This is a genomic window from Roseateles sp. P2_H4 (assembly GCF_056403315.1).
Genome location: NZ_JBFUFR010000036.1, coordinates 1 through 56658, shown reverse-complemented (window position 1 = coordinate 56658; position 56658 = coordinate 1). Strand labels below are relative to the sequence as shown.

51 protein-coding genes and 1 pseudogene (1 of these 52 only partly in view) are annotated in these 56658 nt (G+C 69.0%); 38 read left to right on the top strand and 14 right to left on the bottom strand.

Going from position 1 to position 56658, the window contains the following annotated elements; translation table 11 throughout:
* From AC1DW3_RS23505 to AC1DW3_RS23465, 9 genes are all read left to right on the top strand, one after another.
* Positions 1-176: the end of a TonB-dependent receptor gene (locus AC1DW3_RS23505; protein WP_477935441.1), read on the top strand. It extends 2575 nt beyond the left edge of the window; the window shows 176 of its 2751 coding nt (coding positions 2576-2751); its start codon lies off the left edge, out of view; the stop codon is at positions 174-176.
* Between the two features lie 62 nt (positions 177-238).
* Entirely contained in the window at positions 239-1585 is a 1347-nt protein-coding gene (locus AC1DW3_RS23500) for a GH1 family beta-glucosidase (protein WP_477935439.1), read from the top strand.
* 132 nt (positions 1586-1717) lie between these two features.
* On the top strand, positions 1718-2950 hold the full coding sequence (locus tag AC1DW3_RS23495) for an ABC transporter substrate-binding protein (protein WP_477935437.1): 1233 nt from the start codon (positions 1718-1720) through the stop codon (positions 2948-2950).
* A 1-nt stretch (position 2951) separates the two neighbouring features.
* Positions 2952-3830: a carbohydrate ABC transporter permease gene (locus AC1DW3_RS23490; protein WP_477935435.1), complete on the top strand. Its 879-nt coding sequence runs from the start codon at positions 2952-2954 to the stop codon at positions 3828-3830.
* Positions 3827-4687, top strand: a complete 861-nt coding sequence (locus tag AC1DW3_RS23485) for a carbohydrate ABC transporter permease (protein WP_477935433.1) — start codon at positions 3827-3829, stop codon at positions 4685-4687. Before AC1DW3_RS23490 ends, AC1DW3_RS23485 begins: the two co-directional genes overlap by 4 nt.
* Before the next feature lie 5 nt (positions 4688-4692).
* Positions 4693-5739, top strand: a complete 1047-nt coding sequence (locus AC1DW3_RS23480) for an ABC transporter ATP-binding protein (RefSeq protein WP_477935431.1) — start codon at positions 4693-4695, stop codon at positions 5737-5739.
* Positions 5739-7226: a tryptophan halogenase family protein gene (locus tag AC1DW3_RS23475; RefSeq protein WP_477935429.1), complete on the top strand. Its 1488-nt coding sequence runs from the start codon at positions 5739-5741 to the stop codon at positions 7224-7226. Before AC1DW3_RS23480 ends, AC1DW3_RS23475 begins: the two co-directional genes overlap by 1 nt.
* A 9-nt stretch (positions 7227-7235) precedes the next feature.
* A complete protein-coding gene (locus AC1DW3_RS23470; RefSeq protein ID WP_477935427.1) occupies positions 7236-8618 on the top strand; it encodes a glycoside hydrolase family 30 protein in 1383 nt (460 codons plus the stop codon).
* Between the two features lie 91 nt (positions 8619-8709).
* Positions 8710-11019, top strand: coding sequence for a putative bifunctional diguanylate cyclase/phosphodiesterase (locus AC1DW3_RS23465; protein WP_477935425.1), 2310 nt, complete (start codon positions 8710-8712; stop codon positions 11017-11019).
* Here the strand turns inward: AC1DW3_RS23465 and asd are convergent.
* Entirely contained in the window at positions 10961-11797 is an 837-nt protein-coding gene (gene asd / locus AC1DW3_RS23460; protein ID WP_477935423.1) for an archaetidylserine decarboxylase, read from the bottom strand. The two genes, AC1DW3_RS23465 and asd, sit on opposite strands and share 59 nt — an antisense overlap.
* Before the next feature lie 223 nt (positions 11798-12020).
* On the opposite strand from asd, the gene AC1DW3_RS23455 reads away from it, so the two are divergent.
* The 3 genes from AC1DW3_RS23455 to trhO are packed head-to-tail and all read left to right on the top strand — an operon-like array spanning position 12021 to position 14394.
* Positions 12021-12653 carry a hypothetical protein gene (locus AC1DW3_RS23455; protein WP_477935421.1) on the top strand — a complete coding sequence of 211 codons (633 nt, stop codon included), beginning with the start codon at positions 12021-12023 and terminating at the stop codon, positions 12651-12653.
* Positions 12628-13551, top strand: coding sequence for a hypothetical protein (locus AC1DW3_RS23450; protein WP_477935420.1), 924 nt, complete (start codon positions 12628-12630; stop codon positions 13549-13551). The genes AC1DW3_RS23455 and AC1DW3_RS23450 overlap by 26 nt, the downstream gene beginning before the upstream one ends.
* 45 nt (positions 13552-13596) lie before the next feature.
* Positions 13597-14394, top strand: a complete 798-nt coding sequence (gene trhO, locus AC1DW3_RS23445; RefSeq protein ID WP_477935418.1) for an oxygen-dependent tRNA uridine(34) hydroxylase TrhO — start codon at positions 13597-13599, stop codon at positions 14392-14394.
* An 11-nt stretch (positions 14395-14405) separates the two neighbouring features.
* Here trhO and AC1DW3_RS23440 read toward each other — a convergent pair whose 3' ends face one another.
* Both AC1DW3_RS23440 and AC1DW3_RS23435 read right to left on the bottom strand, forming a co-directional pair.
* On the bottom strand, positions 14406-14951 hold the full coding sequence (locus AC1DW3_RS23440) for a TOL_0243 family YfiR-like periplasmic protein (protein ID WP_477935416.1): 546 nt from the start codon (positions 14949-14951) through the stop codon (positions 14406-14408).
* Positions 14939-16855 carry a TOL_0244 family TonB-dependent receptor gene (locus AC1DW3_RS23435; protein ID WP_477935414.1) on the bottom strand — a complete coding sequence of 639 codons (1917 nt, stop codon included), beginning with the start codon at positions 16853-16855 and terminating at the stop codon, positions 14939-14941. Before AC1DW3_RS23435 ends, AC1DW3_RS23440 begins: the two co-directional genes overlap by 13 nt.
* Before the next feature lie 253 nt (positions 16856-17108).
* Between AC1DW3_RS23435 and AC1DW3_RS23430 the strand changes: the two genes are divergently transcribed.
* From AC1DW3_RS23430 to AC1DW3_RS23415, 4 genes are all read left to right on the top strand, one after another.
* Positions 17109-18410, top strand: a complete 1302-nt coding sequence (locus AC1DW3_RS23430) for a UDP-N-acetylglucosamine 1-carboxyvinyltransferase (RefSeq protein ID WP_477935412.1) — start codon at positions 17109-17111, stop codon at positions 18408-18410.
* On the top strand, positions 18410-19312 hold the full coding sequence (locus tag AC1DW3_RS23425) for a TIGR02285 family protein (protein ID WP_477935410.1): 903 nt from the start codon (positions 18410-18412) through the stop codon (positions 19310-19312). The genes AC1DW3_RS23430 and AC1DW3_RS23425 overlap by 1 nt, the downstream gene beginning before the upstream one ends.
* A gap of 238 nt (positions 19313-19550) precedes the next feature.
* On the top strand, positions 19551-20459 hold the full coding sequence (locus AC1DW3_RS23420) for a pseudouridine synthase (RefSeq protein WP_477935408.1): 909 nt from the start codon (positions 19551-19553) through the stop codon (positions 20457-20459).
* Positions 20456-21565, top strand: a complete 1110-nt coding sequence (locus AC1DW3_RS23415) for a GGDEF domain-containing protein (RefSeq protein WP_477935406.1) — start codon at positions 20456-20458, stop codon at positions 21563-21565. The genes AC1DW3_RS23420 and AC1DW3_RS23415 overlap by 4 nt, the downstream gene beginning before the upstream one ends.
* On the opposite strand, the gene AC1DW3_RS23410 is transcribed toward AC1DW3_RS23415, so the two are convergent.
* A complete protein-coding gene (locus tag AC1DW3_RS23410; protein WP_477935404.1) occupies positions 21537-22247 on the bottom strand; it encodes a hypothetical protein in 711 nt (236 codons plus the stop codon). The two genes, AC1DW3_RS23415 and AC1DW3_RS23410, sit on opposite strands and share 29 nt — an antisense overlap.
* Positions 22248-22285: 38 nt before the next feature.
* Here AC1DW3_RS23410 and AC1DW3_RS23405 point away from each other — a divergent pair, with 38 nt between their 5' ends.
* Positions 22286-23164, top strand: coding sequence for an amino acid ABC transporter substrate-binding protein (locus AC1DW3_RS23405; RefSeq protein WP_477935402.1), 879 nt, complete (start codon positions 22286-22288; stop codon positions 23162-23164).
* Between the two features lie 87 nt (positions 23165-23251).
* A complete protein-coding gene (locus AC1DW3_RS23400; protein ID WP_477935400.1) occupies positions 23252-24235 on the top strand; it encodes a GGDEF domain-containing protein in 984 nt (327 codons plus the stop codon).
* Positions 24236-24253: 18 nt separating this feature from the next.
* Here the strand turns inward: AC1DW3_RS23400 and AC1DW3_RS23395 are convergent, their stop codons facing one another.
* From AC1DW3_RS23395 to AC1DW3_RS23385, 3 genes are all read right to left on the bottom strand, one after another.
* Positions 24254-25051 (bottom strand): substrate-binding periplasmic protein, encoded by a 798-nt coding sequence (locus AC1DW3_RS23395; protein ID WP_477935398.1) that lies wholly within the window; start codon positions 25049-25051, stop codon positions 24254-24256.
* A 67-nt stretch (positions 25052-25118) separates the two neighbouring features.
* Positions 25119-25937 carry an HDOD domain-containing protein gene (locus AC1DW3_RS23390; protein ID WP_477935396.1) on the bottom strand — a complete coding sequence of 273 codons (819 nt, stop codon included), beginning with the start codon at positions 25935-25937 and terminating at the stop codon, positions 25119-25121.
* A 36-nt stretch (positions 25938-25973) separates the two neighbouring features.
* Positions 25974-26735 carry a TSUP family transporter gene (locus tag AC1DW3_RS23385; RefSeq protein ID WP_477935394.1) on the bottom strand — a complete coding sequence of 254 codons (762 nt, stop codon included), beginning with the start codon at positions 26733-26735 and terminating at the stop codon, positions 25974-25976.
* A gap of 606 nt (positions 26736-27341) precedes the next feature.
* On the opposite strand from AC1DW3_RS23385, the gene AC1DW3_RS23380 reads away from it, so the two are divergent.
* From AC1DW3_RS23380 to AC1DW3_RS23315, 14 genes are all read left to right on the top strand, one after another.
* Positions 27342-28721, top strand: coding sequence for a TIGR03790 family protein (locus AC1DW3_RS23380; protein ID WP_477935392.1), 1380 nt, complete (start codon positions 27342-27344; stop codon positions 28719-28721).
* A 276-nt stretch (positions 28722-28997) separates the two neighbouring features.
* A complete protein-coding gene (locus AC1DW3_RS23375) occupies positions 28998-32153 on the top strand; it encodes an NHL domain-containing protein (protein WP_477935390.1) in 3156 nt (1051 codons plus the stop codon).
* Between the two features lie 122 nt (positions 32154-32275).
* Positions 32276-32698, top strand: coding sequence for a type II secretion system major pseudopilin GspG (gene gspG, locus AC1DW3_RS23370; protein ID WP_477935388.1), 423 nt, complete (start codon positions 32276-32278; stop codon positions 32696-32698).
* Positions 32695-33903 carry a type II secretion system F family protein gene (locus AC1DW3_RS23365; RefSeq protein ID WP_477935452.1) on the top strand — a complete coding sequence of 403 codons (1209 nt, stop codon included), beginning with the start codon at positions 32695-32697 and terminating at the stop codon, positions 33901-33903. Before gspG ends, AC1DW3_RS23365 begins: the two co-directional genes overlap by 4 nt.
* Positions 33900-35411, top strand: coding sequence for a GspE/PulE family protein (locus AC1DW3_RS23360; protein WP_477935386.1), 1512 nt, complete (start codon positions 33900-33902; stop codon positions 35409-35411). The genes AC1DW3_RS23365 and AC1DW3_RS23360 overlap by 4 nt, the downstream gene beginning before the upstream one ends.
* Positions 35404-36528: a hypothetical protein gene (locus AC1DW3_RS23355; RefSeq protein WP_477935384.1), complete on the top strand. Its 1125-nt coding sequence runs from the start codon at positions 35404-35406 to the stop codon at positions 36526-36528. Before AC1DW3_RS23360 ends, AC1DW3_RS23355 begins: the two co-directional genes overlap by 8 nt.
* Positions 36525-37049, top strand: coding sequence for a hypothetical protein (locus AC1DW3_RS23350; protein WP_477935383.1), 525 nt, complete (start codon positions 36525-36527; stop codon positions 37047-37049). Before AC1DW3_RS23355 ends, AC1DW3_RS23350 begins: the two co-directional genes overlap by 4 nt.
* Positions 37046-37567: a hypothetical protein gene (locus AC1DW3_RS23345; protein ID WP_477935381.1), complete on the top strand. Its 522-nt coding sequence runs from the start codon at positions 37046-37048 to the stop codon at positions 37565-37567. Before AC1DW3_RS23350 ends, AC1DW3_RS23345 begins: the two co-directional genes overlap by 4 nt.
* Positions 37564-39732 (top strand): secretin N-terminal domain-containing protein, encoded by a 2169-nt coding sequence (locus AC1DW3_RS23340; RefSeq protein ID WP_477935379.1) that lies wholly within the window; start codon positions 37564-37566, stop codon positions 39730-39732. The genes AC1DW3_RS23345 and AC1DW3_RS23340 overlap by 4 nt, the downstream gene beginning before the upstream one ends.
* A 9-nt stretch (positions 39733-39741) precedes the next feature.
* Positions 39742-40209 (top strand): type II secretion system protein, encoded by a 468-nt coding sequence (locus AC1DW3_RS23335; protein ID WP_477935377.1) that lies wholly within the window; start codon positions 39742-39744, stop codon positions 40207-40209.
* Positions 40203-40763 carry a type II secretion system protein gene (locus AC1DW3_RS23330; protein WP_477935375.1) on the top strand — a complete coding sequence of 187 codons (561 nt, stop codon included), beginning with the start codon at positions 40203-40205 and terminating at the stop codon, positions 40761-40763. The genes AC1DW3_RS23335 and AC1DW3_RS23330 overlap by 7 nt, the downstream gene beginning before the upstream one ends.
* Before the next feature lie 6 nt (positions 40764-40769).
* The gene (locus tag AC1DW3_RS23325; RefSeq protein WP_477935373.1) at positions 40770-41291 is read left to right on the top strand and encodes a type II secretion system protein; all 522 of its coding nucleotides are present in this window, start codon (positions 40770-40772) and stop codon (positions 41289-41291) included.
* Between the two features lie 246 nt (positions 41292-41537).
* Positions 41538-42287: an NF038120 family PEP-CTERM protein gene (locus AC1DW3_RS23320; RefSeq protein WP_477935371.1), complete on the top strand. Its 750-nt coding sequence runs from the start codon at positions 41538-41540 to the stop codon at positions 42285-42287.
* Between the two features lie 32 nt (positions 42288-42319).
* Entirely contained in the window at positions 42320-45475 is a 3156-nt protein-coding gene (locus AC1DW3_RS23315) for a S8 family serine peptidase (protein ID WP_477935369.1), read from the top strand.
* A 94-nt stretch (positions 45476-45569) separates the two neighbouring features.
* Here the strand turns inward: AC1DW3_RS23315 and AC1DW3_RS23310 are convergent, their stop codons facing one another.
* A complete protein-coding gene (locus AC1DW3_RS23310; RefSeq protein WP_477935367.1) occupies positions 45570-46001 on the bottom strand; it encodes a hypothetical protein in 432 nt (143 codons plus the stop codon).
* Between the two features lie 51 nt (positions 46002-46052).
* Here AC1DW3_RS23310 and AC1DW3_RS23305 point away from each other — a divergent pair, with 51 nt between their 5' ends.
* Positions 46053-46565 (top strand): CAP domain-containing protein, encoded by a 513-nt coding sequence (locus AC1DW3_RS23305; protein ID WP_477935365.1) that lies wholly within the window; start codon positions 46053-46055, stop codon positions 46563-46565.
* Here AC1DW3_RS23305 and AC1DW3_RS23300 read toward each other — a convergent pair.
* The 6 genes from AC1DW3_RS23300 to AC1DW3_RS23275 form a co-directional block, all read right to left on the bottom strand.
* On the bottom strand, positions 46543-47205 hold the full coding sequence (locus tag AC1DW3_RS23300; RefSeq protein ID WP_477935363.1) for a response regulator transcription factor: 663 nt from the start codon (positions 47203-47205) through the stop codon (positions 46543-46545). The genes AC1DW3_RS23305 and AC1DW3_RS23300 overlap by 23 nt on opposite strands.
* Positions 47187-48407, bottom strand: a complete 1221-nt coding sequence (locus AC1DW3_RS23295) for a sensor histidine kinase (protein WP_477935361.1) — start codon at positions 48405-48407, stop codon at positions 47187-47189. Before AC1DW3_RS23295 ends, AC1DW3_RS23300 begins: the two co-directional genes overlap by 19 nt.
* The gene (gene mnmA / locus AC1DW3_RS23290) at positions 48404-49525 is read right to left on the bottom strand and encodes a tRNA 2-thiouridine(34) synthase MnmA (RefSeq protein WP_477935359.1); all 1122 of its coding nucleotides are present in this window, start codon (positions 49523-49525) and stop codon (positions 48404-48406) included. The genes AC1DW3_RS23295 and mnmA overlap by 4 nt, the downstream gene beginning before the upstream one ends.
* A gap of 98 nt (positions 49526-49623) precedes the next feature.
* Positions 49624-50325, bottom strand: a complete 702-nt coding sequence (locus AC1DW3_RS23285; protein ID WP_477935357.1) for a 2OG-Fe(II) oxygenase — start codon at positions 50323-50325, stop codon at positions 49624-49626.
* Positions 50326-50334: 9 nt separating this feature from the next.
* Positions 50335-51093, bottom strand: a complete 759-nt coding sequence (locus AC1DW3_RS23280; RefSeq protein ID WP_477935355.1) for a substrate-binding periplasmic protein — start codon at positions 51091-51093, stop codon at positions 50335-50337.
* A 17-nt stretch (positions 51094-51110) separates the two neighbouring features.
* Positions 51111-51608, bottom strand: a complete 498-nt coding sequence (locus AC1DW3_RS23275; RefSeq protein WP_477935353.1) for an NUDIX hydrolase — start codon at positions 51606-51608, stop codon at positions 51111-51113.
* Positions 51609-51692: 84 nt separating this feature from the next.
* On the opposite strand from AC1DW3_RS23275, the gene AC1DW3_RS23270 reads away from it, so the two are divergent.
* The 5 genes and pseudogenes from AC1DW3_RS23270 to AC1DW3_RS23250 all read left to right on the top strand — a co-directional run.
* Positions 51693-52808 (top strand): Re/Si-specific NAD(P)(+) transhydrogenase subunit alpha, encoded by a 1116-nt coding sequence (locus AC1DW3_RS23270; RefSeq protein ID WP_477935351.1) that lies wholly within the window; start codon positions 51693-51695, stop codon positions 52806-52808.
* 2 nt (positions 52809-52810) lie between these two features.
* Positions 52811-53134, top strand: a complete 324-nt coding sequence (locus AC1DW3_RS23265) for an NAD(P) transhydrogenase subunit alpha part 2 (protein WP_457352318.1) — start codon at positions 52811-52813, stop codon at positions 53132-53134.
* Entirely contained in the window at positions 53131-54606 is a 1476-nt protein-coding gene (locus tag AC1DW3_RS23260; protein ID WP_477935349.1) for an NAD(P)(+) transhydrogenase (Re/Si-specific) subunit beta, read from the top strand. Before AC1DW3_RS23265 ends, AC1DW3_RS23260 begins: the two co-directional genes overlap by 4 nt.
* A 99-nt stretch (positions 54607-54705) precedes the next feature.
* The gene (locus AC1DW3_RS23255) at positions 54706-56379 is read left to right on the top strand and encodes a long-chain-fatty-acid--CoA ligase (protein ID WP_477935347.1); all 1674 of its coding nucleotides are present in this window, start codon (positions 54706-54708) and stop codon (positions 56377-56379) included.
* A 55-nt stretch (positions 56380-56434) separates the two neighbouring features.
* Positions 56435-56658: pseudogene (locus tag AC1DW3_RS23250) on the top strand (hypothetical protein); the annotation flags it as partial.

Genomic DNA, 56658 nt, shown 5'->3' with positions numbered 1-56658 from the left:
AGTCCGGCCCGCTGAAGGGCCTGTCGCTGACGCTGCAGGTCAACAATCTGAACGACGAGCCCTACCGCACGAGGGTGGGTGTCTCCACCGGCTCCGTCGACCCGCTGGCGACCTTGCCCGAGCGCTACACGTCCTACGGCCGCCAGTTCCTGATCGGCGGCACCTACAAGTTCTGACCGCTTTTCTTGTTCCCTGACCCCGCGCCGGTCCCCGTGGCCGGCGCCCTCACATCCGAAGCATGAGCTCCCACAACGCCCCGACCCGCAAAGACTTCCCCGCCGACTTCCGTTGGGGCGTGTCCACTTCTTCCTTCCAGATCGAGGGCGCCGGCCGCGAGGACGGCAAGGGTGAGTCCATCTGGGACCGCTTCTGCGCCCAGCCAGGCCGCATCCGCGACGGCAGCGACGGCCTGGTGGCTTGCGACCACTACCACCTGTTCCCCCAGGACCTGGACATGGCCAAGGGCCTGGGCGTCAACGCCTACCGCTTCTCCATCGCCTGGCCGCGCATCCTGCCGAACGGCCGCGGTGCGGTGAACGAAGCGGGGCTGGCTTTCTACGATCGGCTGGTGGACGGCATGCTGGAACGCGGTCTCGACCCCTGGGCAACCCTCTACCACTGGGACCTGCCGCAGGTGCTGCAGGACGAAGGGGGCTGGACCTCGCGCGACACCGTGAGCGCCTTCCTCGAGTACACCGACGTCGTCACCCGCCGCCTGGGCGACCGTGTCAAGCACTGGATCACCCACAACGAACCCTGGTGCTCCTGCATGATGGGCTACTGGGAGAACATCCATGCGCCGGGCGGCAGCAGCCTGGCTGATGCGATGCAGGCCTGCCACCATGTGCTGCTGTCCCATGGTCTGGCGATTCCGGTCATCCGCAAGAACTCGGCCGATGCCCAGGTCGGCATCACGTTGAGCCTGCATCCCATCACGGCGGCGTCTGACAGTGCCGAGGATCTTGCCGCGCTGAAGCGCCACGACGGCCTGCGCAACCGCTGGTTCCTCGATCCGCTGTTCGGCCGCGGCTATCCGGCGGACACGCTGGAGCTGATCGGCGACGCCGCGCCTACCGTGTTCGCCGGCGACCTGGACGCCATCGCGACGTCGACCGACTTCCTGGGCGTGAACTATTACTTCCCCGAGATGGTCAAGAACGATCCGGCGGGTGGCCCGATGCGCGCCAGCCTCGTCGAGAAGGAGGGGGTCGAGCGCACCGGTTTCGGCTGGGAGGTTTCGCCGCAAGGGCTGGTCGACCTGCTGACCCGCATCCAGCGCGACTACAACCCGGCCGTCATCCAGCTGACCGAGAACGGTTCCACTTTCGAGGACGTGCTGACGCCCGAAGGTCGCGTGCACGACAAGGAGCGCCTGTCCTATCTGCAGCGCCATCTGGCTGCATTGAAGCAGGCCATGGCCGCCGGCGTGCCGGTCAAGGGCTATTTCGCCTGGAGCCTGCTGGACAACTTCGAATGGGCCGAAGGCTATCTGCGCCGCTTCGGTATCGCCTATGTGGACTACGCGACGCAGAAGCGCATCCTGAAGGACAGCGGCCTCTGGTACAGCCAGTTCCTGAACGAATAATTAACGCCTAAGCAGGCGTTTGTTAAAGGGTACAGGCGGTTTCTAAATGAAATATTACAGGGTCCTCCCTCAGGCGCGTTCAGCCGTGGCGGGGCAAACTGCGCTCGCTGCCCCACAAGATCCGGAGACAAGATGAAGTTCCCCCGCCATGCCCTGGCCACGGTTGCGCTGCTGGCTGCAACCGCTTCCAACGCCGCTGAACCCCTGAAGGCGGAGGTCATCCACTGGTGGACCTCCGGCGGCGAGTCCGCCGCCGCCAAGACCCTGGCCGAGGCCTACAAGGCCCAGGGCGGCATCTGGGTAGACACTGCCGTCGCCCTGGGCGAGCAGGCCCGCTCGGTGGCCATCAACCGCATTGCCGGCGGCAACCCGCCCACCGCGGCCCAGTTCAACACCACCCAGCAGTTCCGCGACATCGTCGACCAGGGCCTGCTGAACAACGTCGACGACGTTGCCAAGCGCGACGGCTGGGACAAGTTCCTGCCCGAGACCGTGCTGAGCGCCATCCGCGTCAACGGCCACTACTACGCCGCGCCGGTCAACATCCACAACATGACCTGGTTCTGGTTCTCCAAGGCCGCCTTCAAGAAGGCCGGCATCGCGGAGGAGCCCAAGAACTTCGACGAGCTGTTCGTGGCCCTGGACAAGCTCAAGGCCGCCGGCCTCGTGCCTCTGGCCCATGGCGGCCAGCCCTGGCAGGACGGCATCGTCTTCACCGCCACGCTGGCCCATTACGGCGGCCGCGACCTCTACTTGAAGATCTTCCGCGACCGCGACCCCAAGGCCATCCTGGGCGAGGACTTCAAGAAGGTGCTGCTGGCCTACAAGAAGCTGCAGGGCTACACCGACAAGGGCTCGCCCGGCCGCAACTGGAACGACGCCACCGCCATGCTGATCAGCGGCCGCGGCGGCGTGCAGATCATGGGCGACTGGGCCAAGGGCGAGTTTGCCCAGGCCAAGCAGGAGGCCGGCAAGGACTACGGCTGCGCACCCGGCTTCGGACCCAAGGCGCCCTACATCATCCAGGGCGACGTGATGGTCTTCCCCAAGACCAGCAAGCCCGACCAGGTCAAGGCCCAGCAGCTGCTCGCCAGCGTCATCACCCAGCCCGCCACCCAGGTTGCCTTCAGCATCAAGAAGGGCAGCATCCCCATCCGCACCGACGTCGACGTCAGCCAGATGGACATGTGCGCCCAGATGGGCGTGGCGGCGATGAAGGACAAGTCGCGCCAACTCGGCAACGGCGAGATCTACATCACGCCCGACCAGAACGGCGCGCTGCAGGACGTGCTGACCAGCTACTGGAACCGCAACATCCCGGTCGAGAAGGTCCAGAAGGACATCGTCTCCGCACTCAGGAACTGACATGAAGCGTCGGTCCCTCGCGGCCTGGGGCGCGCTGCTGCCCCTGGCCCTCATCGTCTGCGTCGGCTATGTGGGCACGGTGCTGTGGACGCTGCGCACCTCCGTGTCCAGCGCGCGCACCTTCCCCAAGGACGACTTCGTCGGCCTGCAGCAGTTCGAGCGCCTGCTCGACAACGAGCGCTGGCAGCTCGCCATCCACAACCTCGCCATCTACGGCGTGCTCTATATCGCCGCGGCCATGCTGCTGGGCTTCCTGCTCGCCGTCTTCATCGATCAGAAGGTGCGTGGCGAGGGCGTGCTGCGCACGGCCTTCCTGTACCCGTATGCGATGTCCTTCGTGGCGACGGGCCTGGTCTGGCAGTGGGTGCTCAACCCCGACAGCGGCCTGCAGAACGCGATGCAGCAGATGGGCTGGAAGGACTTCCACTTCGACTGGATCGTCGACCAGGACATGGTTATCTACACCGTCGTCATCGCCGGCACCTGGCAAGGGGCAGGGCTGGTGATGGCGCTGATGCTGGCGGGGCTGCGCGGCATCGACGAGGAGATCTGGAAGGCCTCAAAGCTGGATGGCATCCCGACCTGGCGCGTCTATCTGTCCATCGTGCTGCCCATGATGGGACCCACGCTGGCCACCGTCTTCACGCTGCTGGCCACCGGCGTCGTCAAGGTCTTCGACACCGTCGTCGCGATGACCCAGGGCGGCCCGGGCACGGCCAGCGACGTGCCGGCCAAGTTCATCATGGACCACCTGTTCGGCCGCGCCAACCTGGCGCTGGCCTCGGCCGGTGCGGTGATGCTGCTGCTCACGGTGCTTGCCCTCGTCGCGCCGCTCGCCTATGTGCGCAGCCGTCAGGCCGCGAAGGGAGGCCACGCATGAAGCGCAAGGCCACAGCCCACTGGGCCCGTATCGGCGTCTACGCCTTCCTGATCTTCGCGGCGGTGTTCTTCCTGCTGCCGCTGTACGTGATGCTGACGACCTCGTTCAAGAGCATGGACGAGATCCGCCTCGGCCAGATCTTCGCGCTGCCGTCGACCATCACCTTCGACGCCTGGCGCGCCGCCTGGAGCGAGGCCTGCACGGGCGTCAGCTGCGAGGGCATTCGTGGCGGCTTCTGGAGCTCGGTCGCCATCACCGTGCCCTCGGTCATCCTGCCCATCCTGCTCGGCGCCATCAATGGCTATGCGCTGAGCTGGTGGAAGCCCAAGGGCGGCGAGTGGCTGTTCGGCATCCTGATGATGGGCGCCTTCATCCCCATCCAGGTGATGATCTACCCGCTCGTCAAGCTGGAAGCGGCCGTCGGCATCTACAGCAGCCTGCCCGGCATCGTCGCCGTGCACCTGGTGTTCGCCATGCCCATCATGACGCTGCTGTTCCGCAACTACTACGCCAGCCTGCCGACCGAGCTCTTCAAGGCGGCGCGCGTGGATGGTGGCGGCTTCTGGCGCATCTTCGTGCAGCTGGTGCTGCCCATGTCTACGCCCATGCTGATCGTCGCGGCCATCATGCAGATCACCGGCGTGTGGAACGACTACATCCTGGGCCTGACCTTCGCCGGCCGCGAGAACCAGCCGATGACGGTGCAGCTCAACAACGTCATCAACACGACGACGGGTGAGCGCCTCTACAACCTCAACATGGCCGCGACGATCCTGACGTCTGCCGTGCCCCTTCTTGTCTATCTGATTTCCGGCCGCTGGTTCGTCCGCGGCATCGCAGCGGGAGCCGTCAAGTGAGTGGCGTGAACATCCAGAGCCTGAGCATCAAGTTCGGGCACAACGAAGTCATCAAGGGCCTGGACCTGCAGGTCCACGAGGGCGAGTTCCTCGTGCTGCTTGGCCCCTCGGGTTGCGGCAAGTCGACGCTGCTGCACAGCATCGCCGGCCTCATCGACGTGAGTGCGGGCAGCATCCACATTGGCGGCACCGACATGACCGACGCCGAACCGGCCGAGCGCGGCATCGGCATGGTGTTCCAGAGCTATGCGCTGTACCCGACGATGACGGTGGAGCGCAATATGTCCTTCGGCCCGCGCGTGGCCGGCGTGCCCAAGGCCGAGATCGAGAAGCGGGTCAACCGCGCGGCCGAGATGCTGCAGCTGACGCCGCTGCTGAGCCGCAAGCCGGCCCAGCTGTCCGGCGGCCAGCGCCAGCGCGTCGCCATCGGCCGCGCCCTGGTGCGAGAGGCCGGCGTCTTCCTGTTCGACGAGCCGCTGTCCAACCTCGACGCCAAGCTGCGCGCCGAACTGCGCCGCGAGCTCAAGCTGCTGCACCAGACGCTGGGCAACACCATGATCTACGTGACCCACGACCAGGTCGAGGCCATGACGCTGGCCTCGCGCATCGTCGTCATGAAGAGCGGCGTCATCCAGCAGATCGGCACGCCCGGCGAGGTCTACGAGACGCCCGCCAATCTCTTCGTCGCGGGCTTCCTCGGCGCGCCGGCCATCAACTTCGTGCCCGCCCACGTCGGTGCCGATGGCCGTTCACTGCAAGGTGCGCTGCCCTTGCAGCTGGCCGAGGGCCGCGTGAAGGCGGGGCAGAACCTGGTGCTCGGCATCCGCCCCGAGCATGTGCGCCTGCAGTCCGACGGCCGCTGGCGCGCCACCGTGCAACTGGTCGAGCCCATGGGCAACCACCAGGTCGTCTGGATGAAGCTGGGCGAGCAGGGCTTCTCGGTCCTCGTGCACGATGGCCGCAAGGTCGCGGCCGGTGATGAGCTGGCCTTCGACATCGACGAGACCGCGCTCAGCGTCTTCGACGCGACCACCGAGCAGCGCCTGGCCTGATGGACGCCTTGCGCCGCATCGTCATCGTGGGCGGCGGCAGTGCCGGCTGGATGTGCGCGGCGGCGCTGGCGGCCAAGCTGGGGCAGGGGCATTGGCAGCTCACCCTCGTCGAGTCCGACGAGATCGGCATCGTCGGCGTCGGCGAGGCCACCATCCCGCCCATCCGCGGCTTCAATGCGCGCATCGGGCTGGACGAAGACGAGTTCCTGCGCGAGACCGGCGGGACCTTCAAGCTCGGCATCGAGTTCGTCGACTGGGGTGCCATCGGCGAGCGCTATATGCACGCCTTCGGCGACGTCGGGCGGCCGCTGGACGAGTTGCCCTTCCACCAGCACTGGCTGCGCCTGGGCGCCGAAACGCCGCTGGCGGAGTTCTCGATCAACAACCAGGCTGCGCTGGCCGGCCGCTTCATGCGCCCTCGGCCCGGCATGGCCGGCTCGCCGCTGGCCGAGATTGCCTATGCCTTCCACTTCGACGCCTCGCGCTATGCGGCCCTGCTGCGCCGGCATGCGGAGAAGCAGGGCGTGCAGCGCCTCGAGGGCCGCATCGAGCGTGTCGATTGCGAGGGCGGCCACATCCGCGCCCTGCACCTGAACGGCGACCGCAAGATCGAAGGCGACTTCTTCATCGACTGCTCCGGCCTGCATGCGCTGCTGATCGGCAAGACCCTGGGCGTGGCTTTCGAGGACTGGTCCAACTGGCTGCCCTGCGACCGCGCCTGGGCCGTGCCGACGGCTTCGCACGGCCCGCTGCTGCCCTGCACGCGGGCGACGGCCCACGACGCTGGCTGGCAGTGGCGCATCCCGCTGCAGCACCGCACCGGCAACGGCCATGTCTTTGCCAGCGCCTTCACCGACGAAGCCACCGCGCGCGACACGTTGATGCGCAACCTCGACGCCGAACCCCTCGCCGAGCCCCGTCTCATCAAGTTCCGCACCGGTCGCCGCCAGCAGGCCTGGGTCGGCAACTGCGTCGCCATCGGCCTCGCGAGCGGCTTCCTGGAGCCGCTGGAGTCCACCAGCATCCACCTGATCCAGAGCGCAGTGCTGCGTCTCATCGATCTCTTCCCGAGCGAAAGTCTGGCCGCCGCCGACATCGCCGAATACAACCGCCAGACCGCCGCCGAGATGGCGTCGGTGCGCGACTTCATCATCCTGCACTACAAGCTGACGCGCCGCGACGATTCGGCCTTCTGGCGCCATTGCCGCGCCATGGCCGTGCCCGAGGCGCTGCAGGCCCGCATGGACCTCTTCGCCAGCCATGGCCGGCTGTTCCGCCAGGGCCAGGAGTTGTTCTCCGAGCCGAGCTGGCTGCAGGTGCTGATCGGCCAGGGGCTGATGCCGCGCGGCCACCACCCGCTCGCCGCCGCGCGTCCTGCCGGACAAGCCCAGGAATTCATAGCCGACGTCCATCGCGTCGTGCGCCGCTGCGTGGAGGTGATGCCCGCCCACGCCGACTTCATCGCCGCTCACTGCGCGGCACCTTAGCCAGAGACCATGAAGACACTGCTTCTGACGCTGACAGCCGCGCTCGCCGGCCTTGCTAACGCTGCTCCTGTACGGGCTTTTCTCACCACGGCCGACCAGCAGCAGCTGCTCGCGCCCAGCGTGGTCGACAAGGCCACCAAGGCGGGTGAAGTCATCCGCATCGACCCCAGGCGCCAGCACCAGCGCATCGCCGGCTTTGGTGCCGCCATCACCGAAGGCTCGGCCTGGCTGATCCGCAACGGCATGAGTCCCACGCAGCGCGACGCCCTGATGCGCGAGCTGTTCACGCGTGAAGGCCATGGCCTGGGCTTCGAGCTGACGCGCCTGACCATTGGCGCGTCCGACTTCTCGCGCCGCCACTACAGCCTGGACGACATGCCCGCGGGTCAGACCGACCCCGAACTGAAGAACTTCTCGCTGGCGCCCGAGCGGGAGGACGTCATCCCCGCCGTCAAGCAGGCCCTGGCGCTGAACCCCAAGCTGCAGGTCATGGCCTCGCCCTGGAGCGCGCCGGGCTGGATGAAGACGACCGACAGCCTGGTGCAGGGCCAGCTCAAACCCGAGTTCTATGGCGCCTTCGCCCGCTACATGGTCCGCTACGTGGACGAGATGAAGGCCGAGGGCGTGCCCATCTTTGCGCTGACGCTGCAGAACGAACCGCACTTCGAGCCGCCCGACTATCCCGGCATGCGCATGACGCCCCGCACCCGCGCCGTCGTCGTCGGCCAGCACCTCGGCCCTTTGCTTGAAGCCAAGGGCATGAAGACCCAGTTGCTGGAATGGGACCACAACTGGGACGAGCCCTGGAGCCCGCTGTCCATGCTGTCCGATGCCAAGGCGCGCAAATACGTCTCGGGCGTGGCCTGGCATTGCTACGGCGGCGATGTGTCGGCGCAGTCGCAGGTGGCCCGGCAATTCCCAGCGCTGGACGTCTGGTTCACCGAGTGTTCCGGCGGCGAATGGAAACCGCAGTGGAACGAGACCCTGCCGTGGATCACGCGCAACCTCATCATCGGCAGCACCCGCCACGGCGCGCGTGGCGTGCTGATGTGGAACCTGGCGCTGGACCCGCAATACGGCCCGCATCTGGGCGGCTGCAAGGACTGTCGCGGCGTCGTCACCATCGACCCCAAGACCGGCCAGGTCACCCGCAACATCGAGTACTACGCCTTCGGCCATGCCAGCCGCTTCGTGACGCAGGGCGCGCGGCGTGTGGACTCGGAGGGCGGAGCGAAGGGACTCGATCACGTCGCCTTCACCAACCCCGATGGCAGCACCGTCCTCATCGTCTGCAATTCGGCGTCGCAAGCACGCCGCTTCACGGTGCAGGCGCCGGGGCAGCGCTTCAGCTACGAGCTGCCGGCCAGCGCCGTGGTTACGCTGCACTGGTGAGGCATAAATGCTTGCCTAGACGGTATTTGGACAGGGACCGCCAGCAGTTGTAAGGCTAGGATTCGCGCGACCCGGGGAGGGCCGAGCATTCATGCTGCCGCTGCTGCTGATCAGTTCTTGCTTCATCGCCATGCTGGGCGGTGCGATGCTGGCACTGGCGCGGCTGGAGCCCGGTTACCGGCACATCCGCGACTGGGGCTGGTCCCAGATCCTGCTGGCGCTGACGCTGACCCTGGGCATCGCGCTGCTGCCCAGCGACCAGCCGGAATCCCTGCACTATCGGCTGCAAGCTACCGTGGCGACGATCTGCATGATCGGCACCATGGCGCTGGAGATTGCCGGCGCGGCCCATTACACCGGTCGGCCCTGGCCCTGGCGGCGTTTCCTGCCCGGCTTCGCGGTGCTGCTGTTCGCGGTCATGGGCACGGCCCTGGTCAACCAGCCGGCGGCCATCTGGCTGGCCTCCATCGCGCTGGCCTGCAGCGCCTGGCTGTCGGCCCGATGGATGTGGCAGGGCGGCCAGCGCGCCGAGCGTTTCACCGCCGCCTGCTTCGCCGTCTCGGGCGCGCTGCACTTCATCAGTCCGCTGGAAGACCCGCTGGCCCATTCGGCCTTTGCCCACATCGCCGGCACCTGCGTCCAGGGCGTGCTGGCGATGTCGATGATCCTGCTCTCGGTGCGACGTGCCAAGGCCGAGGCGGCACGGGCCGGCGCCAGGCTGCGTCAGCTCGCAGAGCAGTCCCTGCAGGGCCAGGCCGTCATCCGTGACGGCCGCCTGCTCTATGCCAACCCGGCGGCGCTGGCCATGTTCGAGTATGGCCAGACCGAACTGGCCGCGGGCGGCGGGGATCTGTCGGCGGTGCGCCTGCCCGAGCAGGTCACCGAGGCCGCCGAGCGGCATCGCCGCGTCATCGAAGGCCGCTTGCAAGGCCTGGCCTGGGATGGCCTGCGCCAGCGCCTCGATGGGCGGCTGCTGTATCTGCATTGCCTGTCCAGCTTCATCGACTGGGACGACGGTCCGGCCGAGCTGGTGCTGCTGCTGGACGACACCGAGCGCCGCGAGGCCCATGAGGCGCTGCGCCGCCAGGCCCTGCACGACGAACTGACCGACCTGCCCAACCGCCACTCGGCACTGGCCCGCCTCGCCGAGCTGACGGCACCCGGCGGCCCGGGCTTCGCGCTGCTGTCGGCCGACCTGGACCGCTTCCAGCTCGTCAACGAAAGCCTGGGCCACGAGACCGGCGACGCGCTGCTGCAGGCCATCGCCGCGCGCCTGCGCGAGGCCCTGCCGCCCGAAGCCCTGCTGGCCCGCCTCGGCGAAGACCAGTTCCTGCTGTTGCAACCCGGCGTCGACGACGACACGGCCGCCATGCTCGTCGGCCAGCGCCTGCTCGCGCTGATGAACGCGCCCTTCGCGGTCGCCCACCGGGCCTTGTATGTGCATCTGTCGGTCGGCATCGCGCGCTTCCCCGCCCATGGCCTGAATGGCGCGGCGCTGCTGCGTGCCGCCGACGTGGCCATGCACCAGGCCAAGCAGCAGGCCGGTGCGGCCGCCGTCGCCTTCCGGCCCGGCATGGCGGCCGGCGCGGGTGGCCTGCTGGAGATCGAACAAGCCCTGGCCGCGGCCATCGAGCGCGAGGAGTTCCAGCTCGACTACCAGCCCAAGTTCAGCGCGGGCGGCCGGCAGCTGGCGGGTTTCGAGGCCCTGGTGCGCTGGCAGCGGCCGGGCCGCGGCCGTGTCAGCCCGGCCGACTTCATCCCCGCTGCCGAGCGCACCGGCCAGATCGTGCCGCTGGGCACGCTGATCCTGCGCCAGGCCGCCCAGCAGCKGCGGGCCTGGCAGCAGCAGGGCCTGGCCGTGATGCCGGTGGCGGTGAATGTGTCGCCGCTGCAGTTCGAGGACACGGGCTTTGCCGACTGGCTGCTGGACCTGGTGCGCGCCCATGGCGTGAACCCGGCGCTGATCGAGGTGGAGATCACCGAGACCGCCGCCATGACGCATATGGACCGCGTGCTGCCCCAGCTCGCGCGGTTGCGCGATGCGGGCGTGGGCGTCGCCTTCGACGACTTCGGCACCGGCCAGAGCTCGCTGACGCTGCTGCGCCGCCTGCCCATCACGACGCTCAAGCTCGACCGCAGCATGATCGACCCGCTGCCCGAGCCTGCGGCCGGCGCCGTCGTGCGCGCGGCCTGCCTGCTGGCCCAGTCGCTGGGCCTGGCCATCGTCGCGGAAGGGGTGGAGACCGAGGCCCAGGCCGCCGAGGTCGAGGCCCTGGGCTGCACGCATCTGCAGGGCTGGCTGCTGTCCCGGCCGCTGCTGCCCGATGCGGCGGCAGCCCTCCTCAACGGGCCATCAGCTCACCCATCCGGATCGAGCCCCCCGGCTGCCACGCCGGGTTGAACTGCAGGCCGCTCTTCTCGAACAGCATGACGACGGTGGAGCCGAGCAGGAAGCGGCCCATCTCATCGCCCTGGGCCAGCGTGACCTGGCTGGGTGAGTAATCCCACTCGCGCACCGGGCCTTCGCGCTTGATCTGGCCTTGCCAGACGGTGGCCATGCTGCCGACGATGGTCGCGCCGACGAGCACCAGCACCCAGCGGCCCAGGCTGTCGTCGTCGAACACGCAGACGAGGCGCTCGTTGCGCGCGAACAGCCCCGGCACGCCGCGCGCCGTCGTCGGGTTCACCGAGAACAGCTCGCCCGGCACATGCACCATGCGCACGAGGCGACCGGCGGCGGGCATGTGGATGCGGTGGTAGTCCTTGGGGCTCAAGTAGAGGTTGGCGAACAGGCCGTCCGTAAAGCGCGCGGCCAGCTGGGCATCACCGCCGACCAGGGCCGTCGTCGTGAAGTTCTGGCCCTTGGCCTGGTAGACCTGGTCGCCCTGGATGCGGCCGACCTGGCTGATGGCGCCGTCCACCGGGCAGATCAGCGGCGCGTCGGCCATGGGCCTGGCACCGGGCTTCAGCGCGCGGGTGAAGAAGTCGTTGAAGGTCTTGTAGGCATTGATGTCCGGCTCCGCCGCCTCGGCCATGTTGACGCCGTATTTGGCGACAAAGCGGCGGATCGTCGACGTCGTGATGCCCCCCATGGGCTTGGAGGCGTAGTGCCCGGCCAGCCGCGTCATCGCGAGCTTGGGCATCAGGTATTGGGGCAGGACTTTGAGGCGATCGGACATGTGCAGGCGTGAGCAGGCAAGCACTGGATTCTAGGAAGCCCCGGGATTGGGGAAAGTCTGGAGCCGCGCTTCGGCCTTGATGTCATGGCATTACGACATCATCCGCGCCAGCGCGACGCCCGGCATGGCGGACGCCGACCTCAAACAGTTTCAGGGAGCTTTCATGCGCAAATGGATGACTTGGTTGGCCGCCGCATGGCTGGTCGTTTTGACGGGCTGCGCGGTGAAGCCGCAAAACCCGGTGTCGCTCAACCCGGCTGCCTTCGCTGCTGGCGCGGGCAAGGTGGGCGTTGTGATGACGGCGCTGCCCAAGGTGGATACCGAGTTCCCCGGTGCCGGCTGCCTGCTCTGCATCGGCGTGGCGAGCGCCGCCCACAGCACGCTGACAGGCTATGTGCGCACCTTGCCGCTGGAAGACCTGGCCACGTTGAAGGACCAGGCCGCGTCGATCATCGTCAAGCGTGGTGGCAGCGCGGTGGCCCTGCCCGCCGACCTGAAGCTCGATGAGCTGCCCAAGTTCAGTGGCGATGCGCCCAACTTCGCGCGCCAGGACTTCCGCGGCCTGCGCGAGAAGCATGGCGTCGATCGCCTGCTCGTCATCCAGATCAGCGCGCTGGGTGTGTGGCGCAACTACTCGGCCTATGTGCCGACGGCCGAGCCCAAGGCCGTCTTCAAGGGCGTGGCCTATCTGGTGGACCTGCGCACCAACGCGCTGGATTGGTACAAGACCATCGACATCGGCAAGGCCTCGGCAGGCACCGCCTGGGACCAGCCGCCCAAGTTCCCCGGCCTGACCAACGCCTATTTCGAAGCCCTGGAGCTTGGCAAGGATGCCGTCCTCAAGCCGCTGCAGTGAGGGCGTCTGGCGCCTGCGCCGGGCCCTGATCGTCGGGGCGACGCTGCTGCCCTGTGCGGCGGGGGCGCAGACGCGTGGCGACAGCTGGGCGCTGGGCTGGGACAGCCTGGCGCGCCCCGGCGTCGAGTTCCACGGCGTGCAAGACCGCGACAGCGCCGGCATGAAGACGGGGCAGATGATGTACCCGGCACCCAACGCCGCCGGTCTTCTGGTCGCCATCCTGACGCATGCCGCCGTCAACGAGGGCGTGCTGCGCGCGGAGGCCAACAAGCGGCAGCAGCGCGCCGACCTGGTGGTGGCGCCCTATCAGAACATCGTGGCGCAGATGACGCCGGAGGGCCTGGTGACGCAGGCGCGCGGCTTGCTGTCCAGCGCCGCCACGCCGCTGGCCGACGCACGTTGGCGGCTCGAGCTGGTGCCGGCGTTCTGGATGACCCAGGACAGCCGCGCGCTGATCGTGCAGGCCGACGCCGGCTGGCGTGTCGCGGCCGATCCGAACCCGCAGCGTCGCGCCTCGGTCACCGTCGTCTCCGACCCCTTGGTGGAGGAGAACGTGGTGGAGGCCTGGTCCAGCAAGGACGGCGAATTGCTGGTCAAGCGCATGGCCCAGCTGCTCGCGATGGCCGCCGATGCGCTGGCGAGCGACCTGCCGCCCGGCGCGACCGACGAAGGGCGGCAACGCACCGTGCGCTATCTGGAAGGCCGACGGGAGCGCATGGAGCGCGCCCAGGTGCTGCAGCAGCGTTGCGGCCGGGCCCTGCTCAGGACGCTGACCGGCGAGCTGAAGTCGGTGCCGCTGTCCAACCCGCCGGAGCGGGAGGCGGATTGCCCTGCGGTGGTCGTGCCGGCGCCACCTTCGGCACCGGTGGCCAGCGAAGCGGCCTCGGCGCCCGGCTGACCGGGCGAGGTCTGTGGTTCAGGGCGGGCGCGACAATCCGCACCGATGTCCCTGATCCACAGCTCGTTCTACCGTTTCACGCCAATTGCCGACCCCAGCGCCCTGGCGGCCTGGCTGCGCGACGCGGCCGTGGGGCTGGGCGGCGTCATCCTCGTCGCCCCGGAGGGGTTGAGCGCGGCCCTGGCGGGGCCGGCGGCGGCGGTGGCCGCCTTCGAGGCGCTGCTGCAGCAGCAACCCGGCCTGGCAGGCCTGCATTTCAAGCACAACGCCTGCGAGCGCTCGCCCTTCGGCCGACTCAAGGTGTCGGTCAAGCGCGAGATCGTCGCCTTCGGCGTGCCAGGCGTCAGCGGCGAGGACACCGGTACCCACGTCAGCCCGCAACAGTTCCGCGCCTTGCTGGATGACCCCGACACCGTCGTTCTCGACAACCGCAACAGCTTCGAGTTCAAGCTCGGCCGCTTTCGCGGCGCCATCGACCCCGGCGTGGCCCATTTCCGCGACTTCCCGGCCTATGTCGAGTCACAGCGCGACGCATGGCAGGGGAAGACGGTGGCGATGTACTGCACCGGGGGCATCCGCTGCGAGAAGACGGCCGCCTGGATGCAGGCCCAGGGGCTCAAGGTGGCTCAGCTGGACGGCGGCATCCTGAGCTACCTCGAGGCCTTCCCCGACGACGCGGCCCAGGACTGGCAGGGCGAGTGCTATGTCTTCGACAAGCGCATCGCCATCGACGCCGCTGGCCGCGAGACCGACACGACGGCGGAGGCCGTCTTCAGCGACCCGGCGGATGCCTGGCGGCTGGCGCGGGCGCGGCGGCTGGATCCCGGCAGCGGCTCAGCCTGAAACCGGCGGCCTCAACGCGCCGCATGCACCTTGTGAGCCACGGACAGCAGCCGCGAGCTCAGGCGCAGGCCGGCGCGTTCAGCACCGTCGAGCAGCACATCGAAGCGCACGCGCCCGCCAATGACCATGAAGTGAATGGCGCTGGCGCGCGTCGGCGCGTCGCCGGCCGCACCCTCGCTGACCTGCAACAGCCCGCGCCGCGGGCTGGCCGCCTCGCCCTGAGCCAGGAACAGCAGGTGCAGGCCCGGGTCGGCATCGGCCGCGCGTACGCGCCGCACCTGCACCGGTCGCGCCTGCACGGTGCGCCCCTGCACGGTCTGGTTCAGCTCGCCGAGCATGGCTTCCGACCCCTGCACGCCGATCACAAAGGGGGCATCGGCAGCACCCAGCGCGCCGTCGGGCCAGTCCACGTAGGCCGTGAACTTGTAGAGGAACTCGGCCTTGATGCGCACCTCGCCGACGGCATCGTCGGTCTGTGCGCGGCTCAGGCCGGCCACCGGCAAACCCAACGCGAGGGCCAGCAGCGACCGGCGCCGCGCCGGTGTCACGGGGTCCACCGCAGCTGCGCGTAGGCCTCGGGCCCGAAGACGCTGCGGCCCGGCGCGGCATTGGCCTGCGCATGGCGGCCATGCAGCAGGTTGCGGCCGCCCAGCGTCAACGCCAGCGTCGGCGCGGCGCGCCAGCCATAGTTGGCGTCCAGCACGGTGTAGGCGGGCACGGCCGGTTGCGGCAGCGCAGCGACATGACGCAGCGCCACGTCCAGCTCATGGCGCTCCGCGGGCTGCAGCGTGGCGCGCAGCTGCCATTGCCGCGGCGGATCGTTGCCCAGGGCGGACGGCCCCACCGGGTCGCGGCTGCCCGGCTGTACGGACAGGTCCTGCTGCAGGTGATTGAAGCCGGCGCTCAGCCGCAGCCAGGCCAGCGGCTGCCAGTGCCCCCAGGTTTCGAGGCCCCAGCTGCTGCCGGCGATCATGTTCTGCACCATCGCATTGGGAGGCGGCTGGCCACTGCGCAGCCGCTGCCAGTCGTGGTGGTAGAGCGTCAGCGCATAGCTCAGCGTGCTGCTCGGCTGGCCGCGGTGGCCCAACTCGACGACGCGTGCGACCTCCGACACGAAGCCGGCCCCGCCCGCGATGATGTAGGGTGGCTGAGGCGGCAGGCGCAGGTCGCGGTCCAGCCGGGCCGGCGCGCGCACTGCGCGCGACAGCGAGGCCCACCATTGCCAGCGCGGCGATGGCGACCAGGCCAGGCGCAGCGACGGCAGCGTCTCCCAGCCCGTGTAGTCGTTGTGCTCGAACTTCGTGCCGGCCGTCAGCCGCCAGCCGTCCGCCAGATGCAACTCGTCCTGTACGAACAGGTTCTGCCACTGCTGCGTCGCGTGGTCGGGCGCGAAGCCGAACAGCCGGCCCGGCGTGACATGGTCGCGTGAACTCCGCCAGCCGCCGCCCCAGTCGATCTGGTGCGCACCCCAGGCCAGGCTGTGCTGTGCCTCCAGGTCCAGCACCGTGAAGCGCGGGCTGTACAGGATCGCGTCCTCGCGCTCCACGCGGTCGTAGTAGGCCCGCAGGCGCAGCCGCGAGCCGCCGTCCAGCTGGCCGGTCCAGCGCGCGAGCAGGTTCTCGCCCGACGTGCGCAAGCCGCCGAAGTTCTGTGCGCCGTTGATGCGGTCCACCGTATGGCCGCGGTAGATGTCGCCCTGCAAGGTCAGCCCGTCCTCGCCGTCCAGCCAGTCGGCGCGCCAGCCCAACTGCCAGCGCCGCGACCTGTCCTTCACGGCCGCGCCGGCTTCGGTCTCGGTGGCATCGCGCTGCTGCAGCTTCGCGTAGGCGCGCCAGTGCCCCTGCAGCGGCAGCCTGCCGCCGTGGCGCAGCGCGGCCGCGCGCTCGTCCGTGCCAGCATCGACGCGCAGCAGCAACCCCGCGTCCGCGGCCGGCCGGCTGATGATGTTGATGACGCCATTGACCGCGTTCGTGCCCCAGACGCTGCCGCCCGGCCCGCTGATGACCTCGATGCGGGCGACATCGTCCAGCAGCACATCCTGCTGGTCCCATTGCACGCCGGAGAAATAGGGCGCGTAGACCGTGCGGCCATCGATCAGCACCAGCAGCTTGTTGCCCACCGAGTTGTTGAAGCCCCTGGCGCTGATGGCGTACTGGTTGGCATCGACCCGCGCGACCTGCAGGTTGGGCGCCAGTTGCAGCGCCTCGGGCAGGCTGCGCGCGCCTGAGCGCCGTATCGCGTCGGCGCTGATCACGTACAGCGAGGCCGGCACCTGCGCGAGTTTCTCGCGGCGCCGTGATACCGAGCTGATTTCGATGTTGGACAGCTGCTCCAGCGACAGCTGGCTCAGATCCTGCGCCGCCGCGGGGGCGGCCAGCAGCGCCAGCAGCAGTGGCACGGCGCCACCGCCAACGCGGCGGTGGGTGGGGTGAGGCTGGTCCTCGTCAGCGGGCTGGCGCAATGGAATCACCTCCCTGTCGTTGGGGGTCTGGGTGACCCGGACTGGTCGCGCCAGCATAACAACGCCGTCCCCTGGATGCGGCGTCGCTCGACAGGCTCGCGGCCGACTGGGACGGCCAGGCGCCTGGACCCGACGGCGGAAGATTGATTCCCCCCGTGCGGAACAAAGCTTCCGGGGGGTGGCGGGTGCGCCGCGCCGCAAACGCCGACAATGCCACCGCGCGCCGCTTGCGCGCACCGAAACCTGTCATTCGATGTCTCATCTGATCGTCCACGGCGGCACGCCCCTTTCGGGCCGCATCACCCCCTCGGCCAACAAGAACGCCGTCCTGCCCATCCTCTGCGCCACGCTGCTGACCCGGCAGCCGGTGCGCTTGCGCGGCGTGCCCGAGATCACCGATGTGAAGAAGATCGTCGAGGTCTTCCGCAAGCTCGGCTCCCAGGTGGAGCTCGATTTCAAGACCGGCATCCTCGACGTCCACCACCGCGACACCCACTTCGACCCGGCCACCGACCGCCTGCCCGAGGAGATGCGCTCCTCCATCATGCTGGTGCCGGGCCTGATGGCCCGCTTCGGCGCGGCGCGCATCGAGGACGACGTCAAGGGCTGCACGCTGGGCGCGCGCGAGATCGACCCGCACGTCGAGGTGTTCCAGCGCTTCGGCGCCGACGTCGAGCGCCTGCCGGACGGCCTGGTGCTGCACGTCAAACGGCCGCTGAGCGCCAACGACCACTGGACCGATTACGCCTCCGTCACGACGACCGAGAACTTCGTGCTGTGCGCGGCGCTGGCCGATGGCGTCTCCACGCTGACCAATGCGGCCAGCGAGCCGCATGTGCAGGAGTTCTGCAACTTCATGTCGCTGCTGGGCGCCAAGATCGACGGCCACGGTACGTCCAAGCTGAAGATCACCGGGGTGCAGGAGCTCGGCGGCGCCGACTACACCTTCACGGAAGACTTCCACGAGATCGTCACCTTCCTGGCCCTGGGCGCCATCACCGGCGGCAATGTGCAGGTCAAGAACGGCGCGCCGGAGATGTTCCCGCTGCTGGACCGCACGTTCGCGAAGTTCGGCGTGCAGATCGTCCATGAAGACGGCTGGAGCCGCTGCGTGACGAATGGCCCGTTGAAGGTCAAGGAACCCTTCACGCGCAACATCCTGCAGAAGGTGGAAGCGGCGCCCTGGCCCTATGTGCCGGTCGACCTGCTGCCCATCTTCGTGGCCCTGGGCGTCAAGGCCGAAGGCAGCGTGATGTTCTGGAACAAGGTCTATGACGGCGCGATGGGCTGGACCAGCGAGCTCGCCAAGTTCGGCGCCCATGCCTTCCTGAGCGACCCGCACCGCATGATCACCTTCGGCGGCAAGCCGCTGAGCCCGACCGAGGTCGAGAGCCCCTACATCATCCGCGTCGCCATCGCGCTGCTGATGGTGGCGGCCAGCATCCCGGGCAAGAGCGTGATCAAGAACGCGACGCCGATCCGCCGCGCCCATCCCAATTTCGTCGAGCACATCTGCGAACTTGGCGCTCGAATCGAGTGGGTCGAAGGGGATTGATGTTGCGCTGGATGTGCGCGGCCGCATGCCTGGTGGCCTCGGCCGCCGAGGCCGCGGCGCCCGTCGACACCATCCGCTGGGTGGCCCAGGACGTGCCGCCTCATTTCAGCTTCGTGCAGGGCCGCCCGCCGCGCTCCATCGCCGAGCTGGGCCATGGCGAGGTGGACGGCTTCATGCGCGTGCTGCTGACGCGCATGCCCAACTTCCGGCATGAGTTCGTCGAGTCCAGCACGGCCCGCTACGAGGCCGAGAGCCGCCGCGGCCAGACGCTGTGCTCGACCATGCATGTGCGCACCCCCGAGCGCCTGCAGTGGGCCTATTTCTCCCACCTCTACCCGCCGCTGATCTCGCGCGAGCTGCACGTCATCGTGCGGCGTGACCTGATGGACAGCCTTTCCCAAGGTCGGCCCCGGGAGGGGCGGCTGCAACTGTCGGAACTGCTGAAGCGCCCCGAGCTGCGCCTGCTGGTGGCGCGCGACCGGGCCTTCGGCGCGCAGATCGACAGCCTGCTGTCCCAGTACACGGTGCCGCGCCTGGCCGTCGGCGCCCAGCTCAGCACCCAGCTGCTGGACATGCTGCGCGCCGGCCGCATGGACTACACGCTGGAGTACCCCACCGTCGTCAACGACTACCTGGCCCGCGCCGGCGATCCGGGCGCCCTCGTCGCGCTGCCGGTGGCCGAGGGCCTGAGCACCTTGCTGGCCACCGTGTCCTGCAGCCGCACACCGGCGGGCAAGCGACATATCGAGGCCATCGACGCCGCGGTGCGCAAGCTGGCGAGCGAGCCCAATCGCGAGGCCTGGGTGCGCGATTGGCGCGGCGCGCGCTCCGAAGCGCAGGACATGAAGCGCCTCAACGCCTACATGGACGAGCGCGCCCGCGGCGGGCCGCGCATCGAGTAACACCCTAACTCCGGCGGCGGGCCGCTTCTCATGACGCAAAAGGTGGATCGCTTCGACGTCCAGGCTTCACCCTCGACAGGCTTGGCTTCGACATCCAACGCTGCACGCCCGCTGGACGTGCGCTGCGGACCGCTGGCTGCGTTGCTTCTCCTTCTGGGCATGCGCCCACGGCGTCGGCGCGCCTTGTCAGCGGCCCGCCTCGCCCGCCCCTCGGGCGCGCCCCACCGCCGGAGTTAGGGTGGCCAGGCCCCCCAAGCCGGTTCTGCCGCTGCGCGACGGCGTCGCGGCGAGTGCCGTGTTCTGCCCTCCGGGGCCCTGGCCCAGCATGACGGCCTTCCTGGCCGAGCGCCTGCCGCGCGTCGTTGACTGGCCCGAGCGGGTGGTCAACGGCGACGTGGTGGACGACGCCGGCCAACCCGTCGCCGACAGACCCTACCGCGGCGACCGGCGCGTCTACTACTGGCGCCATCTGGACGTCGAGCCCGACATCCCGGCCGGCGAGCGCATCGTCTTCCAGGATGAACACCTGCTCATCGCCGACAAGCCGCATTTCCTGCCTGTGACGCCCAGCGGCATCTATGCGCGCCAGACGCTGATGGCCAGGCTGCGCCACGCCACCGGCCTGGTGGACCTCAACCCCGTGCACCGGCTGGACCGCGAGACCGCCGGCCTGGTCGTCTTCAACCTGCGGCGCGAGGAGCGCGACGCCTACCACCGCCTGTTCCGCGACCGCACCGTCACCAAGGTCTACGACGCCATCGCGCCGGCCGGCGCCGGCCCCTGGCCGCGCGTGCTGCGCCACCGCCTCGTGGAACCCGAGGGCGATGGCTTCATGCAGATGCAGGTCGTCGATGGCGAGCCCAATGCCGAAACCTGGGTCGATCTCGTCGAGACCTTGCCGGGCGGCCTGGCGCGCTACGAGCTGCGCCCCCACACCGGCCTGCGCCACCAGCTGCGCGCCCAGATGAATGCCCTCGGCCTGCCCCTGGTCGGCGACCGCATCTACCCGGTGCTGCAGCCCCACGAGAACCCGCCGCGCTTCGACGCGCCGCTGCAATTGGTTGCACGCGAAATCTCTTTCACGGATCCCGTCACCGGCCTGCCACGGAGCTTCGCGCGCGCCGCCCTGACAATCCCGCCTTCATGAACGCGCCCAACCCTCAAGCCCAGGTCCAGGAACTGCGCCGCCAGCTGCAGTCCCTGCTCGACGCCGCCAAGGCCAATGAGCGCAAGCTGGACCGCTTCGACGCGCTGGAGCGCCGCCTCGTCGCGGTGAGCTCGATGGAGGAGCTGGTCAACCTGCTGCTCGTCGACTGCCGCGAGGATTTCGGCCTGGACGCCGCCGAGCTGTGGCTGCTCGATCCCGAGCAGGAGCTGCGCCGTGCGCTGCCGGCCCTGCCCATGATCAAGGCGCCCCAGCTGCTGGACGGCCATGGCCCGCTGAAGGACCTGTTCGGCGCCGCGCGCACGACCCGCCTCATCGGCCCCGGGCCGGACGAGGCCCTGCTGCCCAAGGCCTTCGGCGCCGAAGCCGGCGTGCGCTCGGCGGCCCTGCTGCCGCTGATCCGCCAGGGCCTGCTGATCGGCAGCCTGCACCTGGGTTCGCGCGACCCCGAGCGCTACGACACCGCCTCGGGCACCAAGTTCCTGGACCGCCTGTCGGCCATCGCCGCCATCGCCATCGAAAGCATGCTCAACCGCGAGCGCCTGCGCCGCGCCGGCATGACCGACGGCCTCACCGGCGTGCACAACCGCCGCTATTTCGACCACCGCAGCCTCATCGAGTTCAGCCAGGCCGTGCGCCACCGCTACCCGCTGGCCTGCCTGTTCCTGGACATCGATCACTTCAAGGCCATCAACGACGGCCACGGCCATCCGGCGGGTGACGAGGTGCTGCGCCAGGTGGGCGGGCTGATCCTGCGGTCCCTCCGCACCGGCGACCTGGCGGCGCGCTACGGCGGCGAGGAGTTCGTCGTGCTGCTGCCACGCACCGATCTGGCCGGTGCCTGCGAGGTGGCCGAGCGCATCCGGCTGATGGTGCAGGAGGCCCCCTTCGTGACGCCCGACGGCGGCACCGTCAGCGCGACCCTGTCTGTGGGCCTGGCCATGGTGCCGGCCAGCGCGACGAGTTTTGCCGACCTGCTGGCCGCCGCCGACCGCGCCCTCTACGAAGCCAAGGGCGCCGGCCGCAACCGCACCGTCGCCGCTGAAGGCGATGCGCCGCTCAGCGCAGCCATTGCAACTGCACCGTGAACATGTCGCCGCGCTGTCCGTAGGTCTTGCCGAACAGGTAGGCCGCGTTCAGCGTCACCGTGTCCGGTCCTTCGTCCCACAGCGTGGCAAGCAAGGCCGGCCCGGCGCGGTGTGACTGGCGCGCGCGCGGCGCCCAGTCGTTCCACTGCCCGACCTCGCTGAAACCCTCGACGCCGACCCGCCAGCCCGGCGCCACGCGGTAGATGCCGCGCCACTGCAGCTTGAGCCGCGTGTCGCGCTTGTCGCTGTCGTATTCCCAGAACACATTGGCGTTCAGCTTCAGGCGGCCGAGGTCGGTCTGCCAGACGGGGCCCAGTTCCAGTGCATTGCTCCTGTCCTCGCGGTTGCGCACCAGCTGGGCGTGGATGGCCAGGTCATAGGGCTTCTCGCCCTGGGTCAGCATGAACTCGTTGATCCAGTTCCACGTCTCCAGCCTGGCGCCGCGCAGGGTCTCGCCCTCCCAGCTGGCCAGCAGCCGCGTCGTCCAGCGCGTGTTGACGCCATAGCTCAGGCCCAGCTCGGGCCAGAGCACCGCCTTTTCGTCGGGCGCCTTGACCGTCCAGTAGCGCAGCTCCGCACCCACGCGGCCGGCCTGGTCATAGGGGGTGACGACGTAATAGCCCGGATCGGCCGCAACCGTGCCGGCCAACGCCGCAAGCATCAGCCAACGCCAACTTCGCATGCGCAGACTCTATGGGTCTGAATCACAATGGCCTGGCCATGAAAACCCTGCTGTCGATCCTCCTTGCCCTCAGCTTCGCCAACAACGCACAGGCCGGCCCGGCGCTGGAGCGCATCCAGTCCAGCGGCCGCATCGTGCTGGCCCACCGCGAATCCTCCGTTCCCTTCAGCTATCTGCTGCCCGACGGCCACCCCGTCGGCTATGCGGTGGATCTGTGCCTGAAGGTCGCCGAGGCGGTGCGCAAGAAGCTGAAGATGAATGCGCTGAACCCGCAGTTCCTGCTGGTGACGCCGGCCAACCGCATCCAGATGGTGGTCGATGGCAAGGCCGACCTGGAATGCGGCTCGACGACCAACAATGCCGAGCGGCGCGAGAAGGTCGCCTTCACGGTGCCGCACTACATCACGGGCGCGCGCTATCTGGTCCGGGCCGACAGCGGCATCAACGACCTGGCCGGCTTCGAGAACAAGACGCTGGTCTCCACCAAGGGAACGACGCCGCTGAAAGCCATCACCCAGGCGAACGACGAGCGCGCTCTGCGCGTCAAGATCGTCGAGGCGCCCGACCACGCCAAGGCCATGGAGATGCTGGCGGCCGGCCAGGCCGACGGCTTCGTCATGGACGACGTGCTGCTCTACGGCATCGTGTCGGCGCGGCCCGACGTGGCCAAATTCAGCGTCGTCGGCAAGTTCCTGACCATCGAGCCCTTGTCCATCGTGCTGCCCAAGAACGATCCGGAGCTCAAGGCCATCGTCGACGAGGAGATGAAGCGCCTCGTCACGAGCCGCGAAGCCCATGCGATCTACGAGCGCTGGTTCATGAAGCCGATCCCGCCCAAGAACAAGGCGCTGAATCTGCCGATGAACTATCTGCTGAAGGACTTCTGGAAGTACCCGTCGGACCAGGTTCCGTACTGAAGCGGCCTGCAGTACTCCCTGCAGACAAACCCCGAGCGGTGGCCTTGGATGCGGCCGTGACAATTTGTCTGCAGTCAGCGTCGACCCATGAGTACCGATTCCCCCGCCGAAACCCTGGACCGCGTCAGCCCGCGGCGGCTGGGTTCGTTGCGGTTCAGGCTGACGCTGGGTGTGCCCTTGCTGACGGCCCTCATCGTCGCCGTCTTCGAATGGAGCCTGGGTGGTTTCGAGTCGCCCAGCGAAGGCGCGGCCCGTTCGGCCTGGCTGGTGCTGCTGCTCAGCGCCGCCCAGCTGCTGCTCATCGAAGCCCTGCTGCTGCGCCCCTTGCGCCAGCTCGCCGCCGGCTGCGAGGCCATGGAATCGGCGCCCATCCCCCTTACACCGGAAGCCGTCGTGGCGCCCCGCCTGACCGCCGAGCTGGACCGCATCGGCCACGCGATGCAGCGCGCCCGCGGCTCGCTGTGGCAGCAGGACCAGGATGCCCGTGAGCTGCGGCGTGAGCTGACCCAGCAGCGCCACCTGCTCGAGGAGGCGCATTCGGCGCTGGAGGCCAACCAGCGCGAACTCGCCAGCCTGGCGCGCATCGACGCGCTGACCGGCATCGCCAACCAGCGCGCCTTCGACGAGGCCCTGCGCCGCGAATTCAAGCGCGCCCAGCGCCAGCGCGGCCTGCTGTCCCTGGCCGTGCTGGATCTGGACCAGTTCAAGCAGTTCAACATCGCCCATGGCACGGCCGTTGGCGACATGGCCCTGCAGCGCGTGGCCAACCTGCTGAACGACCGTTTCAAGCGCGACACCGACGTCGTCGCCCGCCTGGGCGGCGAGGAGTTCGTGGCGCTGCTGCCCGGCTTCGGCATGGCCGAGGCCCAGGGCGTGCTGGAGTCCTTGCGGGATGAGTTGCGTGCGCTGCGCCTGCCTGATGGCCAAGGCAGCCTGACGCTGAGCGTGGGCCTGGCGGCGGCGAGCCCGGCTCATCCGTACTTGAGCGCGCAGGCGCTGCTGCAGGCGGCCGACGAGGCCCTCTACATCGCCAAGCATGCCGGACGGGACCGGCTCAGCCTGGCGGCCTGAGTCGAGGGGTTGCAGGCCCTATTTACGCGGCATCGTGTCGGTGCGCAGATAGCGCGACAGGATGCGGTCGTAGTCGCTGGCGCTGCCCTTGACCTTCTTCGCCGCATCCAGCCCTTGCTGCAGGCGCTTGAGGTAGTCGGCGCTGACGGCGGCGTTGCAGGCGAAATAGTTGTCGCCGCCGCGGATCTGGCCGTCGAAGCGGTAGCGGTCCGGCGGGATCTCCAGGCTGGTCAACGTCCAGCGCATGACGGCCTCGCCATAGACCCAGCCGTCCACCCGCCCGGCAAGCATCATGCGCGCCGCGATGACGGGGTCGGCCACGCGATGGATGCGCGCCTCCTCGGCGCCCAGCGTGCGCGCCGTCTCTTCGGAAACGTCGCCGCGGATGACGACGACATCGCTGCCGGACAGCGGCTTGTCTCCTGCCGGCCAGGGCGCTGCGGGGTTTCTGCGCCCCACGGCGAGGTCGGCCGACAAAAAAGGCCCCACCCATTGGTACTGCTTCTCCCGGGTTGGCGTGCGCGTCATCGCCGTCACGCAGGCGGGAGCCGGCCCGGCCAGCGCCTGCAGCACGCGGGCCCAGGGCAGGAAGAGGGGCGTCCCCTCGGGCAGGTTGGCCTGGGCCTGGGCCGCCTTCATCAGGTCCACCGCCACGCCCGCCGGGCCACTGGGGCCGACGAAGCTGAAGGGTGGGAAGGGTTCGCTCAACCACTGCACCGCCTGGGCGGCATCCGACGCCGCGGGCATGGGCTGGGCCGCGAGGCCACCGGCCGCCACGACGCAGAGTCCCGCGAACAGGCTCCGAGCGTTGCGCATGCAGCCTCCTTGTTGTTCTGGCCGATGCGTCGATGCTAAGGGCCCGGCGGCGCGCCGGGAAGCGGCTTCAGCGGCCGTGTTCCTGGGCGGCGAGCAACTGCTCGTTGACGCGCCGCGCCGCGCGCAGCACCAGGGTCTCGTCGAGCTGGGCCTGGGGCGCGATCTGGCTGGCGATGTCGTCGAGCTGGTCCTGGTGGTTCAGCAGGGCCCAGGCCACCGTCGAGATGGCGGCGACGCTGCGGCGGGCCAGGCTTTCCGGCATGGTCAGCGAGGCCTGGATCTCGACGTGATAGCGCACGCTGGCCACGGCCGCCGGGGCCAGGCCCCAGCTCTCGCAGAGGGCGGCGCCCAGCGCGTCATGGCTGACGCCAAAGGCGGTCTTTTCCAGCTCCACCAGCTCGGCGTCGCGTGTCGCGGCACGCAGCATGGCGGGATAGTGAGTCGGGGCGTGGCGGTACAGCACCGCCTTGCCGCATTCCTCGAACAGGCCGGCCGAGTGGGCGGCCCAGGGGTCGACGCCCAGCATCTGGCCCATGCGGCCCATCAGCAGGCCGCGCTGCGAGGCGCGCGTCCACACCGATTCAAGTTCCGCGGCCGCCGGGAAGGCGGCGCGCAGGCCCATCTCGAAGGTGATGGCCGCCACCTCGCGCATGCCGAGGTAGGTCAGCGCCTGGTGCACGGTCTGCACGCGGCCGCGCAGGCCATACAGCGAGGAGTTGACCGCCTTCATGACGGCGGCGGCGAGGGCCATGTCGGTCTCGACCAGGGAGGACATGGCCTGCAGGTCGATGTCCTCGGCCGCCATCAGCAGCGAGAGCTTGACGAGGACCTCGGGCTGGGTCGGGATCTCGATGTCCAGATTGCGCAGTTGAGGATCGACGGGCATGGTGAGTAGGGGCGCTAGGGAATGCTTGATGGTAGATCAGCGGAAGAAGGCGTCCCAGGCTGTTTTGAGGATGAGGGCGCCGACGACGATGACGAAGACGCCACGCACGAAGCCGGCGCCATGCTTCAGGGCCAGCCGGGTGCCGAGCAGGCTGCCGGCCACGTTGGTCACCGCCATCACCGCGGCGACATGCCACCAGATGTGGCCCTTGCTGACGAAGAGGACGATGGCGAAGGCATTCGTCAGCAGGTTCATCAGCTTGGCCGTGGCCGAGGCATGCAGGAAGTCGTAACCCAGCAGCCGCACGAACAGGAAGACGAAGAAGCTGCCGGTGCCGGGGCCGAAGAAGCCGTCGTAGAAGCCCACGCCCAGCGCGATGCCGCCGGCCACCAGGGCCTCGGCACGGCCCGCGAAGCGCGGCTTGTGCTCGCGTCCGAGATCCTTCTTGGCCAGTGTGTAGACCAGCACCGCCAGCAGCACCAGCGGCAGGGCCTTGCGCAGGCCGTCGGCGCTGACCAGGGTCAGCGCCCAGGCGCCGGCGAAGCTGCCGGCACCCGCCAGAACGGCGGCCGGCATCAGGCGACGCCAGGGCAGGTCGACCCGCTTCACGTACTGCAGCGTCGCCCAGCCCGTGCCCCAGACCGACGCCCCCTTGTTCGTGCCCAGCAGCGTCGCCGGCGCCGCGCCCGGGTAGGTGCTGAACAGGGCCGGCACCAGCACCAGTCCCCCGCCACCGGCCACCGCGTCGATGAAGCCTGCGAGCAGGGAGGCGAGGGCGACGGTGGCAAGTTCGAGCATTCTTTGATTCCATCACGCGGCCGTCGTGCCTTCGCCGGGCCGAGCGCTGGGCCTGCCATGGGCCAGAGGCCCATGTCCTTCCGTAGGCACAAGCAGTCCGCAGGGACTGCTTGTGTCCGACTCCAGTTCCCGAGCCGGCCCGTCGGGCGATGTTGACCGGGCTTGATGCCCGGTCAATCGCCGTCCCCTCGGGGGCTGAGGCCGGACACATTGCGCCCAGTGGGCGTGATGTGCCTGCCGAAGAGCTGCGGCACTGCCGCAGCGCGGTCTGCAAGACCGACTGGGCACGCCGCGTTCAGCGTGCGAGAGCAGGCGAGGGGCCTCCGGCTCACAAAAGAAAACGGCCACCAAGGGGTGCCTTGGTGGCCGGTGGATTGTCTTCGGGGTTACGAAGCAACCTGGTGCGCTTGGCGCTTGATTTGTCTCCTCACAACCCGCCCGGCGGTCCTGAACCAGAGCCCGGAACCGCGTCGAGTGGCGAGAATGTATTGCCCCGCCACGGTGCATGACACTGGGGTTAGCCCGGGTTCGCTGGCCGCGAAAGGTGCAGCTGCGCACCAAAACTGTGCGCAACCGACGGCGCGTCCGCGCTGCAAGAATCGCTGCATGAGCCCGTCGATCCGCCTGCTGCTGCCGTTGTCGCTGACCCTGCTGACCGCTTGCGGCGGCGGTGGCGGTGGCGCGGGAGGGGGCGATAGCGGCGGCGGTGGCATAGGGCAGACCTTGACACTTACCCTGCCGGGCAACGGCCTGGCGCCGGCCGACCTGGCGGTCGTCGTCGCCGAGGGCGATGCGCTCAGCGAGGCCGTCGGCGCCGCCTATCTCGCGGCGCGCGGCGTGCCGGCGGCGAACCTGATCCGCGTACGGGTTAACACGGCCCAGGACGCGATCTCAGCGGCCGACTTTGCGTTGTTGAAATCCGACATCGACGCCAAGTTGCCGGCAGGCATCCAGGCCACGCTGCTGACCTGGGCCGCGCCCAGCCGGGTCAGCGGGGCCTGCAGCATGGGCATCACCAGCGCGATGGCCCTGGGTTTCGACGCGCGTTATTGCAACCCCAGCCCATCGACCGACGCCTGCAAGAGCACGGCCGCCTCACCGCTCTACGACAGCGAAGCGCGCCGGCCGCAGGCTGACGTGCAGATACGCCCCTCGATGCTGCTGGGCGCCCGCACGCTGGCGGCCGCCCAGGCGTTGATCAACCGCGGCGTCGCCGCCGACGCCACCCGGCCGGCCGGCGAGGGCTGGCTGGTGCGCACGACCGACAGCGACCGCAGCGTGCGCTGGAACGATTTCGCTCCCTTGCCCGCGGCCTGGAGCGGCGCCTTGGCGCTGAACTATGTCGACAACAGTGCCGGCCCGGCCAGTGCCAACGCGCTGTCGGGCAAGAGCGGCCTGCTCTTCTATCTGACGGGGCTGACCAGCGTTGCCAATCTGTCGACGCTGCAATTTCGACCCGGCGCGCTGGCCGATTCGCTGACCTCCACCGGCGGCCTGCTGCCTTCGGGTGCTGGCCAGATGCCCATCACCGCCTGGCTGGATGCCGGCGTCACGGCCAGCTACGGCACCGTCGAGGAGCCCTGCAATCTGCAGCAGAAGTTCCCGCGTGCTTCGGTCCTCATCGACCAGTACTGGCGTGGCGCGACGGCCATCGAGGCCTACTGGAAGGCCGTGCAGTGGCCGGGGCAGGGGCTGTTTGTCGGCGAACCGCTGGCCCAGCCCTTCCGTGACACACCCAGCTTCGCCATCGTCTCCGGCGAATACCAGATCAAGACGCGCAGTCTGCGGCCTGGCTCGCGCTACAGCCTGGAATACCGCATCGGCGCGGCTGGCGCCTGGGCCGCGCTGGCCGAGTTCACCGGCGTGCTTGCCCAGGCCCTCGACGCTCGCGCGCCCCTGCCGCCCGCGGCGGCCACCCAGATCCGCTGGGTCGGGCCCTGCCCCGACAACCCGGCCAATCGCTGCGCCCTGGCGGTTTCGGCCTAGGGTTTGCGCTCGCTCGAATGCGGGGTGCGCCGGCCCGCGATGGGGCTTTCTGCCATGGACACTCACGGCGGGCCGCCTCTATCGTGGCGCCCCGCGAGGCAGCTGATCCTTCAGCGTCATCGCGACAGAGCCCCAAGGTGGGCTGGCGCTGGGGAGGCGCGCACGGCAAGCAGGACGGACAGCCCGATGGCTGCCCGCGGCGTGGATGCACCCCCGGCTGGATTGCAAGAGCTGGGGACTGTGATGAAAAGAATCGATCGCGTGGCACCGCAAGCCATGGCCCGACGTCTGCGGGCTGCGGGCTGGATGCTGAGCCTCTGTGCCGGCCTGACGCTGACCGCCTGTGGAGGCGGTGGTGGTGGCGGCGGTTCCGACCCCACCCCGACGCCACCGATCACCCCTCCCGCCATCGTGGCGCCCAGCATCGGCACCCAGCCCCTGGACGCCAAGGTCAACGACGGTGCCACCACCACCTTCAGCGTCACGGCCAGTGGCTCCAGCCTGAGCTACCAGTGGCAGCGCGATGGCAAGGCCATCACCGGCGCCACCGGAGCCAGCTACACCACGCCGGTGCTGCACATGGCCGACAACGACGCCAAATACGTCGTGGTGGTCAGCGGCCCCAATGCCTCGGTGATGAGCAGCGTCGTCACGCTGACGGTCTCGCCCATCGCCTTGAACCTCACCGCCCAGCCCCAGGCCCAGACGGCCAAGGATGGCGACGTGGTTTCCTTCGACGTGACCGCCACCGGCAGCGAGCCCATCCAGTACCAGTGGCAGCGCAATGGCGTCGTCATCGCGGGCGCGGACAAGGCCACCTACACCACCGCGGCCCTGGCGCTGGCCGACAACGCTGCGGTCTTCAAGGTCGTGGTCACCAACCCGGCCGGCACGGTCAACAGCCAGGAAGCCAAGCTCACCGTGACCGCGGTCGCGCCGCGCATCGTCACGGCGCCGGAGTCGGTCACGACCAGCGACGGCGCCTCCGTCACCTTCAAGGTCACGGCCGCCGGCAGCGCGCCGCTGGCCTACCAGTGGCTGCGCAACGGCAACACCATCTTGGGTGCCACCGAGGCCAGCTACATCACCACCCTGGCCCTTGCCAGCAGCGGCGACCGCTTCACCGTGCGCGTCGGCAACGGCGCCGGCTACGCGCTCAGCGAGGCGGCCGTCGCCACTGTGAACGCCGCGGCCCCGGCCATCACCCTGCACCCGTCAGATGCCTCCCTGCTCTTCAACGGTGAAGGCGTCACCTTCCGCGTTGCCGCCACCGGCACCCCGCCGCTGCGCTACCAATGGCAGCAAAGCCAGGACGAGGGCCTGAGCTGGAGCGACATCCCCGGCGCCACCTCGCCCAGCTACTCGATCGGCAGCGTCACGCTGGCCGATACGCATACCCGTCTGCGTGCGGCCGTCAGCAATGCGGCTGCCACGCTGAACAGCAACGCCGCTCGGTTGGAAGTGACGCCCTTGGTGCGCCTCCTGGCCGGCAACACCGGTGGCAGCGGCTATGCCGACGGCAAGGGCAACCTGGCGCGCTTCAACTGGGCTGGGGGCATCAGCGCCGACCCCAGCGGCAATGTCTATGTGATCGACAACAACAACAGCGTGATCCGGCGCGTCAGCCCCGACGGCACCGTCAAGCTGTTTGGTGGCCAACCCAAGAACCCTTCCCGCGTCGATGGCCCCCTGGTGGATGCGCGCTTCTACTACCCGCAGCAAGTCGCGGTGGACCGGGCCGGAACCGTCTATGTGGCCGAGTATTGCAACATCCGCCGCATTGCCGCGGGTGTGGTGTCCGGCTTCCTGGGCACTGACGGCTGCAACACCCGGGATGGCGCGCTCAGCCAGGCGAGCGTGAGCGGGGTCATGGGCATGGCTGTTGACGCCGACGGCACGCTCTATTTTTCCGAGCGCAACAACTCCAACGGCCAGCTGGTGCGCAAGATCACGTCGGCGGGCGTGGTGAGCACGCTGGCGGGCAGCCCCACCGAAAGCGGCAAGACCGATGGCACAGGCAGTGCTGCGCGCTTTTCCAACATCGGCAAGCTGGCGGTCGACGCCAACAAGAACGTCTTTGTGGCCGACGGCACCGCCATTCGCCAGATCTCGCCGTCCGGGGAAGTCAGCTACTACGCCGGTGCGCCCGACAGCTATGGCCAGACCGAGGGCTACCGCACCTCGGCCCGCCTCGGCTACATCACGGGCCTGGCCTTTGACGGGCGCGGCAATCTCTTCGTTGCCGACAACCAGCGCATTGCGCGCATCTCCACCATCGGCAATGTCGTGACCGCCGTCGGCAGCGGGAATTCCAACGACGGCTATCCGACCAGCGTCGATGGCCCAGGCGCCACCGCGTCGGCCGGCAACCCGACGGTGCTGGCCAGCCTTCCCAACGGCGGTCTCGCCTTCTTCGACAACTCGGCCTACGCTGTGCGCACCCTGACGGTGGACGCCACGGTGACGACGCTGGCGGGCGGCGGGCGCTCGGGTGGCTTTGCTGACGGGGTCGGCACTGCGGCCCGATTTGCCTCCTATGCCGGCCACCCGAGCGCGCTGATCCTCGCCCCGAACGGCACGCTGACCCTCGCGGACACCACGAATCGCCGCATCCGGCGCTTCTCCCTGGACAGCCGGCTGCTGGACACCCTGGCCGGTACCTCGAACTATGGCGGCGACGACGGCCCGGCCAGCCTGGCCACCTTCGCCCATCCCATCGGCCTGGCCTACGACGCGGCGGGCAATCTCTATGTCTCGGATGGCGGCCAGATCCGCCGCATCAGCGCCAGCGGCACGGTGACCACCATCGCCGGCAGGACCTGGGATTGGGGCTGCGTGGATGGCGTCGGCGCTGCCGCGCGCTTCAGCGCGCCTGCCGGCATGGTGGTGGACAGCAAGGGCAATCTCATCGTCGCTGAACAAGGCTACTACGTGCTGCGGCGCGTCACGCCCGACGGGACGGTGACCACCATTGCCGGCAAATCAGGCGAAAGCGGCTATGTGAACGGCGTGGGCAGCGACGCCCGTCTCGGCGCCGTGAGGTATCTGGCCATCGACAAGGCGGACAACGTCTATTTCACCGACGGCTACCAGTCCATCCGCAAGCTGGCGCCCAACGGCGAGGTCAGCACGGCGGCGGGCGCTCCCTACTCTTCGGCCCTCATCGACGACATCGGCGCCTTCGCCCGCTTCAACAACCCCAGTGGCCTGGCCTTCGACGCCCGCGGCAACCTCTATGTGGCCGACACGGGCAACAACGCCATCCGTCGCATCACCCCCAGCGGCCAGGTCAGCACCGTGATCGCCAGCAACAGCCTGGTGTCTGTCCTGCAGCCGGGCCCGGGCGGCAACATCAACCAGCCCACGGCCATCACCGTCACGCCGGCCGGCCGGCTGGTCTTCCTCAGCGAAGGCGCCATCGTCGGGGACTGACGAGGTGCCCCATGGGGGAGGCTCTTTACATGCCTCCCCTGAGAATGCGGGTCGGTCAAATCCCGATTGCCCGACGGCGCCTGCCGTTGAACAGTCGCCCTCCCGCTGTACCCTGCCCGACCATGTCCCGCACTTTTTCCGCCCGCGCCCGCGGCTTCACCCTGCTTGAACTGCTGGTCGTCATGGTCATCATCGGCCTGCTGGCCGGGTACGTCGGGCCTAAGTTCTTCGGCCAGATCGGCAAGAGCGAGGTCAAGGCGACCCGTGCCCAGATCGATGCGCTGACCAAGTCGCTGGACCAGTACCGCCTGGATGTCGGCCGCTATCCCAGCACCGAGCAGGGCCTGGCCGTGCTGGTCACCAAGCCCGCCGACGAGCCGAAATGGGCCGGGCCCTATCTGTCCAAGGCCGTGCCCAAGGACCCCTGGGGCAATGAATACCAATACCGCAGCCCCGGCGAGCATGGCGAATACGACCTGCTGAGCTTCGGCAAGGACGGCCGCCCCGGCGGTGAGGGTGAGGACGCCGACCTCACCTCTTGGTGATCCTCGCCGTGCCCCAGTTCCAGACCCGCGTCCTGCGCGCGGGCGCCGTCAGCACCGAGCGGGTCGAAGCGCCCGACCGCGCCGCCGTCGCCGCCGTGCTCGGTGTGCCGCCCCAGCACGTGCTGGAGGTGCAGGAGGTCGCTGCCGCTTCTGAGAGCGCCCAGCCCTGGCGCCGCAACAGCAAATTCCCGCTGCAGCTCTTCAGCCAGGAACTGGCCGTGCTGCTGGACGCCGGCATCGCCCTGCTCGAAGCCCTGAGCACGCTGCGCGAGAAGGAAGGCCAGCCCGGCGTGCGTGCCGCGCTGGATGCCGTCACCAGCCAGATCGAGCAGGGCCAGCCCCTGTCCATCGCGCTGCGCCAGCAGCCGCAGGCCTTCGACGAGCTGATCTGCGCCATCGTCGCCGCCAACGAGAAGACCGGCCAGCTGTCCACGGCCCTGGCCCAGCATGCGCGCTACCTGGCCTGGGTCGATGCGCTGCGCTCGCGCCTCGTCGCGGCCCTGGTCTATCCGCTGATGCTGCTCGGTGTCGGTTCCCTCGTCATCCTTTTCCTGCTGCTCTACGTGCTGCCGCGCTTTGCCGGCATCCTGGAGCAGACCAGTGCCGACCTGCCCTGGGCCTCGCGGGTGCTGATCGAGTTCGGCCAGACGGCCGGCGCGCATCCCGGCCTGGTCATCGGTGGCATCGCAGCCGTGGGCTTTGCGATCTTCACGCTGCTGCGCCAGCCCATCGTGCGCCAACGCGCGCAAGCCGCGCTGTGGACGCTGCCGGGCCTGGGCCCGCGACTGCGCGTGCTGGCGCTGGCGCGGCTCTATCGCTCGCTGGCCATGCTGCTGGCCTCGGGCGTGCCCGCGCTGCCGGCCTTGAAGATCGTCGTCGACGTCGTTGCCGCGCCCTGGCGCGCCGCCGTGCAGGCCGCCGCCGCGCAGATCGAGCGTGGCGAGCGCCTGTCCGCCGCCTTCGACGCGCAAGACCTGGCCACGCCGGTTGCGCGTCGCATGCTGCGCGTGGGCGAGCGCAGCGGCGAGGTCGCCGCCATGCTGGAACGCGCCGCCGCCTTCCACGACGAAGAGGCCGCACGCCTGACCGACCTGTTGTCCCGCCTGGTGAACCCGGCGCTGATGTTGATCATGGGCGTGCTGATCGGGGGCATCATTGTCTTGATGTACCTGCCCATCTTCCAGCTGGTGGAGCAGGTGCAATGAGCACGTCGCTGAACGACTGGCTGCCGGCCGAGCAAGGCCCCTGGCATCTCGATTTCGAGCAGTGGCCCCAAGCCCAGGCTCAGCGCTGGCGTGCCGTGCTGGCTGTCGGTGCCGACAACCGCCGCGTGCTGCTGGCCGAGCGCGACGAGGACGTGATGCTGCTGCAGAGCGTCGAGTCGCGCCTGAGCGCGCCGGTGGGTTGGCAGCGTGCATCGACCGAGGCGGTGACCCATTTCCTCGGCGCTGGCGAGGCCGACTTCCGCGCGCTGTCGGATGTCGAAGACGCGCTGACCACCATTGAGGACCACACCGAGGAGCTGTCGGCCCTGGCGCTGTCCGAGCAGGCCAGCCCCGTTGTGCGCCTGCTCAACGCCACCATCTACGACGCGCTGCAGGACACCGCCTCCGACATCCACATCGAATGCACGGCCCGTGGCGCGATGATTCGCTTCCGCGTCGACGGCGTCATGGCCGTGGTGCGCCAGGTCGAGAGCCCGCAGGTGGCCGAGCAACTCGTGTCGCGCCTCAAGGTCATGGCCGAGCTCGACATCGGCGAACGCCGCCTGCCGCAGGACGGTCGCTTCAAGCTGCGCGTGCAGGGCCGCGAGATCGACTTCCGCCTCAGCGTCATGCCCAGCGTGTTTGGCGAGGACGCCGTCATCCGTATCCTGGATCGCGCGGCCATCGCCCGCGCCGGCTCGTTGACGCTCGATTCCCTCGGCTTTGGCGACGACGAGCGCGCCGCCATCCGCCACCAGGCCCGCCAGCCCCACGGCATGCTGCTCGTCACCGGCCCCACCGGCTCCGGCAAGACGACGACGCTGTACGCGACGCTGGCCGAGATCCACACCGGCGCCGACAAGATCATCACCATCGAGGACCCGGTCGAGTACCAGCTCAGCGGCGTCGTGCAGATCCCCGTCAACGAGAAGAAGGGTCTGACCTTCTCGCGCGGCCTGCGCTCCATCCTGCGCCACGACCCGGACCGCGTCATGGTGGGCGAGATCCGCGACGCCGAGACCGCGCAGATCGCCGTGCAGGCCGCGCTGACGGGCCATCTGGTCTTCAGCACGGTGCATGCGAACAACGCGTTCGACGTCATCGGCCGCTTCATGCACATGGGCCTGGACCTTTACAACGTCGTGTCGGCCCTGAACGCCGTGCTGGCCCAGCGCCTGGTGCGGCTGACGTGCAAGCACTGCGCGCAGCCGTTCACACCTGATGCCGCCACCCTCACAAGACACGGCGTCATCAACGGCAACTTCCTGAAGGGCGAGGGCTGCGGCCATTGCCGCGGCACAGGCTACAAGGGCCGTCGCGCGGTGGCCGAACTGCTGAAGCTCGACGATGGCCTGCGCGACCTCATCGCCGCACGCGCGCCGATGTCCGAAATCAAGGCCGCGGCCAAGGCGCGTGGCATGAAGTCGCTGCGCGAGATGGCCCTGGCGGCCGTCTGCCGTGGCGACACCACCTTCGAGGAGCTGGAACGTGTCACCCTCGATGAGTGAGCGCCTGCGCCAGCAGATCGCCGCGAAGCTGGCCAAGCCGCGGCGCCTCTTCGTCACGCCCGGCGGCGACGAGTTCGCCGCCTGGTGCCGCGACATGCCAGGCACGGCCGTCGAACTGGTCGTCAGCGCCCGCGCCCTGCATGAACTGGTCACCGAGCCGGGGCTGCCGCTGGCCGACCTGGATGCCGTGCAGTCCTACGCCCAGCAGCAGTTCGCCCACTATTTCGGCGGCGCCGCGCAGCGCTTCGCCATCGCGCCCTGGCGCCTCGGCGAAGCGGCGGGCGCGTCGGCGCTGCATGGCCTGGACCTGGCCGCGCTGCGCAGCCAGGCGGATGCCGCCCGCGTGCGCCTCGCCGCCGTGCGTCCGGCCTGGGCCGCATGGCTGGCCTCGCTGCCCGCCGCAACGCGCGCCGGCTCGGGCCGCGCGGTCTGGCATGAAGGCGACGTTGCCGTCGTCATCCAGCTCGACCGTGGCCGCGTGACGGGCCTGCAGTCGCGCCGCGTGCAGAGCCTGGCCGATCTCGGTGGCGACCCACCGCTCGCCGTCGGCACGTCTGCCGCCGAACTGATCCCTCAGCCCGGCCCCGCGACGCCGCAACCCGACTTCCTGCCGCGCTCGGGACGTTCGCCGCTGGCCTGGCCGCTGGCCGCCACCGGTGCCCTCGTGCTGGCCACGGCCGCCTGGAGCGCCGTCGACAGCCGTCGCACGCTGGATGCCGCCCAGGCCGCACGCGACCGCGTCGCCACGCTGCGCCCGGCCGCGGCGCCCAAGCCGGCTGCGCGCGGCCGTGCCGAACCGGCCGAGAACCGTTCGGCCAATGAGGCCCGTGCGCTGCTGGCCATGCCCTGGGAGCCGCTGCTGACGCGCGTCGAGACCGCCGGTGCCGACGCCAAGACCATCGCCTGGCTGGGCCTGGACGCCAGCGCCGGCCGCGGTGAGCTGCGCCTGGAAGGCCTGACGCCCGACAAGCTGCTGGCCCTGCAGCTGGCCGAACAGCTCGGCACGACGCCGGGCTGGAGCCAGGTCGTGCTGTCGCGCTTCTCGGCCGCCGAAACCGGCCTGGTCGGCCAGCGCTTCGAGATCAATGCCCGTGTGGCGACGCGAGGGGGCTCGTGAAACGCCAGGCCCTCATCAAGGCGATGTTCAGAAAGTTAGGCTGGCCCGGCCTCGCCGGTCTTGCCGCGCTGGCGCTCGCCGTGGCGGCCGTCGTGCTGGGCCAGCGCTGGGACGCCCAGGCCGTCAGGCTGCAGGCCGAGGCCCGCGACTTGCGCGCCAAGGCCAGGCCCGCCGCCGCCGCGACGGCCGTGCCGATCAGCGTGCAGCAATGGCAGGCCACGCTGCCGGCGTCGGGCAGCCGCCAGCAGCGCCTGGCCGATCTGCTGGAGCTCAGCATCCGCCTCGACCTCGTCGGCGCACGCACCGAACACCGGCTGTCCAGCACCGAGGGCCTGGAGAGGCTGCGTGTGACCATGCCCGTCACCGGCAGCTATGCGCAGCTGCGCCGCTTCATAGCCGCCGCGCTGGAACACGACCCGGCACTGAGCCTGGACGCGATCAAGCTGCGCCGCGTCAGCCCCTTGAGCGCCGACGTCGATGCCGAGCTGCAATGGTCGCTGCACGGGAGGGCCGCGCCATGAAGCCGACGTCCCGTCAACTCGTTCTCGCCGGCGCCCTGGTTGCGACGCTGGCTGCCACCGCCTGGGTCGCGACGCGCCCTGACGAAGAGGTCACGACCCCCGTCGCCGCGCCGGCACGCCGCCCCGCCCCTGTCGCAGCGCCCACCACCGTCGCCCCCGCGCCAGTGGACGGTGCGCGCCAGCCTTGGGCCGAGGTGGCCGCCGCCCAATTGGCCGCCTGGCAACCCCCGCCACCACCACCCCCGCCCCCCGCGCCGCCGCCGATCGCTGCCGCCCCGCCGCCCCCGCCCGTCGCGCCGCCGGCGCCCTACCAGATGATCGGCCGCGTCATTGAAGGCGAGGGCGCCAAGGCCGTCGAGGTTGCCCTGCTGACCGGCCCGAACAAGGCGCTGAGCGCCAAGCGCGGCGACGTCATCGACGGCCAATGGCGCGTCGAGCAGGTCACCGACAGTGGCGTGCGCCTGACCTGGCTGCCCGGCCAGCTTCCCCAGAACATCGTCTTCAGGCCCATCCCATGAAGAAGCTCCTTCTCATCTTCGCCGTCGCGCTGCTGACGGCCTGCGCCAACCCGGCGCTGCGCCAGGCCGAGGACCTCGGCCGCGGCAACCAGTGGCCCGCGGCCCTGCGCGTGCTCGACGACGCCCTCGCCAAGGACCCGACCGACCCGCAGCTGCGCGCCGCCCAGGTGCGCGCCCGCGAGCAGGCCTCGGCGCGGCTCATCTTGCAGATCGAGGCGCTGCGCGGCGCCGGGCGTTGGGACGAAGCCTCGGCGCTGCTGAGCCAACTGGCCCAGGCCGACGCCCGCCATCCGCGCCTGGCCGCGTTGACCACCGAAGTGGAGCGCAGCCGCCGTCAGGACGCCCAGCTGGCCACCGGCCGTGCCGCGTTGAAGGAGGGCCGCCTGGAGCGCGCGGAAGCCGTGGCTCGCGAGATCCTGGCCGAATCGCCCCAGCACCCCGGCGCCCGCCTGCTGGCCAGCCAGGTCGCCCAGGCGCGGCCGCTGGAGGCGGCGGTCGGCGAACTCGGCCCGGCCTTCCAGAAGCCGGTCACGCTGGAATTCCGCGAGGCGCCGCTGCGCCAGGTCTTCGAGGCGCTGGCCCGCTCCAGCGGCGTCAATTTCGTCTTCGACAAGGACGTGCGCTCCGATGCCCGTGTGACCGTCTTCCTGCGCAACGTGACGATGGATGAGGCCATGCGCGTCATCCTCGGCACCCAGCAGCTGGACCGCAAGCTGCTCAACGAGACCTCGGTGCTGATCTTCCCGAACACGGCCGCCAAGCAGCGCGAGCACCAGGAGCTGATCACCCGCACCCTCTACCTGACCAATGCCGACGTGAAGCAGGTGCAGGCCATGGTGCGCACCATCGCCAAGGTGCGCGACATCCACATCGACGAGCGCCTGAACCTGCTCATCGTGCGCGACACGCCCGAGGTGCTGCGCCTGGTGGAAAAGCTCATCGCCTCGGTCGACCTGCCCGAGCCCGAGGTCATGCTCGAGGTCGAGGTCATGGAGCTGGCCACCGACCAGGTCGACACACTGGGCCTGCAGTGGCCCGAGGAGATGCAGCTGGGCATCAGTGACGCGGCGGGCGCCATTCCCTCGCGCGTCTTCATCGGCGGCAAGAACCCGATCAACTTCCGCGCCAGCATCGCCAACCCGACCATCATCGCCACGCTGCGTGGCACGGCCGGCAACTCCAACATCCTGGCCAATCCCAAGATCCGCGTGCGCAATCGCGACAAGGCCAAGGTCCACATCGGACAGAAGCTGCCGGTGTTCACGACGACGACCAACTTCACCGGCTCCACGTCGGTCGCGGCCTCGGTCAGCTATCTCGACGTCGGCCTCAAGCTCGACGTCGAGCCCACCATCCAGCTCGACAACGACGTCGTCATCAAGATCGGCCTGGAGGTCAGCAACCTGATCCGCCAGGTCACCGGCCCCGGCGGCACGACGGCCTACGAGATCGGCACGCGCAACACCTCCACCGTGCTGCGCCTGGCCGACGGCGAGACCCAGGTGCTGGCCGGCCTCATCAACGACGAGGATCGCAAGAGCGGCTCCGGCATCCCGGGGCTGTCGCGCATCCCCGTGCTGGGTCGCCTGTTCGGCACCCAGACCGACACGCGCGCCAAGACCGAGGTCGTGCTGCTGATCACGCCGCGGGTCGTGCGCAACCTGGCCGTGCCGGATGCGTCCCTCACGCGACTGGCCAGCGGCACGGACGCCAGCCCCGGCGCCTTCAGCAGCCTGCTGCGCCGCGAGGCCAGGGTCGGCGTGGCGCCGAGCAGCGGCACGGCCGCGCCCGCGGCCCAGTTCCAGCCTGCCGCCGCGCCCACCGAGGCGACGCTGAAGCTGGACGTCACGCCGCAGATCCCGCCCGGCGGCACCGTCTCCGTCGCGCTGAAGAACGAAAGCGGCCTGCAGATCAAGGGCGAGCTGGAGTACGACCCCGCCAAGCTCACGCCGGCCCAGCCCCTGCAGGGTGTCACGCCCGGGCGCTATCCGGTCGAGCTGGCGCCGCGCGGCGACCGTGTCGTCGCCTTCCGCGCGCTGCCGCCGGCGGCAGGGCAGGTGCTCAATATCGGCGTCAGTTCGTTGGTGGCCAATGGCTTGAATGGCGAGTCCGCGCCGGTGCGCCTGGAAGGCTCTGGGCTCCTGACCGTAGAAGCGGTGAAGTAGGTAGCGCCGATGCGAGCTCGTGGCTTCACGCTCATCGAGATGCTGGTTGTGCTGGTCATGCTGGGCGTGCTCGCGTCCGCCGCGCGGCCGCTGCTCGAGCTGTCGGTGCAGCGTGGCCGCGAGCACGAGCTGCGCCAGGCCCTGCGCACGCTGCGCGAGGCCCTGGATGCCTACAAGCATGCCGTCGAGACCGGCAGCATCGTGCAGAGCCCCGAGGACAGCGGCTACCCGCCGAAGCTGGCCTTGCTCGTCGACGGCGTGCCCGATGTGAAGTCGCCGAATGGCCGCAAGATCTATTTCCTGCGCCGCCTGCCGCGCGACCCCTTCGCGCCGGCCGAGATGAGTGCCGCCGAGACCTGGGGCCTGCGTGCCTACGAGAGCGCCCCCGACGACCCGCGAGCCGGCAAGGACGTGTTCGACGTCTACTCGCGCTCGGAGCGCAAGGCGTTGGATGGTTCGCGATTGAAGGAATGGTGATGAAGCAGCGGATGTCAGCCCCCCGCTCGCGAGTACGCGATCGGCCTTGCAGGCCGCGTGGCGCCCCAGGGCGCCACTCTTCGGCAGCCAGAAACCGCCCACTGGGCGCTTTCTGCGCGGCCTCAGCCCCCGAGGGGGCGCGAGCCGGCAGTGTTGGTTTCACGGCGGCCCGGCGCCCGGCTCATCGCGGCTTCACCCTCATCGAGCTCATCGTCGTGATGGCCATCGTGGCCCTGCTCGCCTCCATCGCCGCGCCGCGCTATTTCGCCTCGCTGCACAAGAGCAAGGAGACAGCCCTGCTGCAATCGTTGACGACGATGCGCGACGCCATCGACCAGTACGCCGCTGACAAAGGCCGTTATCCCGAGTCGCTGCAGGAGCTGGCCGCGGCGCGCTATGTCCGTGACATTCCCGAGGACCCGCTGACCGCCAGCCGTGAGACCTGGGTGGAGTTGCCGCCGCCCACCGAAATGCAGGCCAGCGGTCGGCTCTGGGACGTGCGCAGCGGCGCCGCCGGGCGCAGCGCCGATGGCCGTCTGTATGCGGACTGGTAGCCGGCGATGGGGCGTCTGCAGCGCGGCTACAGCTATCTCGCCGTCCTCTTCCTCGTTGCGCTGACCGCAGCCGGCCTCGCCGCCCTCGGCCAGGCCTGGAGCACGGCGGCCGAGCGCGAACGCGAGCGGGAGTTGCTGTTCCGTGGCGGCGAGATCGCGCGGGCCATCGCCGCCTATGCGCTGGCCACGCCCAACCCGCCGCAGCAATATCCGAAGAGCCTGGACGACTTGCTCGCCGACAACCGCACGCCCCAACCACGCCGTCACCTGCGCCGTGCCTACGCGGACCCCTTCACCGGCAAGCCCGACTGGGAACTGGTGGCCGAGCCCGGCCAGCCGGGCGCCTTCAGCGCCGTGCGCAGCCGCTCCGAGCACCTCCTGCTGCGCGAGTTCGGGCCCGACGGCACGCAGGTCCGGCAGGCGCGCGACCTGCTCTTCGCATCGCGCAATTCGGCCAGACCCCAGTTCATCGCCGATCCAGGTTCTGCGGCTTCGGCTGCCTCAGCAGCCAGCGGCGTGTCAAGGTGATTAGTGCAGTGGAATTTCGTACGGGCTAGTCAAGTCTGTTGACTCGGTGAATACCCGTTCCCCCCTCGCCTGAAGGCCGGGCAACTGGGGATGGCCGTGAATTCCTGCTCACCCAGAATCGGCCGCCTCGATGGGTCATTCGACTCATACGCAGGACCTCCATTCGACCCGAAGGAGGTTGCAGCGCCGCCGGCGCCGCTTGCCTGCGCAGTGTGATTCAACTTTACAAAGAAAGTGGGTAGTTCAATGAAGAAGACTTTGACGTCGATCGCTTTGGCTGCGGTGGCATTGGCCGCTTCGGTGAGCGCCCAGGCCGGCGTGCTGCGCTCGACCATCAGTTTCGACCCGGTCGACATGTCCGTGCTGATGTACGGCGACAGCGGCGTCCTCGGCCACAACGACGAGTTCTACCAGGCAGGCCTGGCAGGCCGGACCATGTTCTTCGACCCGTTCTCGAACGCCGCAGGCGCCCAGACCGGTGATCTGGTCGGTGCACTCCTGAACGGTGCTTGCGCCGACCTCCTGTGCCCGGCCAACAACCCGACCAACTATCTGGCCATGCTGGACGACGCCGCCGTCGTCTTCGGTTCGACCGACGGCTTCCGCTTCTCGGTGCGCAGCTTCGCTGCCAGCTTCATCGGCAGCGGTGACCCCCTGCAGAACACCCCCGGATTTGTCCGTCTGCAAGGCATGCGCAATGGCGTCGCGACGATCGCCACCTTCGCCCTGACGGGTCTGGATGCCGGCGGCCACCTGAACTTCGGCACGATCAACACCGGCGCCTTCGGCAACATCGAGTTCGATGTCGTCTACGCCTACGGTTTCGCCTGCCCGGCTCCGGGTGCCGGCAACACCTGCTCGGCCTTCTCGACCGACCGCGCCCAGTTCGCCCTTGACGACATCGTCATCGAGCACGTGCCCGAGCCGGCCAGCCTGGCCCTGCTCGGTGCCGCCGGCCTGGCTGCCTTGGGTGCCCGTCGCCGCCGCGCCGTCTGATCCCATACCCCCCGCTTCGAAAGGATATTTCGATGAAGATGAAACTCAAGCCCGCCGCACTGGCGACGCTGGTCCTGCTCTCTGGTTTGGCCACGAGCTCCTTTGCGCAGGATCGCAAGACCTACATCGTTCAGCTCAAGGATGAACCCGCTGCCTCCTACCAGGGCACGGTGTCAGGCCTGGCCGCCACCCAACCGGCAGCCGGTGAAAGCTTCAGGTTCGGCAGCGCTGCCGTGCAGGCCTACATCAGCTATCTGGGCCAGCAGCAGAGCAACGTCATTGCCCTCGTGGGCAATGCGCCCGTGCTGGCGACCTACACCAACGTCTTCAACGGTTTCGCTGCCCGCCTGACCGAAGACGAGGCCCGCGCACTGGTCGGCAGCTCGCAAGTGGTCGGCATCTGGCAAGACGAAGCTCGCCAACTCGACACCATCTCGACCTCCAAGTTCCTCAAGCTGAGCGAACCCGGCGGCCTCTGGTCCAAGACCGTTGGCGGTGCGGCCCTGAAGGGCGAGAACATGGTCATCGGCGTGGTCGACCTGGGCATTTGGCCCGAGAACCCCGCTTTCTTCGACCGTGTCGACGTCAACGGCGTGCCGAGCAACAACCCGGCCGACACCCTGGTCTACGGTCCCAAGCCCGCCACTTTCACCGGTGTCTGCATGGCCGGCGAAGGCATCGACCCCGCCAAGCATTGCAACAACAAGCTGATCAGCATCCAGCACTTCAATGCTGGCTTCATCGCTTCCGGCAACACCCCGCACTGGACGTCGTTCGCCTCGGGTCGTGACGACCTGGGCGGCGCGACCGGCCACGGCGGCCACGGCGACCACACGGCCTCCACCGCGGCGGGCAACTCCAACGTCACGGCCATCGTCAACGGCCTCGCCCTCGGCCAGGCTTCGGGCATGGCGCCGCGCGCACGCGTCGCCTCCTACAAGGTCTGCTACACCTATGTGAATGCCGCCGCGACCGACGGCACCGGCAGCCAGAACTCCTGCTTCAACTCCGACTCGGTGGCCGCCATCGACAAGGCAGTGGCCGATGGCGTCAACGTCATCAACTACTCGATCAGCGGCTCGCAGACTTCGGTCAACGACCCCGTCGAGCAGGCCTTCTACCGTGCTGCCGTCGCCGGCGTGTTCGTCGCCGCTTCGGCCGGCAACAGCGGCCCCGGCCAGGCTGTCGCCCACATCAGCCCCTGGCTGACGACGGTCGCTGCCTCCACGCATGACCGCGCCTTCTCGGCCGATGCCACGCTGGGCAACGCCGCCAAGTACACCGGTGCCTCGGTCAACCCCAACCCGCTGGGCAGCGCCTCGCTGATCCGCGCGGAAGACGCAGGCATTGCCGGCGCCAGCGCCAACCTGAACCTGTGCTTCAGCAACCCGCTCGAGCTCGACCCCGCCAAGGTGGCCGGCAAGATCGTGGTCTGCACGCGCGGCAACAACGCCCGCGTCGACAAGAGCCTGGCCGTGCTGAACGCCGGTGGCGTCGGCATGATCATGGCGGACAACGGCGCCGGCCTGGTGGCCGAAGCCCACTCGGTGCCGACCGTGCACGTCACGACCGCTGATGGCAATGCGATCAAGGCCTACGCCCAGACCGCCGGCGCCACCGCCAGCATCAGCAAGTTCTACCTCGGCAGCGCCCCGGCGCCGACGATGGCGAACTTCTCGTCGCGTGGCCCGAACGCCGGTGACGCCAATCTCCTCAAGCCCGACGTGACGGCGCCTGGCGTGGACGTCATCGCCCAGGTGACGCCTGCCCTGAACCAGGCCGATCGCGACGCCGTGGCCGCCGGCGCGCTGGTGCCGGGACCGGCCTGGGCTTCCTACCAAGGCACGTCCATGTCCAGCCCGCACGTGGCTGGCGTGGCGCTGCTGCTCAAGCAAGCCAACCCGACCTGGGGCCCTGGCGCCATCAAGTCGGCGCTGATGACCTCGGCCTACTCGACGCTGGACGACGGCCTGGCCGGTGCTTCCAACGGCCTGCTGCCCTGGTCGCAAGGTGCCGGTCATATCGACCCGCAGAAGGCCAACGATCCGGGCCTGGTCTACAACGCTGGCAAGAACGACTGGGTCAAGTACCAGTGCAAGGTCAACAAGGCCGCGGTCACCCCGGCCAGCGACTGCACGAACATCGGCACGCTGGACGAGACCTACAACCTGAACCTGCCGTCCATCACGGTCAGCACGGTCACAGGCAGCACGATCGTTGCTCGCAACGTCACCAACGTCGGTACGTCGGCCGCCACCTACACGGCCGCCGTCACGCCGCCGGCGGGCTTCACCGCCGTGGTGTCGCCGGCCTCGCTGACGCTGAACCCGGGTGAAACCAAGTCCTTCACGGTCACCATCGCCGTGGCTGGTGCCGCCGAAGGTGTCTGGCAGTTCGGCCAGCTCGTCTGGAACGACGGCACGCACTCGGTGCGCGCCCCGATCCAGGCTCGCGCCGGCAAGGCGATCTCGGCACCTGCCGAGTTCACCGCCTCGACGGGTTCGGGCAGCAAGCTGTTCACCGTGCGCACCGGCTTCAGCGGCCGCATGACCGCGCTCAAGGGCGGCCTGAAGGACGTGACGATGGGTGCCGAGACGTCGCTGGCGCCGCTGGCCACCTCGTCCGCCACGCTGCTGTCCCGCTGCCGCAGCGCCACCAACTTTGCCTCCATCGCGAAGTACAACTTCACGGTGCCGGCTGGTGCGATCGTTGCGCGCTGGGCGCTGCGTCAGGCTGACACGAGCGGCCCGAACGACGACAACGACATGATCGTGTCCTTCCCGAACGGCACGTCGTCGCTGTACTCCGGCAACGACGGTTCGAACGAAGTGCTGCAGGTCGTCAATCCGGCGGCGGGCACCTATCGCGTCTGCGTGCTGGCCTATGGCGGCGCCGCGGCACCGATGAAGCACAAGCTGTCGAGCTGGATCGTGAGCCCGGGTGATGCCGGCGGCCTGAACGCCGTCGTGCCGAGCACGGTCTATGCGGGCAGCACGGCCACGGTGGGCCTGGCCTGGTCGGGCGTGGCTGCTGGCAAGCGCACCGTCGGTGGCGCTCAGTGGCTGGACCTGTCCGGCAAGGTGCAAGCGACCACGGTTCTGCGCGTTTCGACCGACGGTGCCCTGCCGGTTCAGAACGAGCCGACCAACGCGCCTTCCAAGCTGGTGGATGCCGACCCGGCGCAGTAAGCAGCGCTGAAACGCCACGGGGCTCAGGCCCCGAGCGAGGCCACATGCCGCAAGGCGTGTGGCCTTTTTGCTTGTTGGCTGCCCCCCAGGCTGGCTAGCTGGCGCCGCCGCGCTGGGCCGCGGACTGGCAGCGCCCTGCCACGCAGGCTGCACCGGGGTCGGCCACCATCGCGCAGTTGGAAAGCATGCCGCTGGCCTCGATCTCGCGTTTGTGCGCCTGGGCCTGGCGCGCGGCAAGGTCGGCCAGGCGTTCGGCGTCGGTACCCACGGTGGACCAGGCCAGATAGCCGGCCGGCCCGCCGCAGGCCTTGGCGCCGACGGCCAGCGTGCGGCATTGCGAGTTGCTGCTGCAGGCCGCAGGGCCGATCAGCGCGCGCAGCTCACGACCGAGCCGCACGGATTCGGCTTCGGCGGCAACGGGTGGGGCCGGCGGGGTTGGCGCGGCCGGTGCGACGGGCGGTGTCTGGGCGCAACTGGTGAAGGCGGCCCAGGCGAGCAGGGGGGCGAGAAGTCGTTGGGGTTTCATGCCCCCATGGTGGGCTCGGCTGGGCGGCTTGGCAACAACTAGGATGCGGCCATGCGAGCCTTGTTGCCTCTGTTGCTCTGTCTGACCGGTCTGACCCATGCCGTCGCCCAGGACAGCTGCCAGCCGGCGGGCGACGCGGTGCTGGCGCGGCTGAACACCCTGCGCGCCCAGCCCCAGGCCTGTGGCGAACGCGTCTGGCCCGCCGCGGCACCCTTGCGCGCCAGCCCTGTGCTGGCGGCGTCAGCGCGCCGCTACGCGCAGGAGCTGGCCGCGCGCGACCGCATCGACCACGTCGGCGCCGCGGGCACCTCGCTGCGTACGCGGCTGCGCGAGTCGGGCTATCTGATGCGCTCGGCCGGCGAGAACCTGGCCGGCGGGCCCGAGACGCTGGACGAAGCGATGGCCCAATGGCTGGCCAGCCCGGCGCACTGCGAGAACCTGATGGCCGCCGATTTCCAGGAGTTCGGCCTGGCCTGCGTGGCCGGCCCCGGCAAGCTGCAGCGCTATTGGGTGCTGCACCTGGCCTTGCCGGCCAGCCCGACTAAATCCAGCCTAGATCGATAGCGCGCAGCACCGCCTGCGTGCGGTCCCTGACGCCCATCTTGGAGAAGATGGCCGAGCAGTGGTTCTTGATGACGCCTTCGCTGTTGCCCAGCAGGCCGGCGATCTCGGTGTTGCTGCGGCCGCTGGCCACGAGGCGCAACACCTGCAGCTCCTTCGGCGACAGCGGGTCGGGATGGTCGGCCGCGGTGAAGGCGCGCTCGCCGCCCTTGGCCTCCATGCGCGTCGTCAGCGACGGCCGCAGCGCGGTGCCGCCGCCGTGCACGTCGCGCAGGGCCTGGGCCAGCGTCTCGGGGCTGATGGCCTTGAGCAGGAAGCCGCGGGCGCCGGCGCGCACGGCCTCGTCGAAGGCGGCGGTGTCGTCGAAGGTCGTCAGCAGCACGGTCGGCAGGCGCAGCGCCCGCGCGGCCAGCGCGCGGATCAGGCCGACACCGTCCAGGCGCGGCATGCGCATGTCGGACAGGATGACGTCGGGCATGTCGTCGGCCGGCACGGCGGACAGCCACTCCAGCGCCTCGGCGCCGTCGCTGGCCTCGCCGACGACCTGCAGCTCGTCGTGCAGCGCGAGCAGGCCCTTGAGGCCTTCGCGTACCAGTTGCTGGTCCTCGACCAGCAGGATCTTGATCACACCCATCGTGGACATCTCAACTCGATTCGAAAACCCGGGCTGGTGCGTGTCACGCACATCTGCCCACCCAGTTCGGTCATGCGCTCGGCCATGCCCGAGAGCCCATTGCCAAAGCCCTCGGCACGGCCCGCGTGCCAGTTCGGCGCGCCTCGCCCATCATCGTCGATGCTGACGGCGACCTCATCCCCATCTCCCCGCAGTTCAACCTTCACGCGACGCGCGCCGGCGTGACGAACGCTGTTGGTCACGCCTTCCTGTACACAGCGCAGCAGCGCGTGGGCGGCGCGGGGGCCCAGGTCGCGGGCGGCGTCGTCCAGGGCCAGCTCGATGCGCGTGCTGGCAATGCCCTCGGCCAGGGCCTGCAGGGCGGCCGACAGGTCGATGCGCTGCGAGCTGCGCTGCTGCGACACCGCCTCGCGCACATCCGCCAGCAGTTGGGCCGCCACACCCTCGGCGCGCCCCATCGCTTGGCCGGCGCCCGGGGTGTCCTGGCGCGCCAGCAGGGCGCCACCGAGCTGCAGTTGCAGATTCAGCGCGGTCAGGTGGTGGCCCATCAGGTCGTGAAGCTCGCGGGCGATCTGCATGCGTTCGTTGTAGCGCATCTGCTCGGCCAGCAGGTGCTCGCCCGACATCTGCTCGGCCAGCACGGCCTGCAGCCAGCGGCGCTTCTCGCCCTCTGCCGCGGCCATGCGGCCGAGACCGAAGGCCAGGCCGTGCAGGGCCAGCATGGAGGTCAGCAGGCCGAACTGGTCCAGCCAGGGCGCGGCCTGCGGCGCGGCGTAGATGCCGGTGTTCAGCAGCACCTGGGCGAAGCCGAAGCCCAGCGCCAGGCGCGCCGGCAGCACGACGGCGGCCAGCGCCGTGACGAGGAAGGGCAGGCCGGGCGTCACGCCGAAGGCCAGCAGGTCCACCAGCAGCAGCCAGGCCAGGCGCTGGTTGACCGGCACGGCGGTCTGGCCCTGGCGCGCCAGGTGAAAGATCAGTGCGACGAAGGCCAGCAGCAGCCCCACGCAGACGAGGACGAGGCTGCGGTCATTGACGTCGCCCCCGAGTTGGCGCCAGACCCAGGCGGCCAGACCGTCATAGGGCTCGGTGCGAACGCCCAGCAGCGCGGAGCCGGCGCTGACCAACTCCATGGTGCAGAGCGCCAGCGCCGCCAGGCGCAGCACCACGCCGGGCTCGGCGAGTCGCGCCAGGAGGCGGTCAAACTTGGTCATTCCGCCAGCGCAGCCGAGATGATGCCGCCGCCCAGGCAGACGTCACCGTCGTAGACCACGGCGCTCTGGCCGGGCGTGACGGCCCATTGCGGCTCGGGGAAGCGCAGCGTCAGCTTGCCGTTGGCGTCGAAGCCGACGCTGCAGGGCGCATCGGCCTGCCGATACCGGGTCTTGGCCGCGGCCGCGCCCGTCGTCGGCGTGCGGCCGGCGATCCAGCTCAGGTCGTCGGCCACCAGGGCGGGGCTTTGCAGCAGTGGATGGTCATGGCCCTGCACGGCGATCAGCGTGTTGTTCGGGATGTCCTTGGCAGCGACGAACCAGGGCTCGTGTTCACCGCCGCCGCGCGGCGACCCCTTTTCCTTCACGCCGCCAATGCCCAGGCCCTGGCGCTGGCCCAGCGTGTAGAAGGACAGGCCGACATGCTCGCCGAGCTTGCGGCCGCGTTCGTCCTTGATGGGGCCGGGCTGGTGCGACAGGTATTTGTTCAGGAACTCGCGGAAGGGCCGCTCACCAATGAAGCAGATGCCGGTCGAGTCCTTCTTCTTTGCGTTGGGCAGCGCGATCTCGGCGGCGATGCGGCGCACCTCGGTCTTGGGCAGATGACCGACCGGGAACATGGCCTTGCTGATCTGCTGCTGCGTCAGGCGGTGCAGGAAATAGCTCTGGTCCTTCAGCGGGTCCAGGCCCTTGAGCAGCTGGAACTCGCCGTCGACCTCGCGGACCCGGGCGTAGTGGCCTGTGGCGATCTTCTCGGCGCCCAGGCGCATCGCATGGTCGAGAAAAGCCTTGAACTTGATCTCCGCATTGCACAGCACGTCCGGGTTGGGCGTGCGGCCAGCCTGGTACTCCTGCAGAAAGCTCTCGAAGACGCGGTCCTTGTACTCGGCGGCGAAGTTGACGTGCTCGATGTCTATGCCCAGCACGTCGGCCACCGAGGCGGCGTCCAGGAAGTCCTGGCGCGTCGAGCAGTACTCGTCGTCGTCATCGTCTTCCCAGTTCTTCATGAAGATGGCGATGACCTCGTGCCCCTGCTGTTTGAGCAGGTGGGCGGTCACGGCCGAGTCCACGCCGCCGGACAGGCCGACGACGACTCGATGTTTTTTTCCTGCGGAACTCATGGGGCTGATTGTCCCAAAGGAGAAAACGCCGGGCCGCCCCAAGTTTTCTCGAGCCCCCTCGGGGGGCGCGGCGCACGCCGCATTGGGGGCAAGGTTCCTCAACCTTTGCCGAACAGGCTTTCGGCGCGCTGGTAGAGCACCCAGGAGGTGGCGATGAACTTGTCGCCGCCCTGGGGGCGGTTGCCGCGGTGGGTGTGGGTGAAGCCGCCCGGCGCGATCAAGAGGCTGCCGGTGCGCGGCGCGATCTTGCGGCCCTGGTAGAGGAATTCCGTCTCGCCGGCGGCGAAGTCGTCGTTCAGGTAGAGGGTCCACAGCACGGCGCGGTGCAGGGCTTCGCCCTGGTCGAGCTTGGGGTACTGCTCGCAATGCCAGTAGGGGTAGCCGCCCTGGTCGGCCTGGTAGCGCTGCAGGTTGATGGCACCGGGGCGAAAGACCTTGGCGATCAGGCCCATCAGCATCTCGTCATTCAGCGCGCTAACGCCGTCGGCGTCCAGCAGCGCCGCCGTGCCGTCGGGCCTTTGCATCTGCAGCTTCAGCGGGGCCAGTGCCAGATGGGCGTAGCGGCGCAGATAGTGCTTGAAACCAGCGATGACGGCGTCGTTGAGCTGCTCGCAGGCATCGGTCCACTCGGGGTGGCGGCTGATGGCGATGTCCCAGCTGTCCTTCATGCTGACATCGACGCCGCTGCCGGTCTCGCCGCGCTGCACGCGGGGGCTGGCCTGGAAGCGCTCGACCAGCGCGCGGCAGGCCTCGGGGCTCAGGGCGCCCTCGTAGACCTCGATGAAATCGGGAGCTGTCATGCCGGCACCTCAGCCGCCGCCCTGGCGCTTCAGCAGCGCCTGCAGCGTCGACTGGCGCAGGGCCTCGAGCTCGCCGCTGGCCTGCAGCCGCAGCAGGGCGGCGTTGAGCTTCTGGGCGAGGGCCGCATGCCGGGCGGCGAGCACATGGTGGACGGTGTGCTCGTCCAGCACGAGGTCCAGTCGCTGCAGGCCCTGAATGCCGACCGGTCTCTGCGCCGGGCTGCCGGCGAGTTCGCTGAGGATGGCCACGTCGGCCGCGTCGGTGGCCAGCAGCCGCCACAGCTCGCGCAGGTTGCCGGCCTCGACGCGGTGCACGCCGGCAGGCATCAGCTGCTCCACGCGCACGATGCCGCGCAGGTGGGCGACACGCCAGCGGGGCAGGTCGGCCCAGCCCGTCAGCCGCAGCGTCGGGTCGCGCGTGTAGGCGCGCAGCTGCACCTGGCCCAGCGGCGTGGCCACGGCGACGACGGCGGGGTTGGCCTCGATGTAGTCGCGCGCCCGGTGCGTGTTGGCATCCATCTCGCCACTGGCCAGTTGCAGGCCGGCCCGGCGCGCGGGCAGGTCGATGAACTGCATGGGCTGGCCGACGTCGGCGTACAGCCGCGTCAGCACCGCTTCGCTGATGCCGATCAGCGGATTCGTCGCGCGATCCCAGCTGGCGATCTGCAGCGGCTGGGCTTGGGCCGCCGCACCCAAAACCCAACCCAGCGGCAACGCCAGGCAGGCGGCCAGACGCTGGCGGTGGAAGCGGGAGGGCTTAGGGGGCATCGCGCGGCATTGTGACCCTAGCCCAGGCGCCGCGGCTCGGCCAGCGATGCGTCGGAATTCACGCTGTCCAGCGGCAGCCGGCGCCCGGCGGCGTGGTCCTCGATGCAGCGCAGCACCAGCGGGCTGCGGTGGCGATGCTGGCTGGCGCGGATCTCGTCCAGGCTCAGCCACAGCGTGCGGTGTATGCCTTCGTCCAGCGCGCGCCCGGCGATCTCCTCGCCCACTGCACCACTGAAAGCCAGCCGCACATAGGTGACATCCTCTAAACGCGCCGGGCGGACGAAGCGGGCCAGGTAGACGCCCAGGAAAGCCTCGGGCGTGAAGGCCCGTGCCGTCTCCTCCAGCGCTTCGCGCACGACGGCCTCGATGGGCGTTTCGCCCAGCTCCAGATGGCCTGCCGGGTTGTTCAACCTCAGGCCCTCGGGGGTGTCTTCCTCCACCAAAAGGTAGCGGTCCCCACGCGCAATCACCGCCGCGACAGTGACGCTGGGGCGAAACCTATCTGTACCAGCCATGAAACTTCCTCTCGAATTCCCGCACCAGGGTGGCGCATCCATTGTGTAAGCTGCCGCGACCCCTTCCCCCCGACAGGAGCTTCCATGCAGATCGGCGTCCCGCGCGAACGCGCGGCCGGAGAGACCCGCGTGGCCGTCACGCCAGAGACGGCCAAGAAGCTGAAGGCCGCTGGCCACACGCTGCGCATCGAGAGTGGTGCCGGCGTCGCCGCCAGCGTCACCGATGCCGCCTATGAGGCGGTCGGTTGCGAGATCGTCGACCAGGCCGCGGCGCTTGGCAGTGAGCTGGTGCTGAAGGTGCGCGCACCCGGTGCCGACGAGCTGCCGCTGATGAAGCCCGGCACGGCCCTGGTCGGCATGCTCAACCCCTTCGACCGCGACGGCCTCACGGCCATGGCCGGTGCAGGCCTGACGAGCTTCGCGCTCGAAGCCGCGCCGCGCACGACGCGGGCCCAGAGCATGGACGTGCTGTCCAGCCAGGCCAATATCGCCGGCTACAAGGCCGTCATGATCGCGGCCGACAGATACCAGCGCTTCTTCCCGATGCTGATGACGGCGGCCGGCACGGTGAAGGCCGCGCGCGTCGTCATCCTTGGCGTCGGCGTCGCGGGCCTGCAGGCGATCGCGACGGCCAAGCGCCTGGGCGCCGTCATCGAGGCCAGCGATGTGCGGCCTTCGGTGAAGGAGCAGGTCGAGTCGCTGGGCGGCAAGTTCATCGACGTGCCCTACGAGACGGCCGAGGAGAAGGAAGCGGCCGAGGGCGTGGGCGGCTATGCGCGGCCCATGCCGCAGAGCTGGCTGGACCGGCAGAAGGCCGAAGTGGCCAAGCGTGTGGCGGCGGCCGACATCGTCGTCACGACGGCGCTGATCCCCGGGCGCGCGGCGCCGGTGCTGGTCACCGAGGACATGGTCAAGGCCATGAAGCCGGGCTCGGTCATCGTCGACATCGCAGCCACGGCCGGCGGCAACTGCCCGCTGACGGAAGCCGGCAAGACCGTTGTCAAGCATGGTGTCGTCATCGTCGGCGAGACCAATCTGCCGGCCCTGGTCGCAGCCGATGCGTCGGCGCTTTATGCCCGCAACGTGCTGGACTTCCTGAAGCTCGTCATCACCAAGGAGGGTGCGTTCAACGTGCCGCTGGATGACGACATCGTCGCGGCCTGCCGCGTCACGCAAGACGGCCAAGTCACGAGGAACTGAGCATGGAAATCGTCGACCACACCATCATCAATCTGATCATCTTCGTGCTGGCCATCTACGTGGGCTACCACGTCGTCTGGACCGTCACGCCGGCCCTGCACACGCCGCTGATGGCCGTCACCAACGCCATCTCGGCCATCGTCATCGTCGGCGCCATGATGGCCGCGGCGCTGACCGAGACGCCGTTTGCCAAGGGCATGGGCGTGCTGGCCGTGGCGCTGGCCGCGGTCAACATCTTCGGCGGCTTCCTCGTCACGCGGCGCATGCTGGAGATGTTCAAGAAGAAGGACAAGAAGCCCGCAGCTGCCAAGGAGGGCAAGGCATGAGCCTCAATCTCGTCACGCTGCTCTATCTGATCGCCAGCGTCTGTTTCATCCAGGCGCTCAAGGGCCTGTCGCATCCGACGACGTCCATCCGCGGCAACCTCTTCGGCATGGTCGGCATGACCATCGCCGTGCTGACGACCGCGGCCCTCATCGTCAAGCTGGCCGGCCACGGCGTGGGCCTGGCCTGGGTGCTGCTGGGCCTGGTCGTCGGTGGTGGCTATGGCGCCTGGCGGGCCAAGACGGTCGAGATGACCAAGATGCCCGAGCTGGTCGCCTTCTTCCACAGCATGATCGGCCTGGCCGCGGTGGCTATTGCGGTCGCGGCGGTCGCTGAGCCGGCGGCCTTCGGCATCACGCCGGCCATGGATGCGGCCCTGGCCGCCATCCCGCCGGAGGATGGCGTGGCCACGCGCACGCTGGCGCCCATCCCGGGCGGCAACCGCATCGAGCTGGCCCTGGGCGCCTTCATCGGCGCCATCACCTTCACCGGCTCCGTCATCGCCTGGGGCAAGCTGTCGGGCGGCAGCAAGTTCCGCCTCTTCCAGGGCGCGCCGGTGGTGTTCAAGGGCCAGCACGCGCTGAATGCCGTGCTGGGGCTGGCGGCGGCCTTCTTCATCTTCGGTTTCTGGCACAGCCAGAGCGCGATGGACTTCGGCCTGGTCATCGCCCTGGGCTTCGTGCTGGGTGTGACGCTGATCATCCCCATCGGCGGCGCAGACATGCCGGTCGTCGTGTCCATGCTGAACAGCTACTCCGGCTGGGCGGCGGCGGGCATCGGCTTCTCGCTGAACAACAGCATGCTGATCATTTCCGGCTCACTGGTGGGCAGCTCGGGCGCGATCCTGAGCTACATCATGTGCAAGGCGATGAACCGCAGCTTCTTCAACGTGATCCTGGGCGGCTTCGGGGGCGAGGCCGGCACGGCCGCCACGGGTGACGGCAAGGCCCGCCCGGTCAAGAGCGGCAGCGCCGACGACGCGGCCTTCGTGCTCGGCAATGCCGAAAGCGTCGTCATCGTGCCGGGCTACGGCCTGGCCGTGGCGCGCGCCCAGCATGCCGTGAAGGAGCTGGCCGCCAAGCTCACCGAGAAGGGCATCACCGTCAAATACGCCATCCACCCGGTGGCCGGCCGCATGCCTGGGCACATGAACGTGCTGCTGGCCGAGGCCGAGGTGCCCTATGACCAGGTCTTCGAGATGGAAGACATCAACGGCGAGTTCGGCCAGGTCGACGTGGCCATCATCCTGGGTGCCAACGACGTCGTGAACCCAGCTGCCCACGTGAAGGGCAGCGCCATCTACGGCATGCCCATCCTGGAGGCCTACAAGGCCAAGACCATCATCGTCAACAAGCGCTCGATGGCGGCCGGCTACGCCGGCCTGGACAACGAACTGTTCTACATGGACAAGACCATGATGGTCTTCGGCGACGCCAAGAAGGTCGTCGAGGACATGCTGAAGGCCGTCGAATAACGCACGCGGGAGCGCTCCCTGGAGAGCGCTATCGAATCCCCTGACCCGTCGGCTGTCAGCCTTCGGTCAGAATCGCCGCAACAAAGAAGGAGACAAGGCATGGAGCCGATCTGGCTGAAGCAATACCCGGCCGAGGTGCCGCGCGACGTCAACGTGTCGCTCTACCCCAGCCTTGTCGACCTGCTCGACACCTCGTTCAAGAAGAACGCCGACAAGCCTGCCTATCTGATGATGGGCAAGAGCGTCAGCTTTGCGCAGGTGGACGAGGCCTCGCGCGCGCTGGCCGCCTATCTGCAGAGCCTGGGCCTGGAGAAGGGTGACCGCGTCGCGCTGATGATGCCCAATCTGTTCCAGTACCCGGTGGCCGTGGCCGCCGTGCTGAGGGCGGGTTATGTGGTCGTCAACGTGAACCCGCTGTACACGCCGCGCGAGCTGGAGCATCAGCTCAAGGACTCGGGCGCCAAGGCCATCGTCATCATCGAGAACTTCGCCTCGGTGCTGCAGCAGGTCATCAAGAACGTGCCGACCAAGCACGTCATCCTGGCGGCCATGGGCGACATGCTGGGCATGCTCAAGGGCACGATCGTCAACTACGTCGTGCGCAAGGTGAAGAAGATGGTGCCGGCCTTCGACCTGCCGGGTGCCGTCCGCTTCAATGACGCCGTCTCCAAGGGCCGCAGCCTGACCTACAAGGCGCCCAAGCTAGGTCCTGACGACATCGCCGTGCTGCAGTACACCGGTGGCACCACCGGCGTGTCCAAGGGCGCCGTGCTGCTGCACCGCAACCTCGTCGCCAACATCCTGCAGAGCGAAGCCTGGTACCAGCCGGCGCTGAAGAAAGTGCCCAAGGGCGAGCAGGTCGTCACCATCTGCGCGCTGCCGATTTATCACATCTTCGGCTTCAACACGAACATGATGCTGTCCATGCACATGGGCGGCGCCAATGTGTTGATCCCCAACCCGCGCGACCTGTCGGCCGTGTTCAAGGAGCTGGCCAACCACCGCTTCCACAGCTTCCCGGCTGTGAACACCCTCTTCATGGCCATGGCCAACCACCCCGAGTTCGGCACGGTGGACTGGAGCAAGCTGGTCATCTCCGTCGGCGGCGGCATGGCCGTGCAGCAGGCCACGGCCAAGCTGTGGCTGGAGAAGACGGGCTGCCCCATCGTCGAGGGCTACGGCCTGTCCGAGACCTCGCCATCGGCCAGTTGCAACCCGACCGACAGCACCGCCTACAGCGGCACCATCGGCCTGCCGATGCCGCTGACCGAGCTGCAGCTGCTGGACGACGACGGCAACGAAGTGCCGATGGGCCAGCCCGGCGAAATCGCCATCCGCGGCCCGCAGGTCATGGCCGGCTACTGGCAGCGCCCGGACGAGACCGCCAAGGTCATGACGGCGGACGGCTATTTCCGCACCGGCGATATCGGCACCGTCGACGAACGCGGTTATTTCAAGATCGTCGACCGCAAGAAGGACATGATCCTCGTCAGCGGTTTCAATGTGTACCCGAACGAGGTCGAGGACGTCCTCACGCAGATGCCCGGCGTGTTGGAATGCGCCGCTGTCGGTGTGCCGGACGCCAAGGCTGGCGAGGCGGTCAAGGTTGTCATCGTGAAGAAAGACCCGAATGTCACGGAAGCTGACGTTCGCGCCTATTGCGAGGCCAACCTGACGGGCTACAAACGTCCGAAGATCGTGGAGTTCCGTACCGAACTGCCCAAGACGCCCGTTGGCAAGATCCTGCGCAGGGAATTGCGGGACAAGAGCTGATTGCTTCCCGATGCCCTGCGGGCGGTGAGTCCGACCAGGGGTGAGGCCAGAAAACGTGATCGAGCTGCTGTATTCCAAGACCGAGGCAGGCCGCGCCGAGATTCGCGCGCGCACCCTGCCGCTGTCGCGCACCGCGCGCAACCTGCTGCTTGTGCTGGACGCCAGCAAGCCGGGCAGCGAGTGGGTGCGTCTCGTCGCCGGTGCGAACGAAGCCGATTTCGAGACGCTGCGCCAGCATGGGTTGATCGCGGCCCAGAACGCCGGCGGCCAGCCGCTGCC

Coding starts and splice junctions, on each gene's coding strand:
- trhO (WP_477935418.1), top strand. CDS start 13,597: ATGTCCCTGATCCACAGCTCGTTCTACCGTTTCACGCCAATTGCCGAC.
- AC1DW3_RS23295 (WP_477935361.1), bottom strand. CDS start 48,407: ATGACCAAGTTTGACCGCCTCCTGGCGCGACTCGCCGAGCCCGGCGTG.
- asd (WP_477935423.1), bottom strand. CDS start 11,797: ATGTCCGATCGCCTCAAAGTCCTGCCCCAATACCTGATGCCCAAGCTC.
- AC1DW3_RS23300 (WP_477935363.1), bottom strand. CDS start 47,205: ATGTCCACGATGGGTGTGATCAAGATCCTGCTGGTCGAGGACCAGCAA.
- AC1DW3_RS23305 (WP_477935365.1), top strand. CDS start 46,053: ATGCGAGCCTTGTTGCCTCTGTTGCTCTGTCTGACCGGTCTGACCCAT.
- AC1DW3_RS23270 (WP_477935351.1), top strand. CDS start 51,693: ATGCAGATCGGCGTCCCGCGCGAACGCGCGGCCGGAGAGACCCGCGTG.
- AC1DW3_RS23485 (WP_477935433.1), top strand. CDS start 3,827: ATGAAGCGCAAGGCCACAGCCCACTGGGCCCGTATCGGCGTCTACGCC.
- AC1DW3_RS23360 (WP_477935386.1), top strand. CDS start 33,900: ATGAGCACGTCGCTGAACGACTGGCTGCCGGCCGAGCAAGGCCCCTGG.
- AC1DW3_RS23265 (WP_457352318.1), top strand. CDS start 52,811: ATGGAAATCGTCGACCACACCATCATCAATCTGATCATCTTCGTGCTG.
- AC1DW3_RS23330 (WP_477935375.1), top strand. CDS start 40,203: ATGGTGATGAAGCAGCGGATGTCAGCCCCCCGCTCGCGAGTACGCGAT.
- AC1DW3_RS23495 (WP_477935437.1), top strand. CDS start 1,718: ATGAAGTTCCCCCGCCATGCCCTGGCCACGGTTGCGCTGCTGGCTGCA.
- AC1DW3_RS23410 (WP_477935404.1), bottom strand. CDS start 22,247: ATGCGAAGTTGGCGTTGGCTGATGCTTGCGGCGTTGGCCGGCACGGTT.
- AC1DW3_RS23400 (WP_477935400.1), top strand. CDS start 23,252: ATGAGTACCGATTCCCCCGCCGAAACCCTGGACCGCGTCAGCCCGCGG.
- AC1DW3_RS23355 (WP_477935384.1), top strand. CDS start 35,404: ATGAGTGAGCGCCTGCGCCAGCAGATCGCCGCGAAGCTGGCCAAGCCG.
- AC1DW3_RS23310 (WP_477935367.1), bottom strand. CDS start 46,001: ATGAAACCCCAACGACTTCTCGCCCCCCTGCTCGCCTGGGCCGCCTTC.
- gspG (WP_477935388.1), top strand. CDS start 32,276: ATGTCCCGCACTTTTTCCGCCCGCGCCCGCGGCTTCACCCTGCTTGAA.
- AC1DW3_RS23490 (WP_477935435.1), top strand. CDS start 2,952: ATGAAGCGTCGGTCCCTCGCGGCCTGGGGCGCGCTGCTGCCCCTGGCC.
- mnmA (WP_477935359.1), bottom strand. CDS start 49,525: ATGAGTTCCGCAGGAAAAAAACATCGAGTCGTCGTCGGCCTGTCCGGC.
- AC1DW3_RS23470 (WP_477935427.1), top strand. CDS start 7,236: ATGAAGACACTGCTTCTGACGCTGACAGCCGCGCTCGCCGGCCTTGCT.
- AC1DW3_RS23395 (WP_477935398.1), bottom strand. CDS start 25,051: ATGCGCAACGCTCGGAGCCTGTTCGCGGGACTCTGCGTCGTGGCGGCC.
- AC1DW3_RS23425 (WP_477935410.1), top strand. CDS start 18,410: ATGTTGCGCTGGATGTGCGCGGCCGCATGCCTGGTGGCCTCGGCCGCC.
- AC1DW3_RS23280 (WP_477935355.1), bottom strand. CDS start 51,093: ATGCCCCCTAAGCCCTCCCGCTTCCACCGCCAGCGTCTGGCCGCCTGC.
- AC1DW3_RS23430 (WP_477935412.1), top strand. CDS start 17,109: ATGTCTCATCTGATCGTCCACGGCGGCACGCCCCTTTCGGGCCGCATC.
- AC1DW3_RS23385 (WP_477935394.1), bottom strand. CDS start 26,735: ATGCTCGAACTTGCCACCGTCGCCCTCGCCTCCCTGCTCGCAGGCTTC.
- AC1DW3_RS23415 (WP_477935406.1), top strand. CDS start 20,456: ATGAACGCGCCCAACCCTCAAGCCCAGGTCCAGGAACTGCGCCGCCAG.
- AC1DW3_RS23450 (WP_477935420.1), top strand. CDS start 12,628: ATGCCGTCCTCAAGCCGCTGCAGTGAGGGCGTCTGGCGCCTGCGCCGG.
- AC1DW3_RS23340 (WP_477935379.1), top strand. CDS start 37,564: ATGAAGAAGCTCCTTCTCATCTTCGCCGTCGCGCTGCTGACGGCCTGC.
- AC1DW3_RS23285 (WP_477935357.1), bottom strand. CDS start 50,325: ATGACAGCTCCCGATTTCATCGAGGTCTACGAGGGCGCCCTGAGCCCC.
- AC1DW3_RS23500 (WP_477935439.1), top strand. CDS start 239: ATGAGCTCCCACAACGCCCCGACCCGCAAAGACTTCCCCGCCGACTTC.
- AC1DW3_RS23325 (WP_477935373.1), top strand. CDS start 40,770: ATGGGGCGTCTGCAGCGCGGCTACAGCTATCTCGCCGTCCTCTTCCTC.
- AC1DW3_RS23375 (WP_477935390.1), top strand. CDS start 28,998: ATGGCCCGACGTCTGCGGGCTGCGGGCTGGATGCTGAGCCTCTGTGCC.
- AC1DW3_RS23260 (WP_477935349.1), top strand. CDS start 53,131: ATGAGCCTCAATCTCGTCACGCTGCTCTATCTGATCGCCAGCGTCTGT.
- AC1DW3_RS23255 (WP_477935347.1), top strand. CDS start 54,706: ATGGAGCCGATCTGGCTGAAGCAATACCCGGCCGAGGTGCCGCGCGAC.
- AC1DW3_RS23335 (WP_477935377.1), top strand. CDS start 39,742: ATGCGAGCTCGTGGCTTCACGCTCATCGAGATGCTGGTTGTGCTGGTC.
- AC1DW3_RS23405 (WP_477935402.1), top strand. CDS start 22,286: ATGAAAACCCTGCTGTCGATCCTCCTTGCCCTCAGCTTCGCCAACAAC.
- AC1DW3_RS23315 (WP_477935369.1), top strand. CDS start 42,320: ATGAAGATGAAACTCAAGCCCGCCGCACTGGCGACGCTGGTCCTGCTC.
- AC1DW3_RS23380 (WP_477935392.1), top strand. CDS start 27,342: ATGAGCCCGTCGATCCGCCTGCTGCTGCCGTTGTCGCTGACCCTGCTG.
- AC1DW3_RS23275 (WP_477935353.1), bottom strand. CDS start 51,608: ATGGCTGGTACAGATAGGTTTCGCCCCAGCGTCACTGTCGCGGCGGTG.
- AC1DW3_RS23345 (WP_477935381.1), top strand. CDS start 37,046: ATGAAGCCGACGTCCCGTCAACTCGTTCTCGCCGGCGCCCTGGTTGCG.
- AC1DW3_RS23320 (WP_477935371.1), top strand. CDS start 41,538: ATGAAGAAGACTTTGACGTCGATCGCTTTGGCTGCGGTGGCATTGGCC.
- AC1DW3_RS23475 (WP_477935429.1), top strand. CDS start 5,739: ATGGACGCCTTGCGCCGCATCGTCATCGTGGGCGGCGGCAGTGCCGGC.
- AC1DW3_RS23390 (WP_477935396.1), bottom strand. CDS start 25,937: ATGCCCGTCGATCCTCAACTGCGCAATCTGGACATCGAGATCCCGACC.